We start from the raw sequence: 55,846 nt of genomic DNA, 5'->3' as shown, positions 1-55,846 counted from the left end.
ACCGGCGACCTGGGCTTCCTGCGCGACGGCCGGCTGTTCCTCAGCGGCCGGAAGAAGCACATGGTCATCGTCAACGGCGTCAACTACCCGGCCCACGAGGTGGAGGCGGTCATCGAGCGGGTGCCCGGCGTGCGGCCGGCCTGCACGGTGGTCTGCGCCATGCGCGACGAGGCTGACGACACCGACTCGATCGTGGTGTTCTTCGTGCCCGCCGAGGACGCGGCCGGTGAGCTGCAGCGGCTGCTGTCCGAGATCGCCGGCACGCTCGCCGCCGACCTCGGCCTGCGCGCGAAGTGGCTCATCCCGATCAGCGAGGCGGACTTCCCCCGCGCGCCGGGTGGCAAGGTCCAGCGCGAACGCCTGATCGAGGGCCTGCGCGACGGCCGCTTCACCGAGACCTACCCGGGCGACGCCGCGCCGGGCGCCCAGGACCACGACGACGCCCTGCTGGTGCCGGCCTGGGTGCCCACCGAGCTGGCCGAGCCCGGCGGTAGCGCGTCGTGCACCGTCCTGTACGCGCCAGCCGGTTGGGCCGCGGAGCCGGACGGGATCGACGCGATCATCACCTCCGCTGCGCAGTTCCGGGTCATCGACGAGCGCCGCGTCGAGGCCGATCTCACCGACCCGGAGCAGCACGTGCGCGCGATGGCGCACCTGCGCGAGAACGTGGCGCACCCCGATCGGGTGATCTACGCGGTCGAGGCGGGCCAGGCGCCTGCCGACGCCGATGACTACGGCCCGGCGGCCCGGTTCGTCATCACCATGGGAGCGCTGGCCCGCCGGCTGCCCGAGCTCGACGTCACGGTGCTCACCACCGGCGCGATCGGCGTCCAGGAGCACGACCCGGTCGTGCCCGCGCGGGCAGCGCTGCCGGCCCTGGTGCGCACCGCGGCCGCCGAGCGGCTGTTCCGCTCGATCCGCATGATCGACGCCCCGGGCGCGGACGAGCTCGCGCACCGGCCCGCGGCCATCCCGGCCTACGACACCGACATCGCCGCGCTGCGGGGTGGGGTCGGGTACGCGCAGCGGCTTCGGCGCGTCGAGCGGACCGACCGCTTCGACCTGCCGGAACACTTCCTGCCCCCGGACGGCGCCGTGCTGATCACCGGCGGGCTCGGCGGGCTCGGCCAGGTCGTCGCCGAGCACCTGCTGGTCACCGCCGGAGCCCGGTTGCTCATCGTCGGCCGCACCCCGGAGGACCAGCTGGCCGCCAGCGGCCGGGACCGCGTCCTCGCCGACCTGCGCACGCTGGGCGAGGTGCGGTACGCCGTCGCGGATGTCGCGGACGCCGAGGCGCTCGCGACGGTGGTCGCCGCCGCCGAGCAGGACTGGAACGCCAACCTGGACCTCATCGTGCACACCGCCGGGGCGCCGGTCGCGCCGCAGTGGCAGCAGCTGTCGGCCCACGAGCTGCGGCACGAGACGGTGCCGTGGCTGCGGCAGATGCTGCGGCCCAAGCTCGGTGGCGCCGCCGCGATCGACCGCCTGCTCGAGACCAGGCCCAACGCCTCGGTCGTGCTCTTCTCGTCGGTGAACGGGTTCCTAGGCGGAGCCAGCTTCGGCGCCTACTCCGCCGCGAACGCCACGCTGGACGGGTTCGCGCACCAGTGGACCGCGCGCGGGCATGCGGTGCGCTCGATCTCGTGGAGCATGTGGGACGGCTCCGGGATGAACGAGGGCAGCCCGCTCGTCGCGGCAGCCCGGCACCGCGGGCTGCGCCTGATCAGTCCGGCCGAGGGCCTGTCGTTGCTGATCGAGAGCCTGCACAACCCGGCCCCGACCGTGCTGGCCGGGGTGGACGCCGGAAATCCGCACATGAAGGCCTACCTCGCCGCTGACGAGTTCGAGGGCGGGGGTGTCGTCGTCGCCGTCGTCCCGGACTCCGAATTCGATCCGGACGAGGTGGGCCGAGCCGTCGGCGCGGAGCTCGCGGCGCAGGGCGTGTTCGCCCGCGTGGTGGTGGTGCGCGCGCTGCCGGTCGACTCCGCCGGAGCGGTGGACCCGGTCGCGGTGCTCGCCGCCGTGGACGTCCGGGCGGGCAGGCACCGCGAGCCGGTCGGCCGCGCCGAGCTGCTGGTCGCAGAGGTGACCGGCGACCTGCTCGGCGTCGGTGAGGTCAGCCGGGACGACTCGTTCTTCGGGCTCGGCTGCGACTCCGTCCGCGCGATGCAGCTGGCCGAGCGGATCGGCGCCGCGCTGGGCTACGACCTGCCGGTCAGCTCGCTGTACGAACACCCCACCGTGCGCGAGCTGGCAGCGACCTTGGACGTCACCGACACCGAGGCGGCGTTCGCGGGTTGAGCCGACCGTGGGGTGGACGCCCACCCGCTTCGCGACCCCGCGGTGGAAAGCCCTGGCTACACCGGCCGGTAACTCCACGGGCCGCCCACGCCGACGTAGACCTCATCGTCGGCGTGGGCAACCGCTTCGTGGATGACCCGGCTGATCTCCTCGATGTGCTGGGACAGGAAGAAGTGACCGCCCGGACGGCCGAACAGGTTCCAGCCGCCGGTGGTCTCCTCAGCCCATCCCTGCATCTCCTCGAGATCGATCTCCGGGTCGGCGGTGCCGCACCAGGAGGAGATGGGGCACTCCAGCGGCGTGCCCGGCTCGTAGCGGTAGGACTCGATCATCGCGAAGTCGGCGCGGATGATCGGCATCAGCATCGCCAGGAGCTCCTCGTGCTGCAGGATCTCCTCGTCGGCCGCCCCGTAGTCGCGCAGCACCTGCACGATCTCGGCGTGCGGGAGCCGGCTGACCATTTCCGCCGGGCGGGACAGCAGCGGCGCCGGCCGCCCGCTGACGGACAGGTGCGCGGCCGGCCGCCCGAGCGACTGCAGCCGCCGGGCGACCTCGAACGCGATGATCGCGCCCATGCTGTGGCCGAACAGCAGCGGAACGGTGTCCTCCTCGGCGATCGCCACGGCGATGTCGTTGGCGAGGTCCTCGATACGCGTGGCTAACGGCTCTGCCATGCGCGGGCCTCGTCCTGGCAGCTGGACCGGCACCAGCTCTATCGGACCGCGGAAGCGATCAGCCCACTCGGCGTAGTAGGTCGCGGCGCCGCCGGCGAACGGGAAGCAGTACAGGCTGTATTTGGGGTTCCTGAGTCGGAAGCGTTGGTCGAACCACTTGGCGGAGGTATGGCGACGCACATCTTCTCCTGTTCGGATTTTATGTGACAAGGATGAAGAGTGTATTTGGTCGAATTGGCGGTGACAATACGTCTATGTCTGCAACCTGTTAACTAGGGACTGATCTGAGCGCATCAGCCGATGCAGTCATCCGAACTGGCATGCTCTTATATCCGGCAACGAAGTTGGATGCAAGATGGCGAACCTCACCCGCGAGCTCGACCTCGTCCACCAGGTTCACCAGGTGGTCGAGGAAGGCCGTCACCGCAAGGGTCGCCAACCCGGCGCCGATGCAGTAGTGCGGCCCGCTTCCGAAGGCGACATGCCTGTTCCCCCGGCGCGCCACGTCGAAGGTCCACGGGTCCCGGAACACCCGCTCGTCCCGGTTGGCCGAGCCGAGCCACACGCTGACCGGCTCGTCCGCCCGAATTGTCCGGCCGTGCAACTCCACATCGCGCACCGCGTAGCGCATGAAGTGACTGGCCGGCGAGGACCACCGGAGCACCTCTTGCACGCATGATTTGCGTAGTTCGGGATCGTCGCGCACGCGCCGGAATTGATCGGGGTGCTCGGCCATCATCGCTACCATCGTCGAGATCACGTGCGGCGTGGTGACGTTGGCCCCGAGCAGCAGCGCGTAGCAGTTGAGCATGATCTGGTGCTCGGTGAGCGGATCCTCGTCGACCGACATGCGCCGCAGGATGCCGATCAGGTCCGTGCCCTTGTCATCCTGCGTGCGGCGGTTGACCTCGTCGCGGAAGACCGAGAACAGCTCGTGGTGCGCTTGGCGGACGGTCGCCTGGGACGAGCCGACCGAGTAGTCCGGGTCGTCGTAGGCGATGGTCATCGTGGTGAGCTCCGACATGTGCTCCCAGCGCTCGGGCGAGACACCCATCAGCATCCCGGTGAACGCCATCGGGAACATCAGCGCCGCACGCGCGAAGTCGAAGACCTCACCGTCCAGCGCGGGCCGCAACAGGTCGTGCACGATGTCGCGGATCGCCGGCTCGTGCTGGGCGACCATCCGCGGCGTGAGCACCCGGTTGAGCGGCTCACGCAGCCGGCGGTGCCGCGGCGGGTCGGTGTCGGGCATCATGTCGTCCGAGGCGAAGTCGGGCATGCTCAGGTCGATGATGCACAGCATCGTGCCCCTGCGCGAGGAGAACGACTCGTGCTCGCGGAGGACCCGGGTGACATCGGCGTACCGGGTGAGGACCCAGAACGGCTCACGGCCATCCCCGGGGTCGCAGTAGTACGCCGGCTCGTTCTCGCGCAGGTGGGTCCAGATCGCATGCAGATCCGCGCGCGCGTAGAAGCCGGAATCCAGCAGGTCGGCATTGGTGAACGGAGCGGGGCCGAACGGCGGCCGGGAGAGAAGCATCGCGGGTCACCCCTTCGCGGCGAGCAGCTGCACCTCGCGTGCGAGGTCGCGGACGCTCGTGGCCTGGTAGAAGGTCCGCACCGGCACCTGCACCCCGAACTCGGCTGCGACGAGGTCGAGCAGGGTCAGCGCGGACAGGGAGGTGCCGCCGGCGACGAAGAAGTCGTCGTCGGCGCCGATCTCTGGAATCTCGAGCACTTGGCTGTACAGGGAAGCGACGCGCTGCGTCGTCTCCTCAGCATCGACCGGTGCGTTGGACGTGCCCTGCATGTTGTTCCCCTCTTGCTGTGTCGGCTCGCGGTCCAGACCGCGGGTCATGGTGTTCTGACGGGACGTGCGGACGATGCGCGCAGGGTGCGCGGGCGACGTGCGGCGATCCGGAGCGCGGCGTCGCGGCGGGCGGCTGGCCGGAGCGTGATGCCGGCGGTCATGGCACCTGCGGGTAGTGGTCCGTTAAGCAGACTGCATTTCCAAACAAAGACATCACCAAAGTGTAGTAGTTGTAGAGTCCGCATTGCAGTGTCTGTATATGCTGTGGGTCGGGCTGGGATCGCTCTCAGGTGCCGGGCAGCTCCCGAGCGCGGGGATGGCTGGCCTGATTCCGATGCTGCGCAAGGCGCGATCGCACACAGGGGGCCCAACGGAATCATGCTCCTCCCGGGATCAGGCGAGCTTCGGACGAGGACAGCGTCGACTTCCATATGGTGTCTCTTGGTGCCACACTACATGAATTGACTGCAGACTATGCTAGGTTTTCGAGTAAATCGCCTTATCGACATTCGACTCTGGAGCAGCCAGAATGCAGAGTGCTCTTACACTGAGTCGCCTGCGGCGCAAGGCGACAGTTCCCGCGGTCCGCGACGCGATGGCCGCCGCCGCTGGGGAACCTGTCGTGCTCGTGCTGGCGCCGGTGATCGGGGAGGACTGAGGCGAGTGACGCGCAGAGCAAGCCGCGCGCTCGGGCACTGCCGCGCCACTCCAGGCGGCGTGGGTCCGGGCAGGCAGCCGGCGGGTACGTGCTGACATGAAGCTGGATCACAAGGTCGCGATGATCACGGGCGCGGCCCGCGCGCTCGGGCGCTCGCACGCGCTCACGTTCGCCAAGGAGGGCGCCGACCTCTTGCTCACCGACATCGGCGGTGGCGACGGCCCGTACCCGCTCGCGTCCCGCAAGCAACTGGAGCAGACCGCGGCCGAGTGCCGCCGGCACGGCAGCCGGGTGGTCACTGCGGTCGCCGACGTCCGGGACCAGGCCGCGGTCGACGCCGCGGTCGAGGCGGGCATCGAGGAGTTCGGGCAGATCGACATCCTCGTCAACAACGCGGGCCTGCTGGCGCCGGGCGGGGTGCACGCGCACGAGCTCACAGAGGAGCAGTGGCTGCTCGTCATCGACGTCAACCTCAACGGCACCTGGCGCTGCTGCCGGGCGGTGCTGCCCCACATGGTGCGCCAGCGGGCCGGAGCGATCGTGAACACGTCCTCGACCGGCGGCCGCGTCGCCTTCGAGCTGTACGCGAGCTACGTCGCGTCCAAGCACGCGGTGCTGGGCCTGACGAAGGCGCTGGCGCTGGAGTACGGCCGGCACGGGATCCGGGTGAACGCCGTCTCGCCCAGCACGGTCGCCGCGTCGGACGACCTGGGAACCGAGAGCACCGTCGCGGTGGCGGCCGCGATGGGCGCGTCCCTGCGCGACTACGAGAACAGCTCGGCGTCCTACCACCCGATCGGCCGGCTGGTCACCGCCGAGGAGGTCTCGCGCGCCTGCCTCTGGCTGGCCAGCGACGACTCGACGGGGACCACTGGCACCGACCTACTCATCGACGGAGGTTTCACCGCGCGGTGACACCGCGCGGGGAGGAGAGCGGCATGACCCAGCAGCAGACCATTCCGGACGCCAGCTCGATCGAGCGGGCGCTCGCACGCATCGACGAGCTCACCCCCGCCCAGCGCGACCTGCTCGAACGGCTGCTCGCGCAGTCGGGCGTCGACCTCGGCATCCGGCGCCGGCCCCGCGGGATCGACGTCCCTGCTTCGTACGAGCAGGAACGGCTGTGGTTCATGGCGCAGCTGGTCGCGCATCCGGAGATGTTCCACGTGCCCACGGCGCTCCGGTTCTCCGGCCCGCTCGACATGGACGCGCTGGGCAGGGCGCTCGCCCGGCTGATCGAGCGGCACGAGGCGCTGCGCACCGTCTTCCGCAACACCGACTCCGGGCTACGCCAGATCGTGCTGGACGAGCTGGCCGTGCCGCTGGAGGTCGAGGACGTCCGCGACGCCGCGGAGCCGTGGGCCGAAGCCTGCCGGCGCGGATCGGCATCGGTCAACGAGACCTTCGACCTCAGCGACGGCCCGCTGGTGCGCTGCCGGCTGTACCGGACCGCGGCGGAGGAGTACCTGTTCGTCTTCACCGAGCACCACATCATCTCCGACTACTGGTCGCTGGGAATCGTGCTGGCCGACCTCGGCGCCCTCTACGCGCAGGAGATCGGCATCGGGACCGAGCCCGAGCCGCTCCCGCTGCACTACCCCGACTTCGCCTACTGGCAGCGCAACGCGATGCGCCAGGAAGCGGTGAAGACACAGCTGGAGTACTGGCTCAAGCGCCTGGAAGGGCTGCCGGAGTCCCTGGACCTGCCGACCGACCGGCCTCGCCCGGCGATCCGCGGCAGCCAGGGGAAGTTCTACCGCGTCGCGTTCGGTCCCGAGCTGGTCGGCCCGCTGCGCACGCTCGCCGGCACCGAGTCGGCGACGCTGCTCGGCGCGTTCCTCGGCGCGTACTTCGGCCTGCTGTCGCGAATCGTGCGCGGTGACGACATCATCGTCGGCGTGCCGGTCGCCGGCCGCCCGCGCCCGGAGATGCAGCGCATGGTCGGCTACTTCCTCAACTGGCTGCCGATCCGGCTCGATGTCAGCGACCAGCCGTCGCTGCGCGATCTGGTCAGGCGCGCCGGCAGCGCGCTCGCGGAGGCGATGGCCAACCAGGCGCTGCCCTTCGACATGCTGGTGCAGGAGCTCGACCCGGTGCGCCGGCCCGGCACCACCCCGGTCTTCCAGACCTCCTTCTCGCTGCGCGACAGCGCGCCGGAGCCGCCCGGCCTGCCCGGCGTCGAGGTGACCTTCGCCGACATCGAGGGCAGCGCGACGCACTTCGACCTCATGGCCGAGCTGTGGCAGGAGGGCGAGGGTGTCGTCGGCTACCTGCCCTACGACGAGGAGCTGTTCGACGAGAGCACCGTGGCTGATTTCGCCCGGTGGTTCGCCCGGCTGCTGGCCGCTGGGCTGGAGCGTCCGGACGAGCCGGTCGCGACCCTGCCGGTGTTCTCCGATCACGAGCAGGTCCTGCTGCACAGCACGCTGACCGAGGACGCGCCGCGCGAGCAGCAAACCCTGCACGGCAACTTCGCGCGGCAGGTGGCCTCGCGCCCGGACGCCCCGGCGGTGTCCGACGAGGACGTCCAGCTGACCTACGCGCAGCTCGACCAGCGCGCGAACCGGATCGCGAACCTGCTGCAGGCCCGTGGTGTGCGGGCGGGGGACGTCGTCGCGCTCGTGCTCGACCGGACGGTCGATCTGGTCGCTGCCGTGCTCGGCGTCCTGAAGACCGGCGCCGCCTACCTGCCCGCCGACCCCGAAAGCCCTCCCGAGCGCATCGCGCGCCAGTTCGCGAGCACACCGGTCGCGGCCGTCCTGGCCTCGCCCGGCCACACCGGCCTGGTTCCGGACGGCAGCGCGCCGGTGCTGGTCCTGGACTGGGACGGCGAGCTCGCCGGGGCGCCCGACACCCCGGTGTCCGTCGACGTCGCGGCCGATTCCCCCGCGTACGTCATCTACACCTCTGGCTCCACCGGCGCGCCGAAGGGTGTCCTGGTCTCCCACGACAACGTGCTGCGGCTGTTCGAGGTTTCGCGGCGGCGCTTCGACATCGGCCCGGACGACACCTGGACCCTGTTCCACTCCTTCGCCTTCGACTTCTCGGTGTGGGAGCTGTGGGGGCCGCTGCTGCACGGCGGCCGGCTGGTCGTCGTCCCGCAGTGGATGACCCGAGCCCCCGACGTGCTCGCCGACCACCTCGGCGAGGAGGGCGTGACGGTGCTCAGCGCGACGCCGTCGGCGTTCAGCCAGCTCGCCTCGCAGGTGCTGCGCCGGCGGCCCGAGCTGAAGCTGCGCTACGTCGTCTTCGGCGGCGAGGCGCTCAACCACTCCGCGTTGCGGGACTGGTTCGAGGCGTACGGCGACGATCAGCCTCAGCTGATCAACATGTACGGCATCAGCGAGACCACGGTGCACGTGACCTTCCGTCGCGTCACCCGCGCCGACGTCGAGCGTCCGGAGTCGTTGATCGGCGTGCCGTTGGACGACCTGTCGCTGTACCTGCTCGACGACGATCTGCAGCCGGTGCCGACCGGCGTTCCCGGCGAGATCTTCGTCGGCGGCCGGGGCGTGGCGCTCGGGTACGGCGGCGACCCCGCGCTCACCGCGCAGCGGATGCTGCCCGACCCGTGGTCGGCCGTCCCCGGCAGCCGGATGTACCGCAGCGGTGACATCGCGGTGCGCCGCCGCGACGGCGAACTCGCCTATCTCGGCCGCGGCGACGAGCAGCACAAGATCCGCGGCCACCGCGTCGAACTCGGTGAGGTGCGCGCGGCGCTGGACGGGCTTGCCGAGGTGGGCCAGGCGGCCGTCGTGGTGGGCATCGACCGGGTCGGGGCGAAGACGCTGCTGGCCTGGGTCGTGCCACAGCCCGGAGAGTCCGTGAGCGGCGCCCAGATCCGCCGTGCGCTGCTGCGCAGCCTGCCGGACTGGATGGTGCCGTCCTCGATCGAGGTCGTGCCGTCGCTGCCGCTCACCCGCAACGGCAAGCTCGACCAGGCCGCGCTCACCGCGCGGCTCACCTCGCGGCCGACCGAGCAGGGCGGCGCCGATGCGGTGTCCGTCCTGGCGCCCGAGGGGGAGACCGCCACGAAGCTGGCAGCGATCTGGTCGGAGCTGCTGGGCATCGCCGCGCCGAGTGCCGACATGCACTTCTTCGAGGTCGGCGGCCATTCGCTGATGGTCGTCCAGCTCGTCACCCGGATCCGTGCCGCGTTCGGTGTCGACATCCCGATGGCCGTCCTCTTCGAGCGGCCGCAGCTGCAGGCGATGGCAGATGCCCTCGATGAGCTGGCCGGCGCGCAGTCGAACGGCACGGCGCAGTCGAACGGCACGGCGCACGCCAATGGCGCAGCGCAGTCGAACGGCGCAGCGCACGCCAATGGCGCAGCGCAGTCGAACGGCGTGCGGCAGAGCGCGGTGGAGCTGCCTGCGGACGCGCCGATCGAGAGCGTGCGCGCCGACATCGCCCAGCGCCTGCAGGGTCTGGCTCGACCGGCCGGGCCGCGTCCGCGCAGCGCGCCGGCCGCGAGCGACGGCGCGGAGACGGTGCTGGTCACCGGGGCGACCGGGTTCGTGGGCGTGCACGTCCTGACCGACTTGGTCTCGCGCGGGCTGCACGCGGTGGGCCTGGTCCGCGGCGGGGACGCGCGCCGCGAGGAGCTGCTCGCACGCGCCGACCGCGCCGGCCGCCGCGCCGCTGTCGCCGAGGGCCTGGACGCCGGGCTGATCGAGCTGGTGGACGGGGACCTGGGCGCGCCACGGCTGGGCCTGTCCGACGCCGTCCACCGTGATCTCGCCGAGCGGGTCGATGCGATCGTGCACGCCGGCGCATGGGTCAATCACGTGTACCCGTACCCGCAGCTCGCGCAGGTCAACGCACACAGCGCGGCCGCGCTGCTCGAGCTCGCGGGACTCGGCCGGCGCAAGCGGATCGCGTACGTGTCGGCGAGCTCGGTCATCGAGTCCGGCGCCTACCGGCCCGGCGAGCAGATCGGCGCCGAGCCGTTGCGCGCGCTGCCCAGCGGCCTGATCGGCTACCCGCGATCCAAGGCGGTCGCCGAGGAGTACTTCAGGCACGCTGCGGAGTTCGACGCCGCTGCCGTGGTGGTGCGGATTCCCAGCGTGTTCGGAGACCGCGCGGGGCATGCCATCAACGACGCGGACGCGGTGTGGAGCTGGACCCTCGCCATGCTGACCACCGGCAGCTACCCGAGCAGCTTCGAGAACCCGCGCAACGAGCTGTTCCAGGCGCTGCCCGCGGACGCCATCGCGCGCATCGTCATCGACCAGGCGCTGGCTGCGGATCAACCGGGCTGCCAGTTCGTCAACGCCATCCCGGAGGTGGTGTGCGGAACGGCCGACCTCATCGCCGCGGCGCGCCTGTGCGGATGGGAGCTCCACGCCGTTCCGGACGCCGAATGGTACGAGCGGGTCGGCACGATGGACGCCGCGACGATCTGGGTGGCGGGAATCGCTGCCGGCGTCGCGCGCAGCATCGCCGCGCAGCAGGGCCCGGCCGCGCCCCGGCAGCTACACCGGTTCGCCCCTGGCGGCGGCCCGGAGCTCGAGCGGATCCTCGCCGAGCAGGCCATTCGAACCCCTGAGGAGATCGCGGGCTACCTGCGCACCCTCACCAAGTCGGAGCGCGACGAGGCGCCGGTTCAGATGTGAACACCCAGGTCATCCAATACCCAGTCGGGAACAGTGAGGAGCGACAGTGAGCAGCGAACGCAACTATGACGTCGTGGTCAACGACGAGGAGCAGTACTCCATCTGGCTCGTCGGCCGCGAGCTGCCCGCGGGGTGGCGTACCGCCGACTTCCGCGGCTCGAAGGAGGACTGCCTGGCGCACATCGCATCGGTGTGGACGGACCTGCGTCCGTTGAGCCTGCGTCAGCGGGATCCGCAGATGGTCTGAGCGGGATCAGAGCTCGCGGCGCATGAGAACGCGGGGGAACCCGGCGATCACCGACGAGGTCTCGCTCGCCACCTTGAACCCGGATGCCTCGAACAGCGAGCGGGTGCCGACGTAGGCCATGGTGATGTCGACCTTGTCGCCCTTGTTGTCGACCGGGTAACCCTCGATCGCCGGCGCGCCATGCTCGCGGGCGAAGTCGACCGCGCCGTCGAGCAGGGCGTGCGAGATGCCCTTGCCTCGGTGTCCCGCGCGCACCCGCAGGCACCAGACCGACCAGACCGGCAGGTCGTCGACATGCGGAATCGTCCGCGACCGCGCGAACGGCAAGTCCGCGCGCGGCGCGACCGCCGCCCAGCCCACCGGCTCGGAGCCGTCGTAGGCGAGGACGCCCGGCGCGACCTTGCGCTTGGTCAGCTTCTTCATGTATTCCCCGCGCTGCGGGCCGACGAGCTCCTTGTTGGTCTTGGAGTCGACCCGGTGGCTCAGGCACCAGCACACAGATGCCTGCGGGTTCTTGGGGCCGATTACCTGCGACAGGTCGGCAAACGACTTCGCGGGACGCACGGTGAAGGCCATGATCGCAAGCATAATCGGCTACCGGACGCGGTTACCGGTCGCGACGCTCCGGGCGCGTCAGGGGCAGGACGGGCTCCAGCCACTGGCCGTCCACCCGCGTGCCGCGCCGTGCCCACTCCTCCGGGTAGCCCACCGAGCGCTCCTGGAAGCAGACGCCGTCGATCCAGGTCACCCGCGGGATGTGCAGGTGGCCGTAGACCACCGCGACGGCGCCGAACCGCTTGTGCCAGTCCGCGGTGAGCTCGGTGCCGCACCATTGCGCGAACTGGGGGTACCGCAGCACCTGCGTCAGTTGGCGCACCAGCGGGAAGTGGTTGACCAGCACGGTCGGCAGGCTCGGATCGCGCTCGGCTAGGCGGCGCTCGGTGATCGCGACGCGGTCGGCGCACCACGCCTCGCGACTCGGATAGGGCTCGGGAGACAGCAGTATCTCGTCGGTGCACACGACGCCGGACTCGTAGGCGCGGCGCAGCGACTCGTCCTTGGTGAGCGTGCCCGGCGTGCGGAAGGAGTAGTCGTAGAGCAGGAACATCGGCACGACCAGGACGGGGCCACCGGCGCCCGTCCACACCAGGTAGTCGTCCTCGGGAGTAGCGACGCCGAGGCTGCGGCACAACTGCACGAGCGCGTCGTAGCGTGCGACGCCGCGCGCCCGCACGATGTCATTGTCGACGGTCCACAGCTCGTGGTTGCCGGGCGCCCAGATCACCTTGGCGAAGCGCGTGCTCAACAGCGTCAGCACCCACTCGATGTCGGCGAAGATCTCGCCCACGTCACCAGCGACGATGAGCCAGTCCTGCTCCGACGTCGGCCGCAGATTCTCCACTACGGCCCGGTTTCCCGCTTGACCGACGTGCAAATCGCTGATGGCGTACAACGTGCCGGCGCTCATGGGGACCACGCTACGTACGGGCCGATGCTGGCGAGCACAACCCCACCCCCAGAGTTCGCCACCGGGGCGGCAGGCGTTCGCTCACGATCATAACGGTGTGGCAGGGCGATCGCTGTCGCTGGACGGGGTTCGTCGCTAGCGTAGGGAACCGGGCCGAGTAGCGTGCCCTTACCTGGCCGCCGGGCTGTCCGGCGCTGCCTGCCCTTGATGAGGAGTAGCACTATGACGGAAACCGAAGGAACCGCTGACGGCGGTGCTGACGGCATGGCCGGTGTGCAGGACGGTGGCGCCGATGGCGGCGCTGGCGGTGCGGGTGACGGTGGCGCCGACGGTGGCGCCGACGGTGGCGCTGACGGTGGCGCGGGTGACGGTGGTGCCGACGGCGGCGCTGACGGTGGCGCGGGTGACGGCGGTGCCGATGGCGGCGCTGACGGCGGCGCGGGTGACGGTGGCGCAGACGGCGGAGCCGATGGTGGCGCGGGTGACGGCGGAGCCGATGGCGGAGCGGACGGTGGCCGCTCGGACGAAATCATCTCCGATAATGGCGCCGGTTGACCCGACCGTGGGACGGGCGGCAGCGCCTGAGTACTGAACGGCCGATGGGCGGCGCCGACCCGGTCGGCGCCGCCCTGCCCGACGCCCTGCCGCCCGACGCCCTGCCGTCGGATGCCCTGCCGTCCGACGCCCTACCGTCCGACGCCGTAGCGACCAGCGCTCTGGCGCGCTGCATCGCCATCCCGGCCGAGCGGTTCGCCGCCGAGTACTGGTCCGCGCGACCGTTGCTCACCCCCGCCGCCGAGAGCGGCGCTGATTACTCCGACCTGCTCGATGTCGCGGCGATCGATGAGCTGCTGTCCCGGCGCGGGCTGCGGACTCCGTTCCTCCGGATCGCCAAGCAGGGCAAGGTGATTCCCGCTCGGGAGTTCACCCGGTCCGGCGGCGTCGGGGCCGGCGTGACCGATCAGGTCGCCGACGACAAGGTGCTCGGGCTGGTCGCCGACGGCGCCACCCTGGTGCTGCAGGCGCTGCACCGCACCTGGCCGCCGCTGGTGCGCTTCGGCAGCACGCTGAGCACCGAACTGGGGCACCCCGTCCAGATCAACTGCTACCTGACCCCGCCGCAGAACCAGGGCTTCGCGCCGCACTACGACACCCATGACGTCTTCGTGTTGCAGATCGCCGGCCACAAGCGCTGGGTGGTCCACCAGCCGGTGCTCACCGATCCGCTGCCCGGCCAGGACTGGGAGCAGCGCCGGGCAGCGGTCACGACCCGGGCGGCCGAGCCACCGTTGCTCGACCTCATGCTGCAGCCCGGCGATGCGCTGTACCTGCCGCGGGGGTTCATCCACTCCGCGACGGCGCAGGGTGAGACCTCGATCCACCTGACCGTCGGCGTGCACCCGGTGACCCGGCACAGCCTGCTCAAGCACCTGCTGGCCGAGGCGGCCACGGACCCGAAGCTGCGGGCCTCGCTGCCGCTGGGCGGTGACCTGGCCGCCGAGGCGCGGCTGGCCGATCAGCTGCGCGAGACCGTGCATGCGTTCGCGGCCTTCGCCGAGGAAGGACGGTTGCCCCAGGTGGCCGGCCGGCTTGCCGACGAGCTGGCCGGCAGCACCCGTCCGGAGCCGATCGAGCCGATGGCGCAGCTGGCGGCGCTGGCCGCCCTGACGCCGTCGGCTTCGTTCCGGCTTCGTGCGGGCCTGCGGGCTCGGCTGGAACGCAGGCCCGATGCGGTGCTGGTCAAGGCCATCGACACCAGCCTGAGCCTGCCGCTGTCGGCTGAGGCCGCCCTCAAGCTGGTGCTGTCCGGCGAGCCGGTGAGCGCGGCAGCGTTGCCGGGGCTGGACGCCGAGGCCGCGCTGACCCTGGTCCGCACGCTGCTCACCGCCGCGATCCTGGTGCCCGAGCGCGGTGCTTGACCGGCCCAACCGGTGCGCGCTGGCGGCGATCGCCCGGAACGATGAGATGCTCGGCACCGCCTTTCCGGCCAGCAGGGTGCTGCTCGTCGAGCAGCCCGGCGGGTGGGGAGTCGGCGGCCTGGCCGATTCCCGGTTCGATCCGCGGGTCGCGCAGCAGCTGATCGGCACGCTGGGCCAGCAGGGCGTCCGGGTGCTGGCGATCCGCCGGCCCGGCCGCTACCCGGCACCGGTTCAGCGCAGCTGGGGATTCGCCGACTGCCGGCCAGGCCGGCAGGGCATCGTCTGGGGGACCTACCAGGCAGCAGACGAGCTGCTCGAGCTCGATCCGGTGGCGCTGGCCGAGCAGGCCACCGACACCCGGCCGGTGTACGCGGTGTGCGCGCACGGCACCCGGGACATGTGCTGCGCCATCGAGGGACGTCCGGTCGCCACCGCCCTCGCCCGGCTGTGCCCCGGCCGGGCATGGGAATGCAGCCATGTCGGGGGCGACCGGTTCGCAGCCAACGTGCTGGTGCTGCCCACCGGCCAGCTGTACGGCCGGATCACCGACCCCGTTGCCCTGGCGTCGGCGGCCGAGGCCGGGCAGGTGCTGCCGAACCGGTTGCGCGGCCAGATCGGCCTGCCAGCCGCCGCGCAGGCCGCCGTGGTGCATGCCCAGCGGGAACTCCGGTTGACGTCCGGAGGCGTCGTCCAGGTGCTGGAGGTGCAGGGCTCGCCGCCGGGCGTGCAGCTGGTCCGGCTGGCGGTGCCGGACGGCTCCTGCACGGTCGCCGTGCAGCGGGTGACGGGTGCGCCGGCGATCCTCACCTGCCGGGACGTCAAGGCCAAGGTGCCGCTCAGCTACCACCCGCTGTGGTTGCGGGCCGACTGAGCCGTCCGGCACGTGGACTGACCCGTTCCGGCACGTGGACTGACCCGTCCGGCACGTGGACTGACCCGTTCCGGCACGTGAGCGACCCGAGCCAGGACGGAGGAACCAGAAGGGGACGCCGGCCGCGAGCCGACGTCCCCCTCTGCTGCCTTGCCGGCGGCCGCTAGGCGCCGAGACGCTCGCCGGTCTCCGGGTTGAACGCGTGCGTCTCCTCGGTCCGGACGTCCAGGGTGATCTCGTTGCCGATCTTCGGAGGCACCCGGCCGTCGAAGCGGACGGTGAACGGCTTGGCGCCGCCGTCGTCGCCGACGTCGTGGGTCTTGGTGCCGGGCAGCTCGCCGTAGACGAAGGCGTCGGCGCCGAGCTCCTCGACCAGGGTCGCCTTGAGCTTGAGGCCCTGGCCGTTCTCCGAGGCGTGGAAGGACTCCGGCCGGATGCCGAGGATGATCTCCTTCAGCCCGGCCGCCCGCGCCGCCGCGGCGGCATCCGGCTGGATCGGGATCCTGAGCCCGCCCAGCTCGCCGCCGTTCTCGGTGAACGGCACCTTGACCAGGTTCATCGCCGGCGAGCCGATGAAGCCGGCCACGAAGGCGTTGCCCGGGTGGTCATAGAGGTTTCGCGGGGTGTCGACCTGCTGCAGGATGCCGTCCTTGAGCAGCGCCACCCGGTCGCCCATCGTCATGGCCTCGACCTGGTCGTGGGTGACGTAGATCGTGGTGGTGCCGAGCCGGGCCTGCAGCGCGGCGATGTTCGCGCGGGTCTCCACCCGCAGCTTGGCGTCGAGGTTGGACAGCGGCTCGTCCATCAGGAACACGCTGGGCTCCCGGACGATGGCACGGCCCATCGCGACCCGCTGCCGCTGGCCACCGGAAAGCGCCTTGGGCTTGCGGTCGAGGTAGGGCTCCAGGTCGAGCAGCTTGGCGGCGGCGAGCACCTTCGAGGCCCGCTCCTCCTTGGAGACGCCCTTGAGCTTGAGCGCGAAACCCATGTTCTCCGCGACCGACATGTGCGGGTACAGGGCGTAGTTCTGGAACACCATCGCGATGTCGCGGTCCTTCGGCGGCTTCTGCGAGACGTCCACGCCGCCGATCCGGATCTCGCCCTGGTCGACATCCTCGAGGCCTGCGAGCATCCGCAGCGCGGTCGACTTGCCTGATCCGGACGGCCCGACCAGGACGACGAACTCGCCGTCGGCGACATCGAGGTTGAGCCGGTTGACTGCGGGGACCGGGTTCCCCGGGTAGATACGCGAGGCTTCCACGTACTGGACTTCGGCCATGCTGATTCCTTTCGGTGTTGTGTGACCGCACCGGGTACGGGCTGCGCGCGGGTGCGCGAGCCTCACGGCATTCCGGTCGGCGCCGGGATCCGCCTCCACCGAACGAAGGCGGCGACCCCGACCGGCATCGCGGTCTGGCTTCATTAGGTCAGGTGCCGGGCCGGCAGTCAAGGCACGCCAGGCCTGCCGCGCGTCGAAGCCTGCGCTGCAGACATCACATGTAGGTGTGTTTCTGGTGATCATTTCGATTTGACTGCACCGCACGATATATCCATATTTACGGACGCAAACCCCGTTGCGGCATCCCCCCGCCGCCGTCCCGTTCACCAAGGAGAACGTATGAACCAAACACAGCCGCGTGCCCGCCGGGTACGCAGCATCCTCGGCGCCGCCGTAGCCACCCTCATGGTCGGCGCCGGAATGGTCACCGCGCTCGTCCTCGGCTCCAGTCAGGCCACCGCTGCCACCTACGTCCCCGGTATGGACGTCTCCGGCCACCAGGGCAATGTCGCCTGGTCGACCGCGTGGAACAACGGCGCCCGGTTCGCCTACGTCAAGGCGACCGAAGGCACCAGCTACAAGAACCCCTACTTCGCCCAGCAGTACAACGGCTCCTACAACGTGGGCATGATCCGCGGCGCCTACCACTTCGCGCTGCCGAACAACTCCGGCGGCGCCACCCAGGCCGACTACTTCGTCAACAACGGCGGTGGCTGGTCGGGCGACGGCAAGACCCTGCCCCCGGCGCTGGACATCGAGTACAACCCCTACGGCTCCACCTGCTACGGGCTGTCCCAGGCCTCGATGGTCAGCTGGATCCGGGCCTTCTCCGACCGGGTCCACTACCGCACCAACAAGTACCCGATGATCTACACCACGCTGGACTGGTGGACCACCTGCACCGGCAACACCAGCGCGTTCGCCGCCACCAACCCGTTCTGGATCGCGCGCTACAGCTCCACCCCGCCGACCCCGCCGGCCGGCACCTACACCTGGACCATGTGGCAGTACTCGGACCGCGGCATCTACCCGGGCGACCAGAACTACTTCAACGGCTCTTACACCCAGCTGCAGGCGCTGGCCAGGAACCCCGACTGAGCTCCGTCGGCTGACCTTGGGCAAGACCGCGGGCGGTCACCGGCTCGTTCCGGTGGCCGCCCGCGGCATGGTCGGCACCCAGAACCGCAGCATGCCCGACCGCTCGTCCTCCAGGACCCCGCCGTTGGCCTCGATCACCCGGCGGGAGCCGACATTGTCGGTTTCACAGGTGATCAGCACCTGATCCAGCCCTATCCGCGCCGCGATCGGCAGCGCCGCCCGCAGCATCGCGGTGCCGTGGCCCCGCCGCCGGGCACGCGGCGCCACGTCGTAGCCGATGTGCCCGCCGGCCTCGAGCAGCTGCGGGGTGAGCGCGTGCCGGATCCGGATGCTGCCCAGGTACTCCGCCCCCTCGGCCCACCAGTAGGTGCTGCTGTGCACCCGGTTGGGCGGCGGGGGCACCGAGGTGTCGCCCGCCTGGCGCAGCTCGGCCAGGAACCGCTCGAAGCCCTGCGGCGTGTGCCACTGCGCGGCGAAGCCGGTCAGGTCGTGGCCCAGGGCCGAATGATCCTGCGGACCGCCGCGGCCCTCGGCGGCGAAGTCGACCATCGCGGATCGGAACGACTCCGCCAGGGCGGCGCTGGGTTCGACCAACTGGGGCATCCGGTGATCGTGGCGGCCATCGCCGGGCTCACGCCACCGAATTTCCTTCACTCGGCCGCGCGCAACCACTCGACCTGTGCGGTCACCGCTGCCATGATCTCGTCGGTGACCGTCCGCAGCACCTCGGCGGTCGGCTCGACGTCGTGGTACTTCGACAGGTCCAGCGGCTCGCCGACGCTGGCCTCGTGCCGGTGCCGGGGGACCGGCCGGAACCGGCCACCGCGTCGCAGGGTGCGGTGCGCGCCCCACTGGCCGATCGGCAGGACGGGCACCTCCGGGCAGGCCAGCGCCAGCCGGGCGACGCCGGTCTTGGCCTGCATCGGCCAGTAGTCCGGATCGGAGGTGATGGTGCCCTCGGGGTAGATGATCACGCACTCGCCCTCGCGCAGCGCCTGCTCGGCCGCCCGCAGCGAATCGGCGGCCTGGCTGCTGGAGCGGCGCACCGGGATCTGGCCGGCGCCGGCCATGATGCGGCCGATGACCGGCCAGCCGAACACGCTGGACTTGATCAGGAAGCGAGGGATCCGGCCGGACTGCCAGATCAGCCGGGCCATCGTCGCGGTGTCGGCCTGGGAGATGTGATTGACGGCGATCAGGACGCCGCCGGAGGCGGGAATCCGGTCCAGGTGGTGCCAGCGGAGCTTGAACAGCAGCGAGTCGAGCGGGTAGATGATCACGACGCAGAGCCGGATCCAGAAACCGGCCTTGGGCTTGTGTGCTCGGGTCATCGTCGGCTCCCTCGGTGGCTGCTCCTCGGTAGTAGGTCATTGGTACCCGGCGGGGTGAATCGGCTGACAGGTGGGTGCCGGGCAGCTGCGCTCCGGTCCGGCGCCCGGCCGCCTCGGACTAGGATGGCCGAGGCTCGCGGGCGGTTGCTCGCGCCGGCCGGCGTGGCGCAATTGGTAGCGCACCCGACTTGTAATCGGGCGGTTAGGAGTTCAAGTCTCCTCGTCGGCTCAGGAATGGGTTCAGACATGACAGCGCGGCGGCGACCCGGAGGCCGCCGCCGCACTGGCGTACTGCTGGTATCTCAGGGGCTTACTGGACGACCCCCAGGGCGTTCACGATGCCCGCGCCATAGAACCCGTTGTACTCGGGGGTTCCGACGCAGGTGGCGGTGAACTCGGCCGACCGGCCTTCCTGGGTGTAGGACTGCACGCCGCCCGCGGGGCAGGCGTGGTCGATCGCGGTCGCGGCCATCAGCGCGGCCACCGCGTTCGGCTCCATGGTCAGCCCACGGTGCGCGGAGTCCTTGCTTCCGTGCGCGCTGACCGCGAGGGCGGCAACGCCGGCAGCGTGCGGCGATGCCATCGAGGTGCCCTGCAGGTACTGGTAGAAGCCGCACACACCCTCGTCGTTGCAGTCCTTCTTGATACCGAGGGCTTCGCCGTCCTCGGTGATGTTGCCGTCCGCGTCAACCAGGCCTTCTGCCTGGAGCACGTGGGTAGGCGCGGTGGAGAGGATCTGGTTCTCGTTGGTCCGGTAGCTCGGCGTGCCGAAGCCGTCGCGGAACCAGCCACCCGGAGCGGAGAAGTCGACCTCGCCGGAGGTGAGGTCGGTGGTGTAGTTGGAGAAGTCCGACTTCTTGCCCGACGGGCCGAGCGAGGAGATGCCGAGCACGTGCGGTCCCTCGGCCGGCAGGTTGACGCAGGTGGCGTTGCTGATGGTGCGCTCGTAGGGGTCTGCCCCGTAGTCCGGGCTGGAGAAGTCATGGCGCGGGTTGGCCATGTCGTCGTGGCTGTTGCCCGCCGAGTTCACCAGCGTGACGTTGTGTCCGTGGGCGTAGTTCAGCGCGCGGTTCATCGCCTCGATGATGACGGCCTGGTCGGCTGCCGCGGCGGCGCTGTCCTCCGGCGCTCCGCCGGCGCAGTTGTAGAGCCACGGGTCGAGGTAGAACGACATGTTGACCACGTCGAGGCCGACGTCGCCGGCGTAGGTGAGAGCGGTGGTGACCGGGCCGAGGAAGAAGTAGCCGCTGTCCTGGGCGCCGCGGATGTTCACCAGGGTGATGCCAGGAGCGACGCCACTGAGGCCCATGCCGTTGAGGGCGGCCCCGACGGTGCCGGCGGTGTGGGTGCCGTGCCCGTTGTCGTCCCAGTTCGCCGGGTCGACGCAGCCGGCGAACTCGCACGGACCGTCGATGTCGGGCATGTCGGTGGTGAAGTTGCGCGACAGCTTCTTGCTGAAGTTGGAGTGCAGGTCGGGGTGGTTGCCATCGACTCCGGTGTCGAGGATGCCCACGGTGACCCGGTGGTCGCCACGCTCGATCGCGTGTGCTTCAGGGGCATTGATCATGTCCATGCCCCAGAGCAGGCTGTCCAGCGGGTCGGCCGGCTTGTTCGACTTTCCCTTCGACTTCCCGTACGCATGTCCGTTCGACGAGGCCGTCGCCTTGCCCCGGGCCAGGTGGGCCTCCTTCTCGACCGCCTTGTTGGGGGTGAGCGCCTTGGGGCTGTAACCGATCGAGCGGTCACGGCCGACGCCGGCGACGCCGAGCCCGCGGGCGTGCGAGGTGAACGCGGTGTCGCGTGAGGTGACGGTGACCAGTCCGATGGCCTGGTTCACCGAGGTGACGGTCGCGCCGGCGGCGCTCAGCTGCTTGGCCAGCGCCTCGGCTGACCCGCCGTTCTTGGCGAGAACGACGTAGGACGTCTCCGCGCCCTCGCTGGACTGGGCGCCCTGGGACGCGGCGCCTGCGCTGCTGACGGCGAATGCCGGTACGGCCAGTGCTGCGGCCGCGAGCGCGACTATAATGCGAGATTTACGCATATTGGGGTAGCTCCTCCTTCGGGGCGCAGAACGCGCCCACACATGGCGTCAATGTAGGCACCAGGCAGGAAAATAGGAACCCCCTGTGAGAGCGGCGAGCTTTTTCTCGCCAGGGTTGGAGCCAGTAAGCCGCAGTCCGCGGAGTTAGCGGCGCACGATCCGGGTGGCTCCTGGCCCGGTCGGCAGGTGCTTGGCGACCTCGCCGGCCAACAGGGTGACCGCCTTGCGAGCCTGCGCCGAGCTGACCGGGCTGGACCGCCAGGTCAGGACCAGCACCATCGGCTGGGTGATCGAGGCCGGCGCGGCAGTCGAGCCCGGCACGGCAGCCCGTTGCGGAACCGTCAGCACCTGGCTGGTGGCCGTCTGGGTGAACCGGGCGCCCTTCCCGACCGGGTAGCCGCCGTTCTTCGCGGTCCATCCGGTGGCGATCCGGAGGCTGCCCGGTGCGGTGGGATTGGGCCGGGGCACGAAACCCCAGGTGCAGACGTCAGCTGCTCCGTTGACGTACCGGTACACCTTGTGACCGACGGCCTCGGCCACCACGGCGTCGGTCACGGCGGTGCACGGCGGGACCCAGGCCTTGGCAGCGGGCTTCGTCGCGGAGCTGACCTGCTGCGCGAACAGGTTTCCGGCGGCGTCCGCGCCGGAGCGCCAGAGCCGCAGGCCTGCGGGCGTGATCAGTGACAGGATCAGCGCCACCGTCAGCAGCACGCCGGCCGAGCGGCGAAGTCCTCGGGCGCGAAATCCTCGGGCAGGAAGGGAGACGGCGGGAAGGGAGACGGCGGGAAGGCCCACGGCGCGCCGGCTCCGGCCCGTGCCGTGCTTCGGCGGGGCGGGCTTGCTCCGGACCGGGGCGGGACGCGCGCTGCCCCGGCCGGTGCTGGCGAACCCGGACAGCATCGGGGCGCTGGAGAGGTAGGCGGGGTCGGTGGCCGACGGGAAGCAGGCAGCCATCCGGGCGAGCTCGGCGTCGAGGTCGACCGGGTCGGGTTTGCGCGGCTGGGCCAGCAGCCACTGCGCGAGCTGGCCGACGGGCACGATGTACACGCCGCGGACCACCTTCGGCTCGCCGAACTCCGCCGCGTGCTCGCCCGCCAGGCAGATGACGGGCTCGATCACCGAGGAGGTGCCGGTCTCCATCTGGGCGGCCATCCGGCGGACGTTGTCCACCTTGCCGTCGAGCACCCAGTGGCCGGTGGGTATCCGCTGGCGCAGGCCACCTTCTTCCGCGGTCACCAGGCCGGACCAGTTCTTGGCGTCGATGAGGTAGTTGCCCGCCACCGACACCACGATGTGGTCGAGGTTGACCCGGGACTGCCGCGGGTAGAGCAGCCGGTCATGCAACACCCGGCAGTGCTCGCCCTCCAGCGGCGCCAGGGCCGCGGCGACCCGCTCCTCGCCCAGCACGCCGGCTTCCCAGCGTCCTGCGCTGGCCTCCATACGGTCAGCCTTGAGCCGGGCCTCGGCCGCCCGCTGTCGCAGCGTCTCGGCCTTCTCCCGGGCGGACCCACCTTCGGCGGCCATGCCTCTCCTCGTCGTCCCCTGTGTAATCGACAGGCAGCGGGCTGAATCAAGGGCAATGCCGGTGCCCGAACGACTTCGGCAGCCGTCCGGAGGCAGGCGGTAGCCTGCTGGCACACCGGGCAGCCGGCCGGCCGTCGAGCAGGAGGGCCTGGAATGAGAGTCGCACTGTTCGCGACCTGCCTGGTGGACGGCCTGTTTCCCGACGTCGCCCGGGCCACGGTGCGGGTGCTGCGGCGGCTGGGCCATGAGGTGGTCTTTCCGCAGGACCAGTCCTGCTGCGGGCAGATGCACCTGAACACCGGCTATCCCGCCGAGGCGTTGCCGTTGATCCGCCGCCACGTGCGGGTGTTCGCCGGGTTCGACGCGATCGTGGCGCCGAGCGGCTCGTGCGCCGGATCGATCCGGCATCAGCACGCCGACACCGCCCGCCGCTTCGGCGACGAGCGGCTGGCGGCCGCCGCTGAGGGGGTTGCAGCCCGGACCTACGAGCTGTCGGAGTTCCTGGTCGACGTCACCGGGGTGATCGATGTCGGCGCGTACTTTCCGCACCGGGTGACCTACCACCCGACCTGCCACTCGCTGCGGCTGCTGCGGGTCGGCGGCAAGCCGATGGCGCTGCTGCGGGCTGTCGACGGGATCGAGCTCGCCGAGCTGTCCGCCGCTGAGTCCTGCTGCGGCTTCGGCGGCACCTTCGCCCTGAAGAACAGCGCGGTGTCCTCGGCGATGCTGGCCGACAAGGTGGCGGCGATCCGGGACACCGGCGCTGCGGTGTGCGCGGCGGGGGACTCCTCGTGCCTGATGCACATCGGCGGCGGGCTGTCGCGGTTGCACGTCGGCGCCCGCACCCTGCACCTGGCGCAGATCCTGGCCAGCACCCGATCCGAGCCGGCGCTGGCATGACGTATCTGGGCATGCCGACCGCGCCGCCCGGGGTGGGGCAGCTGCGCGGCTCCGAGCCGTTCCCGCGCGCCGCCGAGACGGCGCTGGGCAACGGCCAGCTCCGGCGCAATCTGGCCAACGCCACCAGCATCATCCGCGCCAAGCGCGCCGCGGCGGTGGCCGAGCTCGATGACTGGCAGGAGCTGCGGACCGCTGCCGCGGCGATCAAGGACGACGTGCTGGCCAACCTGGACGGCTACCTGCTCCAGCTCGAAGCGCGGGTCACCGAGCGCGGTGGGGTGGTGCACTGGGCCCGGGACGCGACCGAGGCGAACCGGATCGTCACCGGCCTGGTCGCGGCTACCGGATCCCGCGAGGTCGTCAAGGTCAAGTCGATGGCGACCCAGGAGATCGGCCTGAACGAGGCGCTGGCCGAGGCCGGCATCCTCGCGTTCGAGACGGACCTGGCCGAGCTGATCGTGCAGCTGGGCCACGACCGGCCGAGCCACATCCTGGTGCCCGCGATCCACCGCAACCGGACCGAGATCCGCGACATCTTCCTGGCCGAGATGGCCGGCGTGGAGCCGGGACTGACCGATGACCCGGCCGCGCTGGCCGAGGCGGCCCGCCGGTACCTGCGGCAGAAGTTCCTGACCGCCAAGGTGGCGATCAGCGGCGCGAACTTCGCCATCGCCGAGACCGGCACGTTGATGGTCGTCGAGTCCGAGGGCAACGGCCGGATGTGCCTGACGCTGCCGGACACCCTGATCACCGTGATGGGCATCGAGAAGCTGCTGCCGAGCTTCACCGATCTGGAGGTGTTCCTGCAGCTGTTGCCGCGATCGGCGACCGGGGAGCGGATGAACCCCTACACCTCGATGTGGACGGGGGTGCATCCCGGCGACGGGCCGGCGCAGTTCCACCTGGTGCTGCTGGACAACGGCCGTACCGCGACGCTGGCCGACGAGCGGGGCCGCTCGGCGCTGCGCTGCATCCGGTGCTCGGCCTGTCTCAACGTCTGCCCGGTCTACGAGCGCACCGGTGGCCACGCCTACGGCTCGGTGTATCCCGGCCCGATCGGGGCGGTGCTGTCGCCCCAGCTGACCGGGGTGGCCGACAATCCCAGCCTGCCGTTCGCCTCGACGCTCTGCGGCGCGTGCTACGACGTCTGCCCGGTGGCCATCGACATCCCGTCGATGCTGGTTCACCTGCGGAGCCGGGTCAACCAGGACAACGCCAGCAGCCATCGGCTGCCCGGTCCGGAGGCAGCCGGCATGGCGGCCGCGTCCTGGGCGATGGGCGGCCGGCGGCGCTGGACCTGGTTGCTGCGCGCTGCCCGGCTGGGCCGGCTGGCGGGGCTGTCCCGGCTGAGCAGGTCCGCGGCCGGCCGCCGGCTGTTGCCGCCGCCCCTGTCGGCCTGGACGAGGTCCAGGGACCTGCCGACGCCGCCGGAGCAGTCGTTCCGCGACTGGTGGGCCGGGCAGGGATGACGGGCGCGCGGGACGAGGTCCTGGCCCGGATCGCCGGCGCGCTGGCACCGGGCGACGGTCGGCCGCGGGCTGAGATCCCGCGGCGGTACCGGCGTGCCGGGGATGCTGCCCCCTCGATCCCGGAGCTGGTGGACCTGCTGGTCGACCGGCTGGTGGACTACCGCGCCACGGTCTCCCGCTGCCAGGAGGCCGGCGTCGCGGCGCTGCTCGCGCGGCGGCTGACCGAGCACGGCATCGAGTCGGTGCTGGCGCCTGACGGCTTTCCCGAACGATGGCTGAGCGATACCCGCGCGCTGCGTCTCGCCGACGAGACGCTGACCCCCGCGCAGCTGGACCGGATCGACGGCGTGCTGTGCACCTGCACGCTGGCCATCGCCGAGACCGGGACCCTCGTGCTCGACTCCGGCCCGGGCCAGGGCCGCCGGGCGGTGAGCCTGGTGCCCGACTACCTGCTCATCGTGCTGAGAGCCGATCAGGTGGTGGCCGGCGTGCCCGAGGCGGTGGCCCGGCTGGATCCCCGGCGGCCGCTGACCTGGATCAGCGGCCCGAGCGCGACCAGCGACATCGAGCTCAACCGGGTCGAAGGCGTGCACGGCCCGCGCACGCTCGATGTGATCCTCGTCGAGGGTGACGGCTGAGGCGCCACGGCGTTTGTTGCGTAGTGCGCACTTTGTTGTGCAGGCCGAAAGCCGCAACCTAGGCTTTCGCTGGTGCTCCTGAAGTCCCCTACCCCGAGGTGATCCACCATGATCCGAGTCTGCCCGCTCGCGGAATTGCCGCCCGGTGAGATCCGGCGGCTGGAGCTGAAGCCGGCGATCTCGATCTTCCATACCGAAGACGGTGAGCTGTTCGCCGTCGATGACACCTGCACCCATCAGAACGCCTCGCTCGCCGATGGCTGGCTCGACGAGTGCGAGGTGGAATGCCCCCTGCACCACACCCGCTTCGACCTGCGAACCGGCCAGCCGGACGGGCCGCCGGCCACCAAGCCGATCCGGACCCACCAGGTGAGCGTCGTCGACGGCGACATCTATCTCACCGTCTCCACCGACGCGCCGGTCGAGCAGCCGGGCGCCATCCTCGCCACCGGCCCGTGAAGCGGATCGCCGTCGTCGGCGGATCACTGGCAGGGCTGTCGGCCGCCCGGGCGCTGCGCAAGCAGGGTTACGACGGCGGCCTGGTGCTGATCAGCGAGGAGACCCGGCCGCCCTATGACCGGCCGCCGCTGTCGAAGTCATTCCTGGCCGGCGAGGTGACCGAGGCTGAGATCGGCCTGCTGAGCGCGGGGGAAACCCTGGACGCGGACTGGCGGACCGGCGTCGCGGCCACCGGCCTGCATCCCGGCAGCCGTGCCGTGGAGCTGTCCGACGGCAGCGAGGTGACCGTCGACGGCGTGGTCCTGGCCACCGGCGCCAGGCCCCGGATGCCGTGGCCGGCGCTGCCCGGCGTCCAGGTGCTGCGCACGCTCGATGATGCGCTGGCGCTGCGCGCCCGGCTGCTGCCCGGCGCCCGGCTGGTGGTCGTCGGGGCGGGCTTCATCGGCGCCGAGGTGGCCTCCACGGCCCGGACCGCCGGCTTGGACGTCACGGTCATCGAGGCCCTGCCCGCCCCGCTGAGCGCGGTGCTGGGCAACGAGCTCGGCGCCGTGATCGCCGGGCTGCACGCCGCGCACGGGGTGCGGCTGCTGTGCGGCGTGGGTGTCAGCCGGCTGCTCGGACATCAGCAGGTGACCGGTGTCGAACTCGCCGACGGGCGGGTCATCCCCGCCGACGTGGTGCTGGTCGGGGTCGGCGTCCAGCCCAACGTCGAATGGCTCGCCGGCTCGGGGTTGCAGGTCGCCACCGGCGTGCGGTGCGACGCCTACGGAATGACCGACATCCCTGCCGTCGTCGCGGTCGGGGACTGCGCGAGCTGGTACGAGCCGGAGCTCGGCGCCTACCACCGGCTCGAGCACTGGACCGGCGCCCGTGAGCGCGCGGTCATCGCCGCCGGCACGCTGCTGTCCGGCGGCCAGCAGCGAGCCGAGGGCCGCCCGCCGTACTTCTGGTCCGACCAGTACGGAAAGACGTTGCAGCTGGCCGGTCGCACCACGGGCGCCGACTCGGTCACCGTCGAGGAGGGCGCGGTGGCCGACCATGACTTCCTGGCGGTCTACCGCCGGGCCGGCCACCCGGTCGCGGTGCTCGCGCTGGGACACGCCCGGTCCTTCCTTCGCTGGCGCAAGCAGCTGGCCGCCCGCCCGGCTGGCGAGCCGGGCTGACCCGGCATCGCGGGCTGGCTGAGGTCAGCGTTAGGGCAGCGCCAAAGAGGTGACCCACGCCACAGGACTGCCAGGCTTGCCCTGTCATAACCGGCCGCCCGGCTTCGGCGGTCCGGTGTCAGGAGGCACGCGATGCAGAGCCGCAGTCTGTTCCAGGTGCTGGCCACGGCTCGGTCCGCCGGCTCGCCGGCGCTGATGGTCGACGTCAAGCGCCGGTCACCCCGCGACGGTGAGCTGATCTCCAGCGAGCGGCTGGAGCCCTACGTCTGCGCGCTGGTCGGCGGCGGGGTCGATGCGCTGTCCACCCCGACCGATCCGGTCTATTTCGACGGCAGCATCGAGACCGCGCGGCGGATCCGCCAGCTGTCACCGGTTCCCTTGATGCGCAAGGAGTTCTTCGATGCCGTCGACCAGATGGACGAGTCGGCCGAGGCCGGCTCCGATGCGGTGCAGCTGGCGATCAGCGCCTCCGTCGATCCCGGCCTGTTCGCCGCGATGAAGGCACGGGCGCAAGAGCTGGGGCTTGAAGTCGTGATCGCCGTGCACAACGCCCAGCAGCTGGAGCAGGCAGTGGAGCTCGAGGCCGCCGCCGTCAGCATCAACTGCCGCGGGATCGCCGCGCTGCGGCTGGAGGGGCCGTCGGCCAGCTATGGGCAGGTGCTGGCAAGCATGGCTCCACCGGACATGCTGATCCTGCTGGAGAGCTCCTACAGTTGCCGCCGCGATATCGAGGGCGCGGCGCGGGCCGGCGCCGACGGGGTGCTGATCGGGACGACGATCGCCAAGAGCGAGGACCCCAGCGGGATGCTGCGGTCGCTGCGGGCGGCGCCCGTGCCGTGGCAGGCCACTGCCTGAGCCGGTCAGTACGAGGTCAGGCCGAGGTCAGGCCGTGGTCCGTCCGTGCTCAGTCAGTCTGGGTCAGTCCGCGGTTAGCGAGGACTCCTTGTGCGCGGCCTTGGCGCCGGACTTCTCCGATTGCACTATCCAGTACGGCTCGTCCGACGAGGCGTTGAACTTCTGCCCGTCGTGGGTGAAGGGCGCTGTCCGTTTCTCGACCGTATGCCCCTGTGTCTTGCCTTGCGAGGTGTTCCAGGTGACCCGATCACCCTTGCTGAGCGCCATGTTTTCCACCGTACAACTCCTGGCGGAGGAGCTCGGGCAGCGCGGGAGCGCATCGGGATGAGACAGTGGCGTCATGACCCAACTACCGACCTGGACCTACCAGGGCACCGTTCCGCTCAATGGCGACCTGTCGATCCTCGAATCGGCCCTGCACTCCGGCCGGGTTGCGGCCGCTGAACTCGGCTACACCGCCGAGCCGCAGGTCATCGAGACCGAGGAGGCGATGCTGAGCCATCCGGACGGCGATCCGCAGACCGACCTGCTGTCAGCCGAGCAGGCCAGCCAGGCCGGCATCGAGTTCAACCCCACCATGCTGCGGTACCGGATGGAATGGGCCGCTGAGTCCGACTCCGAGCCTGTTCCCGACACCGGGTCCGCTTTCGACCTCGAGCCGGCGCCGCGGCCTGAGCCGGCTCCCGACCGCTGAGCCCGGCCGGACGACCGCCTCAGGCCAGAACCGCCAGAAGGGCCGTCCCGCGCTCGGCGCAGGACGGCCCTTCTGCTCGCCCGACTCAGCCGGAGTACTGCTCGTTCGGCACGCAGTGGGTCATGACCAATCCGGTGACATCGCGCGAGCCGTTCTTGCCGAGGTTGGCCAGCCGCTCCTTCTCCTGCTCGGTCAGCGTCTGGCTCTGCAGCGGCGGCAGGTGCCGGACGTCGTCGGCGGTGATGCCGAGGCCTTCACCGACCCGGCGGCCGTACTCGTCTTCGCAGAGGAAGAAGTGCCAGACCATCCGCTCCTGGATGGCCCGGTCGCACTGGCTGAGCGCGCCGACCAGGTTGGCCACCAGGTCGTCCTGCTCCCACGGCTCCGACAGCAGGAAGCGCTCGCCGGCCTGCCGGTAGTCGTCGGTGCGGGGGATCCGCTTGCGGGTCAGCCGGCCGGCGATCTCCGGTCCCTGCTCGTCATGGGTCGGGTACTGCGCCTCCCGCAGCCCGCCGATGATCGAGGGCTCGTAGTTCACGTGCGGGTTCTCCCCGGCGCCGTCCTGGTAGTACGTCATCTGCCCGTCGCGCTGGTTGGTCCGGACCGTGGCGTGCTTGGCCTGATTCACCGGCAGCTGCAGGTAGTTCGGGCCGACCCGGTAGCGCTGGGTGTCGCTGTAGCTGAACGTCCGGCCGACCAGCATCTTGTCGTCGCTGAAGTCCAGGCCGTCGACCAGCACGCCGGTGCCGAAGGCGATCTGCTCGCTCTCGGCGAAGAAGTTCTCCGGAATGCGGTTGAGCACCATCCGCCCGACCGGCCGGAGCGGGAAGTCGTTCTCGGGCCACACCTTGGTGTCGTCCAGCGGGTCCCAGTCCAGCTCGGGGTGATCGTGGTCGTCCATCAGCTGGACCCGCAGCTCCCACTCCGGGTACTCACCGCGCTCGATGGCGTCGTAGAGGTCCTTGGTGTGGTAGCCGAGCTCCTGCCCCTGCAACTCGGCGGCCTGCGCGGCGGTCAGCGACTTCACGCCCTGCTTGGGGATCCAGTGGTACTTGACCAGCTTGGTGTCACCGGCGGCGTTGACCCACTTGTAGGTGTTGACGCCGAAGCCCTGCATGGTGCGGTACGAGGCCGGCAGGCCCCGCGGGCTGAACACCATGGTGACCATGTGCATCGCTTCGGGCGTCTGGCTGATGAAGTCGAACACCCGGTTGGGGACCTGCCGCTCGAAGTTCACCGGGTCCGGCTTCTGGGAGTGGATGAAGTCGGGGAACTTGATGGCGTCGCGGATGAAGAACACCGCGAGGTTGTTGCCGACCAGGTCCCAGTTGCCCTCCTCGGTGTAGAGCTTCACCGCGAAGCCGCGCGGGTCCCGGGCCAGCTCGGAGGAGTCCCGGCCGCCGGCCACCGTGGAGAACCGGACCGCGAGCTCGGTCTGCTTGCCCTTCTCCCCGAAGAGCTTGGCCCGGGTGAAGTCCGCGATCGGCTGGTCGCCCAGGCTGCCGTAGGCCTCGAAGTATCCGAAGGCCGTGGCGCCGCGGGCATGCACGACCCGCTCCGGGATGCGCTCGCGGTCGAAGTGGCTGATCTTCTCCAGGAACTGGTAGTTCTCCAGCGTCGCGGGCCCGCGGGCTCCGACGGTGCGCTGGTTCTGATTGTCGAAGATGGGATGACCCTGACGGTTCGTCAGGACCGGTCGGGTGTCGCCCTCGGCAGAGCCCTGCGAGGCCACGTCTGTCATGCGACTGCTCCTTCGGTTGGCAGCGGGGAGGATGTGGCGCACTCGGCGCACTCTCCCCACCAGGTGATCTCGGCTTCGGTGATGAGGAAGCCCTTGCTGTCCAGCAGATTGCCGTTCGGCAGGTCCAGGCACGGGGCGGCGCCGATCGCGCACGCCACGTCCTCGATCCGCCCGCAGGTCCGGCACACCAGATGGTGATGGTTGTCACCGGACGGGAGTTCGTACCTCGTCGCCGACCCGGCGGGTTCGATGCGGCGCACCAGGCCCACCCGGGTCAGATCGTCGAGCACGTTGTAGAGCCCTTGCCGCGACACCTCGGAGGCGATGCCCACCGGGAGGTCGACGAGCCGCGAGGCGATCTCGGCGGCGGTGGGGTGCGCGGCGCCCTGCAGGGCCGTCAGGACGGCCCGGCGCTGTGCGGTGACCCGGAGGCCTGCCTGCCGCAACGCGCTCGAGGAGTCCACCAACCCACCTTGACCCCTATTCTTGATCGAGTCAAGTCTAGCCGAGGTAAGCTGGGCCGATGCCCGAAGCGCTGAGCGACGAGGAGATCGGCTTCCTGCTGGAGGTGCTCGATCTCGCCAGGAACGGCCAGACCGAGCGGCTGGCGAAGCTGCTCGATGCCGGCGTGCCGGTGAACCTGACCAACTCGGCCGGCGACTCGTTGCTGATCCTGGCCGCCTATCACGCCCACCCCGACACGGTCCGGTTGCTGCTGGACCGGGGCGCCGATACCGCCCGGGTGAACGACCGAGGCCAGACGGCGCTGGCTGCCGCGGTGTTCTGCCAGACCGGCGGCATCGTCGAGATGCTGCTGGCGGCCGGAGCGGATCCCGGGCACGGCGGCAGGTCGGCGATCGAGGTCGCGCAGTTCTTCGAGCTTCCCGAGATGCTGCGGCTGCTGCAGCGCGGCTCGTCTTCGAGCGATGGTGGATCGCCGGACTAGCGGTGCTCCGGGCCCTCGCTCTCGGTGAACCAGACGGGGACTCCGGCAGTGAACAGCGCGCGTACGTCCCCGGTGGGGGTTGGAATGGTGACGAAGTTGCCGCCCTGACGGACGGCGCTGCTGATGTCGTCGCCGAGCTTCTTGATGCCGGCAGCGTCCGCCTGGACGGTGAATCCGACGATTCCGTAGTGGAGCGTGGTTTCGCTCATTGACTCTCCTCCAGCGGTGACAGGTTTCCAGGGGGACGGTAGCCGAGGAGATCAAGCGCCGCCGCATGGTCGCTGCGGCGTTCTGCGCCGAGGCCGGTTGGTAGCCGCTCTCGACGTATAAGCGTATGCTTGCTGATAGGCAAGTATTCGAGGAGCGGCACAGGCATGGGTCAATTCGGTGGCGAGGATGTGGACCGGCTGCGGATCGCGCTGGCGCGGATCGCCCGGTTGGTGGACCGGCAGGTCTCCGGCGATGGCATGACCCGCACCCAGCTGTCGGTGCTCGGCACCATCGCCAGGCTGGGCCCGCTGGGCATCGGAGAATTGGCCGACATCGAGGGGTTGAACCCGACCATGCTGTCGCGGGTGCTCGGCAAGCTGGAGGCCGACGGGCTGGTGGTGCGGTCGGCTGCCGTTGATGACCGGCGCGCCGTCCGGGTCTCGACGACACCGGCCGGCCGGTCGCTGCAGCAGCGGTTGCGGCGGCAGCGCAGCCAGTTGCTCGCCGCCCGGCTCACCGGGCTGCCGGCGGAGCAGGCCAGCCAGCTGCTGGCCGCGCTGCCGGCGTTGGAGACGCTGGCCGAGCAGCTGACCCGGCCCCAGCCGGCCAAGCCTCAAGCGTCCAAGGCCCAGCCGGGGAAGGCCCTGGCCACCGACTCCCAGCCGACGCTGGCCGTCCGGTGACCTCGTTCGCCGCAGCAAGCCGGCAGACCTTCGCCGCACTGGCCAACCGGAACTACCGCATCTTCTTCAGCGGCCAGGCGATCTCGCTGATCGGCACCTGGATGCAGACCGTCGCGCAGGCCTGGCTGGTGCTGCAGTTGACCGGCTCCCCGACGGCGCTCGGCCTGGTGGTCGCCCTGCAGACGCTGCCGGTGCTGCTGCTCGGCCCGTACGGCGGAGTGGTCGCCGACCGGGTCGACAAGCGCCGGCTGATGATGGCGTTGCAGGCGATGATGGGCGTGCTTGCCCTGACGCTGGGCGTCCTCACGGTCACCGGCGCGGTCCGGCTGTGGCAGGTGTACCTGCTCGCCGTGCTGCTCGGCCTGAACACCTGCTTCGAGAACCCGGCACGGCAGGCCTTCGTGCTGGAGATGGTGGGTCCGGCCGACCTGCGCAATGCCGTCAGCCTGAACTCGGTGCTGGTCAACGCTGCCCGGGCGATCGGCCCGGCGATCGCCGGCCTGATCATCGCCACCGGCGGGCTCGGGATCTGCTTCCTGCTCAACGGGCTCAGCTTCGTCGCCGTGGTCTGGTCGTTGGCCGTCCTGGACACCGCCGCGCTGCGGCCGGCCCCGCCGGCCAGCCGGACCCCGGGCCAGCTGCGGGCCGGCCTGCGCTACGTGCGGCGCACCCCGGAGCTGGCCGTGCCGCTGGCGATGATGGGCCTGATCGGCTGCCTGGCCTATGAATTCCAGGTCGTGCTGCCGGTGGTGGCGAAGGAGACCTTCGGCGGCGGCCCGCAGGTCTACGGCTTCATGACGGCGGCGATGGGCCTTGGCGCCGTGGTCGGCGGGCTGTGGGTGGCAGCGCGCGGCCGGGTAGGCATCAGGTCGCTGGTCAACTCCGCCGCCGTGTTCGGAATCCTCATCGCCGCGGCCGCCGCCGCCCCGACGCTGCCCCTGGAGCTGGCAGCGCTGACCCTGGTGGGAGCAGCCAGCGTCGGCTTTCTCGCCAAGGGCAACAGCAGCCTGCAGTTGGCCGCCTCGCCCAGCATGCGGGGACGGGTGATGGCGCTGTGGGGAGTGGCCTTCCTCGGTTCGACGCCGATCGGCGGGCCGATCGCGGGCACGGTCAGCGAGCACTTCGGCGGCCGGGCCGGCCTGGCGCTGGGCGCTGCGGCCTGCCTGGTAGCCGCTGGGTTCGGCGCGCTGGTGCTGCGCCGGCTGGAGCCCGCCACGCAGCCGAGTGAGGCCGCGCCGATCCGGCTCTTCCACCGCAAGCGGCCTGAGGACGTCCCGGCTAGCCAGCAGCAGGCGGATGCGGCATGAGCAAGCGCTCGGCCAGCCGGTCCAGGAACTCCCGCTGGGCGGCGATCAGCCGGTCGCGGGCCTCCTCGGGCGCGAACCAGGCCAGCCGGTCCAGCTCGGGGTAGCGCTGGATCTTGCCGGAGCGGGGCGGCCATTCCAGCTCGAAGGTGCCCAGCACCACCCGGTCGAGGTCCAGGTCGGCCTCGGCGGCGTACGCGGTCACCTGCTTCCCGCCGCCCTGGCGCACCACGCCTAGCTCGAGGAATTCGGTGGCGGGCACCGGCAGCCCGAGCTCCTCGGTGAACTCCCGGCGGGCGGCGTCCAGCGGCGTCTCGTCCGGGCCGTACTCGCCCTTCGGGATCGACCAGGCAGCGGCGTCGCGCCGGCTCCAGAGCGGCCCGCCGAGATGGCCGATCAGCACCTGCAGGTCCGGTTGCCGGCGGAACAGCAGGATTCCGGCACTGCGCTTGGCTGCCATGGCGGAGATTCTGACAGCTCGTGAAAGGCTGGAGCCGATGTCGGGCTATGAGTTCCTGCTGCTGGTGCTGGCCGGCGTCGCAGCCGGGCTGACCGGCGCGGTGACCGGCTTGGCGTCGGTGATCAGCTATCCGGCGCTGCTCGCCACGGGTTTGAGCCCGGTGATCGCCAATGTCACCAACACCGTGGCCCTGGTCTTCAGCGGTTTGGGCTCGACGCTCGGCTCCCGTCCGGAGCTGCGCGGGCAGGGCCAGCGGATGCGGGTCCTCGGGGTGGCCGGCACGCTGGGTGGCGCGCTCGGCGCCGTGCTGCTGCTGGTCACCCCCGCCGATGCCTTCGAGCGGGTGGTGCCGGTGCTGATCGGCGGGGCCTCGCTGTGCGTGCTGATCCCCCGGCCGCGGGCCCAGCAGCACCACACCGGCTCCGATGCGCGCTGGGTGGTGGCCGGGGTGTTCGCCGTGTCGGTGTACGGCGGCTACTTCGGCGCCGCCGCCGGCGTGCTGATGCTCGCCCTGCTGCTGTTCGCGACCGCCGAGTCGCTGCCGAACAGCAACGCGATCAAGAACACGGTGCTGGCGCTGGCCAACGGGATCGCAGCGCTCGGGTTCATCGTCTTCAGCGACGTGGTGTGGCTGGCGGTGCTGCCGCTGGCGATCGGCTTCTTCGCCGGTGGCTGGCTGGGGCCGCTGGTGGTCCGCCGGCTGCCTGCCCAGCCGTTGCGGCTGCTGATCGCCGCGGCCGGCGTGGCGATCGCGATCAGGCTGGGGCTGCAGGCCTACTGAGCGGCGGGCTGTGCCGTCACTTCGCTGCTCACCCGGCTGTGCTGGGCCGGTGCAGCTGGTCATCGACGTACTCGTCGCGCCCGGCGTACCAGCCGGTGGCGGCCGAGCCGAGGACCGCGAGGATCAGCAGCACCAGCGGCCAGGTCCAGCTGCCGGTGATGCCGAGCAGGAGCCCCACCAGCAGCGGGCCGGTGCCGGCCAGCAGGTAGCCGATGCCCTGAACGAACGCCGACAGCGCGGCGGTGGTGGCCAGCTCGCGGGAGCGCAGCCCGATCATCGTCAGGCTCAGCGGGAACATCCCGCTGCCGACGCCGCCGAGCAGCATCCACAGCCAGGCGCCACCCACCGGCGCCACCAACATCCCCAGGTACGACACCACGGTGACGGCCGCCAGCCCGACCACGATGCGACGCTGGCCGCGCACCGCAAGCGCCGGGATCGCCATCGACACCGGAATGGACAGCGCCGCATAGAAGGCCAGCAGCAGGCCGGCGCGGGTCGCGTCCACCTGGTGGCTCCGGAAGAAGTCGGTGAACCAGCCGAAGGCGATGTAGGCCTGGAAGGACTGGGTGGCGAACATCAGGGTCAGCGCCCAGGCGAGCTTGCTGCGCAGCAGCCAGTTCAGCGGCACCCGATCGGGCAGGGTCTCGGGCTGCGGCCGGTCCCCGGCGAGGGTGGGCAGCCACGGCAGCACCGCGACCGCGGTGAGCAACGCCCAGGAGCCGATCCCGAACCGCCAACTCTGGCCGCCGAGCTCGGCCAGCGGCGCGGTGAGGCCGGCCGAGGCGGTCATGCCGATCGCCAGGGCGGTGGTGTACACCGCCGTCATCGTCCCGATCCGGTCGGGGAAGTGCTTCTTGACCAGCGATGGCATCAGCACGTTGGCGATGGCGCCACCGGTCAGGGCGAGCATGCTGAGCACCGCGAACAGCCAGACGCTGCCGGCCACCGCCCGGAACACCAGGCCGGTGGTGGCGGCCAGCAGCGCCGCCGTGACCAGCCGGTGCTCACCGAATCGGTGCGCCAGCCGCGGGCCGAGGAAGCCGATGCCGGCGAAGGCGATCACCGGCAGCGTGGTGATGATGCCGGCCACCGAGGACGAGGCGTGCAGGCCGCGCTGGAGGTCGGTCAGGACGGCGCCGACGCTGGTGACGGCGACTCGCATGGTCAGGCCGGTGAGCACGATTGCGGCCAGGATCAGGACGCGATGCCGGCCCGGGTGGCTGGACGGGCCGACGGCTGCGGTGCTGAGTTCGGCCGATCCGAAGGCAGACGTCGTCACGGAGAGGCCAACCCCCTTCCGGTCCCGCGGCATTCCCGGCCGTGATCGGCGCCTCAGGCCCGCCAGCCGCGCGGATGGTTGCTCGGGTGGTTGCTCGGGTGGTGCTGAGGGCTGGTTGCTCAGGGCCGGTTTCTGAGGGCCGATCGCACGGCTGGAGCTGCCGGGCAGCTGCTGCGTCGTGGCTCAGCTAGTAGCCACCCAGCGCCGCCACAGGTCGACGCCTCCCTCGACGGCGTGCTGGTCTATCTCGGCCAGTTCCTCGTCGGTGAAGGACTGGTTCTCCAGGGCGGCGATGTTCTGCTCCAGCTGGCCTACCGAGGAGGCGCCGATCAGCACCGAGCTCACCCGTTCGTCGCGGACCGCCCAGGCAAGTGCTAGCTGTGCCAGCGACTGACCGCGGCGTCCGGCGATCTCGTTCAGGGCCCGGATGCGCTGCAGGTTCTCCTCGCTGAGCAGCTCCGCCGGCAGCGACGTCTGGGCCGCCATCCGGGAGCCGGTTGGCATCCCGTCGAGGTACTTGTCGGTCAGCATCCCTTGTGCCAGCGGGGAGAACGCGATCACGCCGGCGCCGACCTCAGCCGCGGTGTCGAGCAGCCCGCCCTCGATCCAGCGATTGAGCAGCGAGTAGGACGGCTGGTGGAGCAACAGCGGGGTGCCCAGCTCGCGCAGGATCCGGGCGGCCTCGGCGGTGCGCTGTGGAGAGTAGGAGGAGATGCCGGCGTAGAGCGCCTTGCCGGAGCGGACCGCCTGGTCCAGCGCCCCCATGGTCTCCTCCAGCGGGGTGTCCGGGTCGTTGCGGTGGTGATAGAAGACGTCGACGTAGTCCACGCCCATCCGTCGCAACGACTGGTCGAGGCTGGCCAGCAGGTACTTGCGCGAGCCGAAGTCGCCGTACGGGCCGGGCCACATGTCGTAGCCTGCCTTGCTGGACAGGAACAGCTCGTCGCGGTACGGCCGGAAGTCCTGCTCGAAGATCAGGCCGAAGTTCCGCTCGGCAGAGCCGTAGGGCGGGCCGTAGTTGTTGGCCAGGTCGAAGTGGGTGACGCCAAGATCGAAGGCCCGGCGCAGGATCGCGCGCTGGGTCTCCAGCGGCCGATCGTCGCCGAAGTTCCACCAGAGCCCGAGTGAGATCAGCGGGAGCTTGATGCCGCTGCGGCCCACCCGGCGGTAGGTCATGTGCTCGTAACGGTCTTCGGCGGCGAGGTAGGTCATGTATCGATTCTGCACCCGCCGGCGGGGGCGGAGCGCCACCCGCCGACGGGGCCGGTCTTAGCCACCCCGCCGAGTGTGCTCAGCTCGGGATGACCGGGTCGATGGTGAGCGGGCAGCCACGTATCGACAGCGGCACGACCACCTTCTCGGTCCGGTTCGGGGGATAGATCTGGATGGAGTCGGACTTCTCGGCGTTGCAGGTCGAGTCGCCGACCAGCCGAGCGGTGGCCGAGCGGCCGGGGGCCAGCTGAACGGTGGTCGCCGGCTTGTTCGCGCGGGCCGCGGGCTTGCCGAGCAGGACGCCGCCCCGGAGCAGCTGGACGCCGGGGAAGCCGGTCAGCGAGCACTGCTTGGCCGACTTGTTGGTGAACTGCAGGAAGGCGTACTGGTGGCCGGCCGCTCCGGAGCCGCGCAGCGCGGCCACGGTCAGCGCCGAGGTGGCGCAGCCGCTGACGCGGCTCACGGTGGCCGGGGCAGGAGTGACCGGCTTGGTGGGCGGCGGGGTGGCCGAGGACGCAGCCGCGGTGGTCGGCGTAGCGCTGGTCAGCGGCGGGGTGGCCGAGGACGCAGCCGCGGTGGTCGGCGTCGTGCTGGCCGCCAGGGAACTGGCCGCTGAGGAAGCTGAGACGACCGGCGCGTCCGAGCTCCTGGCCGGCGAGCAGGCCGCGCCCAGCACGACGGTGGCGCCCAGCAGCAGGGCCAGCCCCCGGCGCCGGAGCACCGGGTGCGGGCCTGCCTGCTGAGCCGCGCCTACTTGCTGAGCCGCGCCTGCCTGCTGAGCCGGGTGGGAGCGACGGCTGCTGATGATCATGGCTCCGGACCCTAGTTGATGCGCAGGTCGGTGCCGTGCGGCATCTCCGACTGCCTGGTGGCCGCCGTGGACGAGATGGCGCTCCACAGCCGGTTCCAGGCATCGATGTTGGAGATGCTGTCGCAGGTGCGGGCCTGCTCGCACGCGGTGACCTCGGTGAGCGGCCCGCCGAAGTAGATCTTGGGCTTGCCCACCGCGGTTCCGGTGAGCGAGATGTACTTCCACTGCAGCGGCATCGCGTAGTTGTAGATCTGCGGAAGGCTGATCGTCCGGCTCGGTGCTGCGCCGCCGCTGACCCACTGCATGTCAGCCATCGTCCAGCCGTTGTTGCACCGGGTTCCGGCCGTCGACGTCGAGCATCCGTCGGCCGAGCCGTTGAAGACGTACTTGGACGTCGTGGCGGCGAGGTAACCCGACACCCACGCGCGGCTTTCGGCCACCGTCGCGGAGAAACCGGGCTCGATGTCGTTGGCGCCGGCGATCACCATGCCCGGGTACCGGGACGCCGCGTAGGCAGCCACCGGATTGACCACATTGCGCGCCCAGGACACGCCAGCCGCGTAGTTGACATCGATGTCGTTGTTGGTGCCGACCGCCAGGGTCAGCGGCGCGGAGGGCTTCTGGGTGGTGGCATAGCCGTCCAGGTAGGCCTTCATCGCGGTCACCACCGCGCCGTAGGTGACGAACCGGGAGGTTGCCGAGAGCAGCGTGCCCTTGCGGTACTCGTCCTGGCCGCCGATCTGCAGCAGCACCAGGTATCTGTGCCCGGACGGGTTGTAGCTGGCGTCGGCGGCGCCCATCTTGCGCATCAGGGCGATGTCGGTGGTGGCGGTCCCGGTCAGGTTGCGGACGTAGTGGCTGGTCGAGACCGGGGCAGGGGTCAGCTGCAGCGTGATGGCCGTCGGCGTCGCCTTGACCACTGCCACCGAGCTGGTGCCCAGGGCGTTGATCGCCCGCACCGCGAAGCTGTACTGGACGCCGTTGGTCAGGCCGGTGACCACGCCGGTGACGGCCGTTCCGGCGAAGGTCACCACGCGCCCACCCGGGGAGACGGTGACCTGGTAGCTGGTCACCGGCGAGGTGACCGCACGGGACGCGGTCCAGTTCAGGGTGGCCCGGGCGTTGCCCGGCCAGGCGGACAGACTCGTCGGGGCGGCTGGCGACGTGCTGCCGGTGGTGGCGAGCAGCTTGCATCCCAGCGGGGAGTTCACGCCGGCGCCGGCGTTGACGGCCACCAGGCAGACCTGGTGCTGGAAGCCGTCGAGGCTGACCGTGGCCGAGAAGCCGTGGTTGCCGCCCCAGCGCGGCCACGCGGTGAGCGATCCGGTCGAGGCGAGGTTGGCGGTCAGCAGCTTCTTGACCACCCCGTCGCTGGTGACCTGGACGGTGATCGGCGCGGCGGAGTCGGGGTCGAGCGCCCAGCCGGAGACCGCGACGGCGTCGGTGGTACCGACCCGGGCGATGCCGGCGGTCGAGCCGACCGGGTCGCTGGTCCGGGTCACGGTGCGGCAGCCGAGCTTGGTGTTGACGGCGCCGGCCGCGACGTTCATGGCGTAGGCGCAGAGCTCGTGGGTGCCGGCCGGAACGGGGGTGGAGATCGAGAAGCCGTGGTTCTGGCCGTAACCCGGGTACTTCGCGAGCATGTCCGGACGGGCGCCGCTGGCTACCGCGGTCGCGGTGTAGACGCCGTCGAGGTACATCCGCACCGAGATGGAGCTGGTGACGTCGGGATCCACGGCGTAGCCGGTGGCCAGGAAGCCACCGGGCTGCTGCGCGACGGCTTCGAAGGCGCCGACCGGGTTGCTGGTCATCGTCACGGTCTTGCAGCCGAGCTTGGTGTTGACGGTGCCGATCCCGATGTTCATCGCGTAGGCGCAGACCTGGTGGGTGCCGACCGCGGCGGGGGTGAAGAGCGAGAAGCCATGGTTCAGGCCCGCGGTCGGGTACTTGGTCCTCAGGTCCGAGCGGGGGGTGGTGGCCAGCTGGCTGGTGACGTACCTGCCGTCGAGGTAGCTGCGCACCACGACGGAGCTGGTCGGGAGGTTCAGGTCGAGGGCGTAGCCGCTGAGCAGGATGCCGCCCGGCTGCTGGACGGCCTTCTCCAGGACGCCGACCGGGTCGTTGTTGACCTGGACCGAGCGGCACCCGAGCTGGACGTTCGCGCCGCCGAGGAGGTTGATCGCCCGCGCGCAGACCTGGTGCAGTCCGCTCTTGGCGGCGAATCGCACGGTGTAGCCGTGGAACGGGCCCACGCCGGCTACCGCGGCGCCGACATCGGGCCGGTAGTCGTCGGCCATCACCGCGTAGACGTAGGCGCCGTTGTCCCAGATCTCCACCCGTACCGGATCGAGCGGGGCGTCGCGATCGGCGGTCCAGCCGGCGACGGCGATGACCCCGTCGGACGGCCTGAGGATCGCCGCGTCGAGGCGGCCGATCGGGTTCTGGGCGGTCACGGCCACGGCGGCCGGGGCGAACAGCGCCAGCACGGTAGCCGCGACGGCTCCGGCGGCGACGGCCAACCGGACGGGGCTGGCGGCCCGGCTGAGCCGCCGGCGACGCGAGATGAACGGGGCACTGTCGTACATAGGTCGGCGTCCTGACTTGTCCGGTAGTCGCTAGGCGACTGGGCGTCCTCCACCCGGTACGGGTGAGAGCACTCTGGTCACTTGGATCACATCTGTAACAGTCGGCACCGTAACTATGCGTAGCAGGACGATCGCTCTGCGTTGTAAAATTGTTACCTTTAAGACCGTGTCGGTCGGTTGGCCGAGTGGCCGGGTGAGCTAGCCGGTGGAGGCCGCTCTCACTGATCTAGTTACGTTGCGTCACTTGGACCCATCGTCCGGCGGCAGCCTGTCGTTAGTTCTCACGGACGTAAAACCCAAGTTAAGAAACCTGGGGGTTAGCGCGCGGCAGCGCCTTTCGGCAGGCAACCGCCGGCCTGCCTGAAGGCGTACGGCGGGGGCGAAGAGGCGCCCGGGCGGCGCTGGATCAGGTGACCGGCTGTGCTCAGTCGCCGAACCGGAGGTCGGCGAACCGCTCCCGCAAGGTCCGCTTGCTGAACTTGCCGACGCTGGTCTTGGGGATCTCGTCGAGGAAGACGATGTCGTCCGGCAGGCCCCACTTGTCCACCCGGCCGGCCAGGAAACTCTGCAGCTCGGCCTTGTCCGCCGAGTGATCGGCCTTGAGCACCACGCAGGCCAGCGGCCGTTCCATCCACCGCGAATGGGGGATCGCGATCACCGCTGCCTCGGCGACCGCCGGATGCGCCATGATCTGGTTCTCCAGCTCCACCGAGGAGATCCACTCGCCACCGGACTTGATCAGGTCCTTGGTGCGGTCGACCAGCCGCAGGTAGCCCAGCTCGGAGATCGCCGCGACATCGCCGGTGCGCAGCCAGCCGTCGGGAGAGAACTGCTCGCCCGGCTCGTCGGTCCGGTAGTACTGCCGGGCGATCCACGGGCCGCGGGTCTCCAGCTCGCCCGTGGCGTGGTCGTCCCAGGGCAGCTCCTCGCGGGTGTCGGGGTCCACGATCCGCATCTCCACCCCGCTCGGGGGCAGCCCGACGGTCGTGCGAAGCTCGGCCTTCTCCTCCTCGGGCAGGCTGGCATGCTCGGCGCGCAGCGTGCAGACGGTGCCCAGCGGAGACAGCTCCGTCATTCCCCAGGCCTGGGTGATCGGCAGCCCGATCGCCGCCCGCCAGCCCTCCGACAGCGCCTTGGGCACCGCGGAGCCGCCGCAGATCACGCTGCGCAGCGCCGACAGATCCCGGCCGGCCAGCAGCGGCAGCATTCCCATCCAGATGGTCGGCACGCCCGCGGTCAGGGTCACCCGCTCGTTCTCCAGCAGGTCCAGCAGCGCCGCCGGGGTCATGCCGGGGCCGGGCATCACCAGGCTGGCGCCGGCCATCACGCTGGCATAGGGCAGTCCCCAGGCCATCGCGTGGAACATCGGCACCACCGGCAGCAGGACGTCGGCGTCGTTGATGGCGAAGGTGGCGGGCACCTGGGTGGCCAGGGTGTGCAGGTAGGTGGACCGGTGGGAGTAGAGCACGCCCTTGGGATTGCCGGTGGTCCCGGTGGTGTAGCACAGCGCCGCCGCGGTCTGCTCGTCGGTGACCATGCCGGCGTAGTCGAGCTCCTCGCCGACCACGTCCTGCCACAGCACCACCCGGGGGTCCTCGGGCAGCGGGCTGGGCGCGCCGTCGTCGAAGACCACCACGTGCCGGACGCAGCCGAGCTTGGGCAGGTACTGCCCGAACAGCGGCAGCAGCGAGCGGTCGACGAAGACGATCTCGTCCTCGGCGTGCTCCACGGTGTAGATCAGCTGCTCGGGAAAGAGCCGGATGTTGAGGGTATGCAGCACCCGTCCGGTGCCTGGCACGCCGAAATACAGCGCGACGTGGTTGGCGGTGTTCCAGCCGAACGAGCCGACCCGGCCGTCTGCGGAGATGCCCAGCCGGTCGAGGATGCCGGCCACCTGGCGCGATCGCGCCGCCAGCCCGGCGAAGCTGATCCGCTCCTGGCCCTGCGCGAGCTGGGTGGTGACCGTCCGGCTGCTGCCGAACAGCCGCTCGCTGCGGCGCAGGATGTACTCGATGGTCAGGGGGAAGTCCTGCATCAACCCAAGCATCTGGTGATCCTGCTGCACCTCGGCGTCCGCGCGCAACCACGCGGCGGGCCTGCGACGGCGCGGTCTCGAGCGATCCCATCAGCCCGCGCGCCTGATCTGGAAGACCTGGGTGCTGACCCGGTCGGCGTCGAGGAAGCCGGCCGCGCCGCTGCGCCAGTGCGCCAGCGCCGGGTGGGCGCAGGCGTCGATGTCGAGAGCTCCGGCCAGGTAGGAGCGCACCGAGTGCCGACCGGGCACCGTGCTGTCGCCGTGATCGGTCCGTACGGTGATCCAGTTCGCGCGCTGGGGGTTGTCCGCGCCGTCCAGCTCGGGCACCACATCACCTTGGTTCTGCAGCGACAGCACCGACACCGAGGCGGGCACCGCGGCCAGGCCGATCGGGGAACCGGCGGTCACCAGGTGCGTCACCGTGTATCCCGCTGCCTGGAGCTCCCCGGCCAGCCGGGCCGCGATCATGCCGCCCTGGCTGTGGCCGACCAGCATGATCGGCTCGCCCGGCGACACCCCTGCCAGCCGCAGCGCCTGGATCACGCCGCGTTCGAAGACCGAGGACCGGTTGGCCAGCGCCCGCAGGTTCGTGCCGACATCGCTGACCTCGGGCGTCCGGCGTCCCGGGTCGAAGTTCCACATCGTGGTGCCGGTGATATCGACGATCACCCGGCGTCCGCCGGCGCCGTCGAGGGTCCGCACGTCGATCGAGCCACCGCCGTCGTTGTGCGAGCCGCGCAGCGCCAGCGCCCGCATCAGGTCGGCGGCTCCCCGAGGCGGCCCGCCGGCGTCACCGGTCGGCGCGGCGGGCCGGACGCTCACCTCGGCCGCGCCGTCGGGAAACGGGGTGGCCAGCAGGCCGGCCAGCCGGGCGGTGGACCCGGGCAGCGGCAGCCCGCCGCTGCCGGCGAAGGTCAGTAGCTGGACCGCGACGCCGACCAGGGCCGGATCGGCGCTGAGCCCGGCCTGCACGCCGACGCCGGACGGGGCGGCTGACCCGGCGAACGGGACCAGCGCCAGGGGCAACCGGTATCCGGCCCCCAGCACCGGGGCCATCCGCCGGTCCAGCCCGTCGACCGCCCGGTAGGAACCGGCGGCCAGCCGCAGGCCGGCCGAGAGGGACTGGCAACCGGCCAGGGTGGCCGCGGCCCCCGCTGTCGTGACGCCCGCCAGCGCCAGGATCTCGGCCGCTCCCGCAGGATCGAGCACTGCGGCGCCGATCAGCGCCGGATCGGCCAGTCGCCGGGCCAGCATGCCGAGCATGCCGGCGATCGAGTCGGCGGCCCCGTCCAGCGCCGAGGCGAAGGCGGCCAGCTGCTCGAAGTCGGCGGCGATCGAGCCGATGCCTCCGGAGACGGTGACCACGCCGCTCACGGCCCTCGCACCGCCCGGTCGACGCTGCCCAGCGCCGAGTGCGCCAGCCGGGCCACGGCAGCGGCGTGCCCGGCCGCCCGCTGCCGGTGTGCCCGGACCGCGGCAGCCAGCTCGGCCAGCCGCGAGCCGGACCGTCCCAGCTGCCCCAACAGCTCGTGCAGCACGGCCTGGAAGGCGCGGGCCCCGTCTGAGTGCCAGTGCAGCCCCTCGGCGCGGGACCGCAGCGCCGACCGCGCGCCGATCAGCTCGGCCGCGGCGCTCTCGAGCTCGCGGCTGAGCTGGTCGAGCCGGTCGAGATCCGGCAGCGGGATCGGCGCTGGGAGGTGCATGGCTCGACACTGCCGCGCAGCGGGGCGCCGGCGGTCCCGCCGGAGGAGATCTGTGGAGGACACGCGCCGCTGTGGACGGCCCCGGTCGCAGCGGCAGGGTTGGTGACAGGGCCGGCTTCGACACGGCAACCGGACGGCATTCTTGACAGACCGGCGTGGTTGAATGGCGGCAGCGAATCACACCGGTGCAATTACCCGCCAGCCACTGACCGCCACGCCCCGATGGGAGGCTGCATGGGACCCGCGTCCGCCGCCGACGATGCCGCCGCAGCGGGCGGCGCGCACCCGTCTTCGGCCACCGTCGACGGCGATGGCCTGAGCCGTCGCGACCGCGAGATCCTGGCCTTCGAGCGGCAATGGTGGAAGTACGCCGGCGCCAAGGAACAGGCCATCCGCGAACTGTTCGACATGTCGGCCACCCGCTACTACCAGGTTCTCAACGGCCTGATCGACACCCCCGAAGCGCTGGCCGCCGACCCGATGCTGGTGAAGCGGCTGCGCAGGCTGCGCGCCAGCCGTCAGCGGCAACGGTCTGCCCGGCGACTTGGGATCGAAGTTTGACGTAGTATTTACATCCGTGGCCCATATCGCTCCACCCCCTGCGACCCACCGACCCGCTGAGCGGCTGTTGGGCGCTCTGCTGTTGGTGCTGGGGCTGGTGCTGGCCTTCATCGCCTATTCCGCGCTCGGCCACCCCCACGGCCGCCAAGCCGGCCTGCTGCGGCCGCTGGCAAGCCCACCCGCAGGCGCGCCCGGGGCGGCCGCGGCGGCCGAACGCCCGGCCGCATCGCAGAGCCCGGTGGCCGGCGCTGCCGGCTACGGCGGATCCCGCGCGACCCAAGCCGCCCAGGGCAACCAGTCCCGCATCCCGTTGACCGTGCTGGACAACACCGGCCGTCCCGCCCTCGCCCGCGGCGCTGCCCAGCTGTTCCAGCGCGCTGGCTGGACCGTCACCGAGACCAGCACGTTCGACGGCGACATCCTGTCCACGGCGGCCTACTACGACCCCGAGATCGCCGGCGCCCGGGCCGCCGCCGAGGCGCTGCAGGTGCAGTTCCCGGTGATCCAGCGGGTCCGTCCGAAGTTCGACGGCCTGCCTTCGGGCCCCGTCGTCGTCGTCCTGACCCATGACTACAGTCAAGGGCAGACAACTTCATAGTTCCGCTCATCCAGAGGGGCAGAGGGACCGGCCCGTTGAAGCCCCGGCAACCACCACGAAAGACCCGCGCGCACTAACGCGCCCGGCCAGCTCGCTGGCCGTGCCTCGCGCAGGGCTCTCTCACGGAAGGTGCCAACTCCGGCCTGGCCACGCCGCGTTCGCGGGTGGCCCAGGAAAGATGAGGAGAAAGGGCCTCTTTCATGACCGCAACCATCCACCGTCCCAGCCCGTCGCCGGCCTCTGCCCTGGTCTGTCGCAACTGCGGCGCGGACTACCCGCTGGGCGCCCAGCACGCCTGCTTCGAATGCTTCGGCCCGCTGGAGGTCGGCTACGACGCCGGCCGGCTCGGCTCGGTCACCCGGCAGAGCATCGAGGCCGGCCCGCACTCGCTGTGGCGCTACGCGGGCCTGCTGCCGGCCGGCCAGGACCCGGCCACCCGGGTCGACTCCGGCACCGGCATGACGCCGCTGATCCGGGCCGACCGGCTCGCCGACCGACTCGGGTTCACCGCGCCGCTGTGGATCAAGGACGACTCGGCCAACCCGACCCACTCGTTCAAGGACCGGGTGGTCTCGGTGGCGATCACCGCCGCCCGCGAGCTCGGGTTCCGCCGGATCGCCTGCGCCTCCACCGGCAACCTCGCCAACTCCGTCGCCGCCCACGCCGCCCGGATCGGCATGGAGTCCATCGTCTTCGTGCCCGCGGACCTGGAGCTGGCCAAGATCACCCAGACCGCCGTCTACGGCGGCGTCCTGGTGGCGGTCGAGGGCTCCTACGACGACGTGAACCGGCTCTGCAGCGAGCTGGCCGAGACCGACGAGTTCGCCGAGACCGCGTTCGTCAACGTCAACGTCCGGCCCTACTACGCCGAGGGGTCCAAGACCCTGGGCTACGAGGTCGCCGAGCAGCTCGGCTGGCGGCTGCCCGACCAGGTGGTGGCTCCGATGGCGTCGGGCTCCCTGCTGACCAAGGTGCACAAGGCGTTCAAGGAGCTCGCCGCCATCGGGCTGGTGCAGCCACGGGACTACCGGGTGTACGGCGCCCAGTCCTCCGGCTGCTCGCCGATCGCGCACGCCTTCGAGACCGGCAGCGACACGGTGCTGCCGGTGCGCCCCACCGGCATCGCCAAGTCGCTCAACATCGGCAATCCGGCCGACGGGCCGTACGCCCTGGACGCCGTGCGCACAACCGGCGGCGCGATGGCCCACGTCGATGACGAGGAGATCCGGGCCGGCATCCAGCTGCTGGCCCAGACGACCGGGGTGTTCGCCGAGACCGCCGGCGGGGTCACCACCGCGGTCTGCAAGAAGCTGGTCGAGACCGGCCGGCTGGATCCCAGCCGCGAGACGGTGCTCTACAACACCGGCGACGGCCTCAAGACCCTGGACGCGGTGGCCGGCCGGGTGGCTCCCACGGCGGTCATCGCGCCCACGCTGAAGGGCATGCGCGCCGCCGGTTTGCTCTGATTTGGTGCTCGTCTGGTGCTCGGACATTAACGCGCTGTAACCGTCGGCAGCTAACTGACAGCAAATGCGCTGATCCGGTGGCGGGGGGCCCCGCTACCCGGTAATTTGCCGCTTGGTCGAGTGACGGGCGTTTCGCCAACGAAGGACCACGGTGGCGGCTGATTCAGCCAACGTGTGCTGAGCTGCCGGGACCGTGGAACGAAGACCCCGGCGCCACGAGGTGTGGCGGCCCGGTCGGAAGCCAGCAAGGAGTGCAGTGTGGCACAGGGCACCGTGAAGTGGTTCAACAACGAGAAGGGCTACGGCTTCATCGCCGTAGACGGGGGCCAGGACGTCTTCGTCCACTACAGCGCCATCCAGAGTGACGGTTACCGGTCACTGGAAGAGGGCCAGCGAGTGCAGTTCGAGGTGGCCCAGGGCCCCAAGGGCCCGCAGGCCGACGCCGTTCAGGTCGTCGGCTGAGCCTGGTTTGATCCGCGGCCTCGTCCCGTCATCGACGACGGGACGAGCCCGCGGCCCACGGCGCCCGGAGGTTGTTGCTCCTGCGCGCCGTCAACACTGCTGCTAGTCCGGCCTCGGGGCCAACCGGTCGAAGGTCAACCCGGTGTGGTGGCCGAGAAAGGCCAGCAGGTCGGTGCGCTCGGCTATCAAGGTCGAGCGCGACTTCCCTAGGCCATGCCCTGCGCTGGACTGCACCCGCAGGTAGGCGACCGCGTCCGGTGGGCTGACCGCCTGCAGCCGGGCGGCGAACTTGAAGCTGTGCGCCGGGACGACCCGGTCGTCGTGATCGGCCGTCATCACCAGGGTCGCCGGGTACCGGACGTCCGGACGCAGCCGGTGATAGGGCGAGTAGGCGTACAGGACGTCGAACTCGGCCCGGCTGCGGCTGGCCATCCCGTAGTCCGATGCCCAGAACCAGCCGATGGTGAACCGCTCGTAGCGCAGCATGTCCATCACCCCGACCTGCGGAACCGCCGCCGCGAACAGCTCCGGCCGCTGGGTCATCAGCGCGCCCACCAGCAGCCCGCCGTTGGACCCGCCGTTGACGGCCAGCCGGTCGGGCGTCGTCCAGCCGGTGGCGATCAGGTGCTCCGCGGTGGCGATCGCATCGTCGAAGACGTTCTGCTTGCGCGCCAGCCGACCGGCGTCGTGCCAGTCGGCGCCGTACTCGCCGCCGCCGCGCAGGGTAGCCACCACCCAGACCCCACCGGCCTCGGCGAAGGTGGCGATGCCGGGGGAGAACTCCGGGGCCACGCTGACATTGAAGCCGCCGTAGCCGTAGAGCGTGCACGGATGCGGACCGTTGTCGGGCGTGATGTCGGCCCGGTGCACCACGAAAGCCGGCAGCCTCGTCCCGTCGGCGCTGGTGACCCAGATCTGGTCGGTGACGAGGTCCGGGGACCGGGTGCCGGCGGCCGCGTCGAAGACCACCGAGGTGTTCCCGGTGGCCAGGTCGTGCGCCAGGATCCGGGTCGGCGCCTGGTAGGAGGAGAAGGCCAGGTGCACCAGGGACGAGTCGGTGCTGCCGGTCAGCTCGCCGACGCTGCCCAGGCCGGGGAGGTCGATCCCGCCGGTCTGGTCGCCGTCCAGGTCGTGCACCGTGATGGCCGACCGCGCGTCTGCCAGCCAGCTCACGACCAGCGCGTTGCCCGCCGCCACGGCAGTGAGCAGCAGGTCATCCCGCTCGGCGATCAGGGTGCTGAACTCACCAGACCGCGGGTCCACCAGCACCACCTGACCGCGCGCGGCCCCGGAGTCGGTGCGCATGACCAGCCCGGCAGGAACCGTGGTGACGAACTCCCACTCTGTGTGGGTCGGCTCGATGAGCTGGCGAAGCTCGCTGCCCGGCTCACTCAGGTCCCTGGCCCAGACCGAGCGGGTGTCGGTCGCGGAGTCGCTGACGACCATGACCAGCCAGCGCCCCTGATCGTCGATCCAGGGTCGGAACAAGGCGCTGGGCTGCTCGGGCAGCGCGAAGAGCAGCTCGTCCTGCTCCTGCGCGGTCGCGATCCGGTGCAGCATCAGCCGCGGGGCAGCGGAGGGGGCGGAGTAGATGTCGTCCGGATCGGTCGGCGGGGCCACCGCGTAGACGAACCCGCTGGAGTCGCCCAGCCACTGCGGTGCGACGAACTTGGCCCACCGAAGGTCGTCGACCAGGTCGGCGCCGGTCTCCAGTGAGCGCACCCGCCACCGCAACCAGTCGCTGCCGGACTCCTGATAGGACCAGGCGATCAGCTCGCCACTGTGGTCGGGCACCCCGATGGCGAGCGAGGTACTGCCGTCGGCTGCCGCCAGGTTCGGGTCCACCAGCACCTTGCCCTCGCCCATCGGCTCGCCGGCCACCCGCAGGACGGCCTGCTGCTGGACGCCGTCATTGGTCACCCGGAACCACCGGCCGCCGCGCAGCGAGGGTGGGGTCGAACTGGGCAACGCCAACAGCTGGCCCAGCCGGGCCGCGAGCTCGGCGCGGCCGGGCAGGCCCTGCAGGTACTCCTCGGCGGCATCGGCCTGGGCGCGGGCCCAGTCGCTGACCTCGGCGCTGGTCTGGTCCTCCAGCCACCGGTAGGGGTCCTCGACGGCGACGCCGTGGAAGTCGTCCACCTGCTGCACCGTCCGGGTTTCGGGAAAGCTCATGCCGGCAGTATGCCGTGGCGCCCGGCCGGGTCGGCGGGAGCGGGAGCTCCGGCGCCGTGCCGAGAACCTTGCACTCGTCGGACCCGAGTGCTAAACCTGACTTAGCACTCGGGTACTGTGAGTGCTAAGCCGATCGTGATGAGGCGCTCTCCGATACGGGCGCCGGCCGTCGCGGGCATCTCAGGTCGGTCGATGGCTGGTCAGTGATTCAGCACGAGTCAAGTAAAGGACGACACGCATGGCTAAGTTGATCGCGTTCAACGAGGAGGCCCGTCGCGGCCTCGAGCGCGGCATGAACATCCTTGCCGACGCAGTAAAGGTGACGCTGGGCCCGAAGGGCCGCAACGTCGTGCTGGAGAAGAAGTGGGGAGCCCCCACCATCACCAACGACGGGGTCTCGATCGCCAAGGAGATCGAGCTCGAAGACCCGTACGAGAAGATCGGCGCCGAGCTCGTCAAGGAGGTCGCCAAGAAGACCGACGACGTCGCCGGCGACGGAACCACCACCGCCACCGTGCTCGCCCAGGCGCTGGTTCGCGAGGGCCTGCGCAACGTCGCGGCCGGCGCCAACCCGATGAGCCTCAAGCGGGGCATCGAGGCCGCGGTCGCCGCGGTCACCGAGCACCTGCTCAATGTCGCCAAGCCGGTCGAGACCAAGGAGCAGATCGCTGCCACCGCCTCGATCTCGGCCGCTGACACCACCGTCGGCGAACTCATCGCCGAGGCGATGGACAAGGTCGGCAAGGAAGGCGTCATCACCGTCGAGGAGAGCAACACCTTCGGCCTGGAGCTCGAGCTCACCGAGGGCATGCGCTTCGACAAGGGCTACATCAGCGCCTACTTCGTGACGGACACCGAGCGCATGGAAGCGCAGATGGACGACCCGTACATCCTCATCCACGAGGGCAAGATCTCCAACGTCAAGGACCTGCTGCCGCTGCTGGAGAAGGTCATGCAGTCCGGCAAGCCGCTGGCGATCATCGCCGAGGACGTCGATGGCGAGGCGCTGTCCACCCTGGTCGTCAACAAGATCCGGGGCACCTTCAAGTCCGTCGCCGTGAAGGCTCCGGGCTTCGGTGACCGCCGCAAGGCCATGCTGCAGGACATCGCGATCCTGACCGGTGGCCAGGTCATCTCCGAGACGGTCGGCCTCAAGCTGGAGACCGCAGGCCTGGAGCTGCTGGGCCGGGCCCGCAAGGTCACCCTCTCCAAGGACGAGACCACCATCGTCGAGGGCGCCGGTGACGCCGACCAGATCCAGGGCCGGGTCAACCAGATCCGGGCCGAGATCGAGCACTCGGACTCCGACTACGACCGGGAGAAGCTGCAGGAGCGGCTGGCCAAGCTGGCCGGCGGCGTCGCGGTCATCAAGGTCGGCGCTGCGACCGAGGTCGAGCTCAAGGAGCGCAAGCACCGCATCGAGGACGCCGTCCGCAACGCCAAGGCCGCCGTCGAAGAGGGCATCCTGGCCGGTGGTGGCGTCGCGCTGCTGCAGGCCGCGACCACCGCGTTCGAGAAGCTCGAGCTCACCGGCGACGAGGCCACCGGGGCGAACATCGTCCGGGTCGCGCTGTCGGCTCCGCTGAAGCAGATCGCCATCAACGCCGGCCTTGAGGGCGGCGTCGTGGCGGAGAAGGTCGCGGGCCTGCCGCAGGGCCACGGCCTGAACGCCGCGACCGGCGAGTACGGCGACATGCTGGCCGCCGGCGTGCCGGACCCGGCGAAGGTGGTGCGCTCCGCGCTGCAGAACGCCGCCTCCATCGCCGCGCTGTTCCTGACCACCGAAGCCGTGGTGGCCGACAAGCCGGAGAAGGCGTCGGCTCCGGCCGGCGGCGGTCCGGACATGGGCGGCATGGACTTCTAAGTCCTGCTCACCGCTAGGTTCATCGCTGGGCGGGTTCGGGTCTTCGGACCCGGGCCCGCCCAGCTCTTTTGGTTGGCGAGCTTCTGCTGGCGCTGAGCCGGGTGAGCTTCTGCTGGCGCCGCTGGGCCGGACGAGTTTCTGCTGGCGCCGCTGGGCCGGCCGAGCTCCCCCGGGACCGCGCTGCTAGACGGCGAGCTGCCTGCGGACGGCGGCCGCGGCTCGGGCGCCAGAGGCCAGCGCCCCCTGCTGGGACGCCGTGTCGCGGTGGTCACCGGCCACGAACAGGGTGTCGGACAGCCGTACCTGCTGGCGCACGTCCAGCGGCGGGCGCATCGACGAAGTCGGTGACGATCCGGCCGCCAGGCCGCTCGGCCGCCTCCAGCAGCAGCACCTGCAGGCCCGCCCGGGTCAGCTCGATGGCGGCCGAGAGCCCGGCCAGCCCGGCGCCCACGATGACGACATCGGCATCACCCGCACCCTGGGCGCGCATCGCCGCTAGCCCGCGATCGGCGCTGACCGCCACCGGCGGCCGGAGACCCGGCCGGGCTCGCCGTCCGGGCCCGCCCACCCGTCCCAGCCGCGGGCGCCCTCGTTCAGGACGGTGTCGAGTAGCTCCAGCTGCACCCAGCCCACGCTAGCAGCGGCGCGAAGGGCGGATCCCCATGCCAGACCGTGAGCCGAGCCCCCTGCCGACCCCCTGGGACAAGCCGGACGCCTCATCGGAGATGATCTCGCTATGAAGATGCGTCTCGAGACCACCTCTGCAGCCACCGTGGAGCAGATCTTCGCCAGCCGGGTCGAGCAGAGCGTCCGGGAACGGGCCTGCCAGGAGTCCGGGGCGCTGTCCTTCCAGGTCGCGATCGAGCAGACGCCGGACGGCGGCGCCCGGGTTCAGGTGCAGCGGGAGATGGCGCCGCAGGTGCCCGACTTCATCCGCAGGTTCGTCGGCGACAGCATCTCGATCAGCCAGGTGGAGCAGTGGAGCCCGCCCGGGCCGACCGGCGTCCGGACGGCGGTGGTGAACGTCATCGTCAAGGGGCAGCCGGCCACCATGACCGGCTCGATGGTGCTCTCACCCGCGCCGAAGGGCTCGACCGAGCTGGTGACCGGCGAGGTCAAGGTCGCCATCCCGTTCCTGGGCCGGCAGATCGAGCCCGAGATCGTGAAGGTGATCGAGGCCGCGCTGCGCATCGAGCAGCGGGTGGGGCAGGACTGGGTGCGCCAGAACGGCTGAGGACCCGGACAGCCCACCGGTTGATCCGCATGCCGATCAGGAACACCACCACGTCGGCGTCGTGATCGGCTGTGATGGACTCTGCGATGGGAGCGGAGGCCACGGGGATTCTCTTAGATAGTGCCACTGTTCAATTTAGGATGGCGCCGCTATCCACTGTGTCAAAGGGGACCCGTGCGAATCTCAGAGCTTGCCCGGCAGAGTGGCCTGCCGGTCGCGACGATCAAGTTCTACCTGCGGGAGGGATTGCTCCCGCCGGGCGCTCCGGTCTCGCGGACCCAGGCCGAGTACAGCGACGCCCATCTGGAGCGGCTACGGCTGATCCGGGCGCTGCGCGACATCGCCGACCTGCCGGTGGCCACCGTCGGGACGGTGCTGGCCGCGGTGGACGACGAGGAGCTGCCACTGCTCGACCTGCTGGGCGTCACCCAGACGGCGGTGGCCGGCGCCAAGACCTCGGCATCGGCCAGCGAGGTCGGCGTCGAGCTCGCTGGCCAGCTGCTGGCCGATCTGGACTGGACGCTCACCACGGATTCGCCGCTGGTGGAATCGCTGGCCCGGGTGCTGGACGTGCTGCGGGGCGAGGGCGAGCCGGTGGACGCCGAAAGCCTCCGGCCGTGGGCAGACGCGGCCCGAGCGGTCGCCGAGGTCGAGATGGACCACATCCCGGTGGAGGCGCCGAGGGCCGAGGCCGCCCACACCGTCGCCGTCGGCACGGTGATCTATGGCGAGCTGCTGGCCCAGCTGCGGCTGGCGGCGCAGGAGGCGGTCAGCCTGGCCCGGTTCGGTGGCGAGGCGGAACCGGTGGAGGAGCCGGCGCCGAAGCGCAGCCGGCGTGCCCACCCGGAGCCGGCCCCGAAGCGCAGTCGAGGCCAGCAGCCGGAATCGGCGTAGTAGCGCTCAGTCCCCGCGCAGCCGGGCGGCCGCGCTCTCCGGGGTGACGTCGTTGATCCACACCGCGGCCCCGGACTCAGAGCCCGCCAGGTACTTCAGCTTGCCCGCGGCCCGCCGGATGGTGAACACCTCGGTGCCCAGGTGCCAGCTGTCGGCGAACTGCCGGACCGGCGCCTGGTGCCAGCCGGCGATGTAGGGCGTCGGGGTGTCGAACAGCCGGTCGAAGCGCTGCAGCAGGTCCAGGTAGCTGCGCGCCAGGTCGTCGCGCTCGTCCTCGGTGAGCTCGGGCAGGCTCCCGACATGGCGGTTGGCGATCAGCCTGGCCTCGTAGGGCCAGCGGGCCGCGAACGGCACCAGCGCCGTCCAGTGCTCGGTCCGGCTGATGATCCGGTCGCCGGCCTTGATCTCCTGCCGCAGCAGCTCACACCGCAGGCAGTCACCGTGCTCGTCCCGGTAGTCCGCCGCGGCCTTGGCCGCCCGCAGCATCCGCGGCGGCACGAACGGGTAGCCGTAGATCTGGCCGTGCGGGTGCGACAGCGTCACGCCGATCTCCTCGCCCCGGTTCTCGAAGCAGAAGACGTACTCCACCTCGGGCAGCCGGCTCAGCTCCGCGGTCCGGTCGGCGAGGGCGTCGATCACCGTCCGGGCGTGCTGCTGGCTGAGCTGGGCGAAGGAGGTGTCGTGGTCGCTGGTGAAGCACACCACCTCGCAGCGCCCGGTGCCGGGACCGGAGCTGAACGGGAAGTCCTCCACCACGGCGAACGACTCGGCGGACTCGGTGGCCAGCGACGGGAACCGGTTCTCGAACACCGCCACGTCGTAGTCCGCGGCCGGGATCTCGGTGGCCTTGCCGTCCTTGCTGGGGCACAGCGGGCAGAGGCTGACCGGCGGCTTGTAGGTGCGCGACTGCCGGTGCCCGGCGATCACGGCCCACTCGCTGAACAGCGGGTCCCAGCGGATCTGGGACGAGGTGGCGGTCTCGGGCAGCTCCCGGGTGTCGGTGGCTACCCGGTCGGCGTCCTCGGCCAGGTCGTAGTAGAAGAGGTCCCGGCCGTCGGCGAGGCCCTGGTGCTGCCGGTAGGTCATGATCTGCTGCCTTCCGTTGCGGCGGGCACGACAACGAGCTCGCCGACCGCGTCGCCCAGCACGGCACGTGCCTCCTCGGGCAGGCCGTCATCGGTGATCAGGACGTCGGCGGTCGACAGCGGGCCGAAGTCGGCCAGCCCGACCGTCCCCCATTTGGACGAGTCGGCCACCACGATCACCACCTGCGCCCGTTCGATCAGGGACCGGTTGGTCTCGGCCTCGGCGAGGTTCGGGGTGGTGAAACCGGCCACGGCGTCCATGCCGTGCACGCCGAGGAACAGCTGATCGAAGTGCAGCGACCGGATGGTGGTGTCGGCGACCGGGCCGACCAGCGCCGCGCTCGGGGTGCGCACGCCGCCGGTGAGGATCACCGTCTGCTTGGCGCCGTCGGACGCGCCGATGGTGTCGGCCACCGCGGTGGAGTTGGTCACCACGGTCAGCTCGGGGATCGAGGCGATGTAGCGTCCCAGCGCCCAGGTGGTGGTGCCGGCCGACAGCGCGATGGCAGCTCCCGGCGCGATCATCCGGGCGGCACGGGCGGCGATCGCCTGCTTGGCGGGCTGGGCCAGGCCGCTCTTGGCCTCGAAGCCGGGCTCCTCGGTGACATGGCTGCCGAGCACCGCGCCGCCGTGCACCTTCTGGATCGCGCCGGCCGCCGACAGCTGGTCGAGGTCGCGGCGGATCGTCATGTCGGACACCTGGAGGTCCTGCGCGACCTGGCGGGAGGAGACGTAGCCCTGGT

General features: G+C 70.8%; 54 protein-coding genes, 1 tRNA gene and 1 riboswitch (1 of these 56 cut by a window edge). Of the genes, 28 read left to right on the top strand and 27 right to left on the bottom strand.

What is annotated here, in order from left to right; genetic code table 11:
• The coding region annotated (locus VF612_RS13990; protein ID WP_408660463.1) for an SDR family NAD(P)-dependent oxidoreductase crosses the window boundary (this coding region is incomplete at its 5' end): on the top strand, positions 1–2,301 show 2,301 of its 3,071 nt. Its footprint begins 770 nt before the window's first position.
• Positions 2,302–2,357: 56 nt separating this feature from the next.
• Here VF612_RS13990 and VF612_RS13985 read toward each other — a convergent pair.
• From VF612_RS13985 to VF612_RS13975, 3 genes are all read right to left on the bottom strand, one after another.
• The gene (locus tag VF612_RS13985) at positions 2,358–3,155 is read right to left on the bottom strand and encodes a thioesterase II family protein (RefSeq protein WP_408660462.1); all 798 of its coding nucleotides are present in this window, start codon (positions 3,153–3,155) and stop codon (positions 2,358–2,360) included.
• Positions 3,156–3,243: 88 nt separating this feature from the next.
• Complete coding sequence (locus VF612_RS13980) at positions 3,244–4,515, bottom strand: cytochrome P450 (protein ID WP_408660461.1); 1,272 nt, start codon at positions 4,513–4,515, stop codon at positions 3,244–3,246.
• 6 nt (positions 4,516–4,521) lie between these two features.
• A complete protein-coding gene (locus VF612_RS13975) occupies positions 4,522–4,833 on the bottom strand; it encodes an acyl carrier protein (RefSeq protein WP_408660460.1) in 312 nt (103 codons plus the stop codon).
• Between the two features lie 706 nt (positions 4,834–5,539).
• On the opposite strand from VF612_RS13975, the gene VF612_RS13970 reads away from it, so the two are divergent.
• From VF612_RS13970 to VF612_RS13960, 3 genes are read left to right on the top strand one after another with little or no spacing between them, the layout of a single operon-like run.
• Entirely contained in the window at positions 5,540–6,358 is an 819-nt protein-coding gene (locus VF612_RS13970) for an SDR family oxidoreductase (protein WP_408660459.1), read from the top strand.
• 23 nt (positions 6,359–6,381) lie between these two features.
• Entirely contained in the window at positions 6,382–11,058 is a 4,677-nt protein-coding gene (locus tag VF612_RS13965; protein WP_408660458.1) for a non-ribosomal peptide synthetase, read from the top strand.
• 46 nt (positions 11,059–11,104) lie between these two features.
• Positions 11,105–11,305 (top strand): MbtH family protein, encoded by a 201-nt coding sequence (locus tag VF612_RS13960; protein ID WP_408660457.1) that lies wholly within the window; start codon positions 11,105–11,107, stop codon positions 11,303–11,305.
• Between the two features lie 6 nt (positions 11,306–11,311).
• Here the strand turns inward: VF612_RS13960 and VF612_RS13955 are convergent, their stop codons facing one another.
• Entirely contained in the window at positions 11,312–11,881 is a 570-nt protein-coding gene (locus tag VF612_RS13955; protein WP_408660456.1) for a GNAT family N-acetyltransferase, read from the bottom strand.
• A 31-nt stretch (positions 11,882–11,912) separates the two neighbouring features.
• On the bottom strand, positions 11,913–12,773 hold the full coding sequence (locus VF612_RS13950) for a metallophosphoesterase family protein (protein ID WP_408660455.1): 861 nt from the start codon (positions 12,771–12,773) through the stop codon (positions 11,913–11,915).
• Between the two features lie 253 nt (positions 12,774–13,026).
• On the opposite strand from VF612_RS13950, the gene VF612_RS13945 reads away from it, so the two are divergent.
• The 3 genes from VF612_RS13945 to VF612_RS13935 are packed head-to-tail and all read left to right on the top strand — an operon-like array spanning position 13,027 to position 15,563.
• Positions 13,027–13,365, top strand: a complete 339-nt coding sequence (locus tag VF612_RS13945; RefSeq protein ID WP_408660454.1) for a hypothetical protein — start codon at positions 13,027–13,029, stop codon at positions 13,363–13,365.
• A 7-nt stretch (positions 13,366–13,372) separates the two neighbouring features.
• Entirely contained in the window at positions 13,373–14,692 is a 1,320-nt protein-coding gene (locus VF612_RS13940) for a cupin domain-containing protein (RefSeq protein ID WP_408660453.1), read from the top strand.
• Positions 14,685–15,563, top strand: a complete 879-nt coding sequence (locus VF612_RS13935) for a sucrase ferredoxin (protein ID WP_408660452.1) — start codon at positions 14,685–14,687, stop codon at positions 15,561–15,563. The genes VF612_RS13940 and VF612_RS13935 overlap by 8 nt, the downstream gene beginning before the upstream one ends.
• A gap of 163 nt (positions 15,564–15,726) precedes the next feature.
• Here VF612_RS13935 and VF612_RS13930 read toward each other — a convergent pair whose 3' ends face one another.
• Positions 15,727–16,842 carry an ABC transporter ATP-binding protein gene (locus tag VF612_RS13930; RefSeq protein WP_408660451.1) on the bottom strand — a complete coding sequence of 372 codons (1,116 nt, stop codon included), beginning with the start codon at positions 16,840–16,842 and terminating at the stop codon, positions 15,727–15,729.
• Positions 16,843–17,247: 405 nt separating this feature from the next.
• Between VF612_RS13930 and VF612_RS13925 the strand changes: the two genes are divergently transcribed.
• The gene (locus tag VF612_RS13925; RefSeq protein WP_408660465.1) at positions 17,248–17,940 is read left to right on the top strand and encodes a lysozyme; all 693 of its coding nucleotides are present in this window, start codon (positions 17,248–17,250) and stop codon (positions 17,938–17,940) included.
• A gap of 36 nt (positions 17,941–17,976) precedes the next feature.
• Here the strand turns inward: VF612_RS13925 and VF612_RS13920 are convergent, their stop codons facing one another.
• Entirely contained in the window at positions 17,977–18,543 is a 567-nt protein-coding gene (locus tag VF612_RS13920; RefSeq protein ID WP_408660450.1) for a GNAT family N-acetyltransferase, read from the bottom strand.
• 47 nt (positions 18,544–18,590) lie between these two features.
• The gene (locus VF612_RS13915; RefSeq protein ID WP_408660449.1) at positions 18,591–19,271 is read right to left on the bottom strand and encodes a lysophospholipid acyltransferase family protein; all 681 of its coding nucleotides are present in this window, start codon (positions 19,269–19,271) and stop codon (positions 18,591–18,593) included.
• 156 nt (positions 19,272–19,427) lie between these two features.
• Here VF612_RS13915 and VF612_RS13910 point away from each other — a divergent pair.
• Positions 19,428–19,500, top strand: a tRNA-Thr gene (locus VF612_RS13910).
• A gap of 81 nt (positions 19,501–19,581) precedes the next feature.
• Here VF612_RS13910 and VF612_RS13905 read toward each other — a convergent pair.
• Both VF612_RS13905 and VF612_RS13900 read right to left on the bottom strand, forming a co-directional pair.
• Positions 19,582–21,312: a S8 family serine peptidase gene (locus VF612_RS13905; protein WP_408660448.1), complete on the bottom strand. Its 1,731-nt coding sequence runs from the start codon at positions 21,310–21,312 to the stop codon at positions 19,582–19,584.
• Positions 21,313–21,456: 144 nt separating this feature from the next.
• Positions 21,457–22,836, bottom strand: a complete 1,380-nt coding sequence (locus VF612_RS13900) for a nuclease-related domain-containing protein (RefSeq protein ID WP_408660447.1) — start codon at positions 22,834–22,836, stop codon at positions 21,457–21,459.
• Positions 22,837–22,989: 153 nt separating this feature from the next.
• Here VF612_RS13900 and VF612_RS13895 point away from each other — a divergent pair, with 153 nt between their 5' ends.
• The 6 genes from VF612_RS13895 (at position 22,990) to VF612_RS13870 (ending at position 28,320) form a co-directional block, all read left to right on the top strand.
• Complete coding sequence (locus tag VF612_RS13895; protein ID WP_408660446.1) at positions 22,990–23,736, top strand: (Fe-S)-binding protein; 747 nt, start codon at positions 22,990–22,992, stop codon at positions 23,734–23,736.
• Positions 23,733–25,205 (top strand): LutB/LldF family L-lactate oxidation iron-sulfur protein, encoded by a 1,473-nt coding sequence (locus VF612_RS13890; protein ID WP_408660445.1) that lies wholly within the window; start codon positions 23,733–23,735, stop codon positions 25,203–25,205. The genes VF612_RS13895 and VF612_RS13890 overlap by 4 nt, the downstream gene beginning before the upstream one ends.
• A complete protein-coding gene (locus tag VF612_RS13885) occupies positions 25,202–25,843 on the top strand; it encodes a LutC/YkgG family protein (protein WP_408660444.1) in 642 nt (213 codons plus the stop codon). The genes VF612_RS13890 and VF612_RS13885 overlap by 4 nt, the downstream gene beginning before the upstream one ends.
• Positions 25,844–25,951: 108 nt before the next feature.
• Positions 25,952–26,302 (top strand): bifunctional 3-phenylpropionate/cinnamic acid dioxygenase ferredoxin subunit, encoded by a 351-nt coding sequence (locus tag VF612_RS13880; RefSeq protein WP_408660443.1) that lies wholly within the window; start codon positions 25,952–25,954, stop codon positions 26,300–26,302.
• Entirely contained in the window at positions 26,299–27,465 is a 1,167-nt protein-coding gene (locus VF612_RS13875) for an NAD(P)/FAD-dependent oxidoreductase (RefSeq protein ID WP_408660442.1), read from the top strand. The genes VF612_RS13880 and VF612_RS13875 overlap by 4 nt, the downstream gene beginning before the upstream one ends.
• 132 nt (positions 27,466–27,597) lie before the next feature.
• Positions 27,598–28,320, top strand: a complete 723-nt coding sequence (locus tag VF612_RS13870; RefSeq protein ID WP_408660441.1) for a hypothetical protein — start codon at positions 27,598–27,600, stop codon at positions 28,318–28,320.
• A 63-nt stretch (positions 28,321–28,383) separates the two neighbouring features.
• Here VF612_RS13870 and VF612_RS13865 read toward each other — a convergent pair whose 3' ends face one another.
• Complete coding sequence (locus VF612_RS13865) at positions 28,384–28,587, bottom strand: DUF2945 domain-containing protein (protein ID WP_408660464.1); 204 nt, start codon at positions 28,585–28,587, stop codon at positions 28,384–28,386.
• A gap of 73 nt (positions 28,588–28,660) precedes the next feature.
• On the opposite strand from VF612_RS13865, the gene VF612_RS13860 reads away from it, so the two are divergent.
• The gene (locus tag VF612_RS13860) at positions 28,661–29,014 is read left to right on the top strand and encodes a hypothetical protein (protein WP_408660440.1); all 354 of its coding nucleotides are present in this window, start codon (positions 28,661–28,663) and stop codon (positions 29,012–29,014) included.
• An 85-nt stretch (positions 29,015–29,099) separates the two neighbouring features.
• Here VF612_RS13860 and VF612_RS13855 read toward each other — a convergent pair whose 3' ends face one another.
• Both VF612_RS13855 and VF612_RS13850 read right to left on the bottom strand, forming a co-directional pair.
• Positions 29,100–30,755: a catalase gene (locus tag VF612_RS13855; RefSeq protein ID WP_408660439.1), complete on the bottom strand. Its 1,656-nt coding sequence runs from the start codon at positions 30,753–30,755 to the stop codon at positions 29,100–29,102.
• Positions 30,752–31,222 (bottom strand): Fur family transcriptional regulator, encoded by a 471-nt coding sequence (locus tag VF612_RS13850; RefSeq protein ID WP_408660438.1) that lies wholly within the window; start codon positions 31,220–31,222, stop codon positions 30,752–30,754. The genes VF612_RS13855 and VF612_RS13850 overlap by 4 nt, the downstream gene beginning before the upstream one ends.
• A gap of 56 nt (positions 31,223–31,278) precedes the next feature.
• On the opposite strand from VF612_RS13850, the gene VF612_RS13845 reads away from it, so the two are divergent.
• Positions 31,279–31,701, top strand: a complete 423-nt coding sequence (locus VF612_RS13845) for an ankyrin repeat domain-containing protein (protein ID WP_408660437.1) — start codon at positions 31,279–31,281, stop codon at positions 31,699–31,701.
• On the opposite strand, the gene VF612_RS13840 is transcribed toward VF612_RS13845, so the two are convergent.
• Positions 31,698–31,910, bottom strand: coding sequence for a hypothetical protein (locus VF612_RS13840; protein WP_408660436.1), 213 nt, complete (start codon positions 31,908–31,910; stop codon positions 31,698–31,700). The genes VF612_RS13845 and VF612_RS13840 overlap by 4 nt on opposite strands.
• A 165-nt stretch (positions 31,911–32,075) precedes the next feature.
• Here VF612_RS13840 and VF612_RS13835 point away from each other — a divergent pair, with 165 nt between their 5' ends.
• Both VF612_RS13835 and VF612_RS13830 read left to right on the top strand, forming a co-directional pair.
• Positions 32,076–32,594 (top strand): MarR family winged helix-turn-helix transcriptional regulator, encoded by a 519-nt coding sequence (locus VF612_RS13835; protein WP_408660435.1) that lies wholly within the window; start codon positions 32,076–32,078, stop codon positions 32,592–32,594.
• Positions 32,591–33,901 carry an MFS transporter gene (locus tag VF612_RS13830; protein ID WP_408660434.1) on the top strand — a complete coding sequence of 437 codons (1,311 nt, stop codon included), beginning with the start codon at positions 32,591–32,593 and terminating at the stop codon, positions 33,899–33,901. Before VF612_RS13835 ends, VF612_RS13830 begins: the two co-directional genes overlap by 4 nt.
• Here the strand turns inward: VF612_RS13830 and VF612_RS13825 are convergent.
• The gene (locus tag VF612_RS13825; RefSeq protein WP_408660433.1) at positions 33,873–34,358 is read right to left on the bottom strand and encodes an NUDIX domain-containing protein; all 486 of its coding nucleotides are present in this window, start codon (positions 34,356–34,358) and stop codon (positions 33,873–33,875) included. The genes VF612_RS13830 and VF612_RS13825 overlap by 29 nt on opposite strands.
• Positions 34,359–34,395: 37 nt before the next feature.
• On the opposite strand from VF612_RS13825, the gene VF612_RS13820 reads away from it, so the two are divergent.
• Entirely contained in the window at positions 34,396–35,139 is a 744-nt protein-coding gene (locus tag VF612_RS13820) for a sulfite exporter TauE/SafE family protein (RefSeq protein WP_408660432.1), read from the top strand.
• A gap of 28 nt (positions 35,140–35,167) precedes the next feature.
• On the opposite strand, the gene VF612_RS13815 is transcribed toward VF612_RS13820, so the two are convergent.
• The 3 genes from VF612_RS13815 to VF612_RS13805 all read right to left on the bottom strand — a co-directional run bounded on the left by VF612_RS13815 (position 35,168) and on the right by VF612_RS13805 (position 38,096).
• A complete protein-coding gene (locus VF612_RS13815; protein WP_408660431.1) occupies positions 35,168–36,421 on the bottom strand; it encodes an MFS transporter in 1,254 nt (417 codons plus the stop codon).
• Positions 36,422–36,604: 183 nt separating this feature from the next.
• Entirely contained in the window at positions 36,605–37,633 is a 1,029-nt protein-coding gene (gene mgrA, locus VF612_RS13810) for an L-glyceraldehyde 3-phosphate reductase (protein WP_408660430.1), read from the bottom strand.
• Between the two features lie 79 nt (positions 37,634–37,712).
• Positions 37,713–38,096, bottom strand: a complete 384-nt coding sequence (locus tag VF612_RS13805; RefSeq protein WP_408660429.1) for a DUF4232 domain-containing protein — start codon at positions 38,094–38,096, stop codon at positions 37,713–37,715.
• A gap of 16 nt (positions 38,097–38,112) precedes the next feature.
• On the opposite strand from VF612_RS13805, the gene VF612_RS13800 reads away from it, so the two are divergent.
• Complete coding sequence (locus VF612_RS13800) at positions 38,113–38,376, top strand: hypothetical protein (RefSeq protein WP_408660428.1); 264 nt, start codon at positions 38,113–38,115, stop codon at positions 38,374–38,376.
• 79 nt (positions 38,377–38,455) lie between these two features.
• Here the strand turns inward: VF612_RS13800 and VF612_RS13795 are convergent, their stop codons facing one another.
• The 4 genes from VF612_RS13795 to VF612_RS13780 form a co-directional block, all read right to left on the bottom strand.
• Positions 38,456–41,029 carry a fibronectin type III domain-containing protein gene (locus VF612_RS13795; protein ID WP_408660427.1) on the bottom strand — a complete coding sequence of 858 codons (2,574 nt, stop codon included), beginning with the start codon at positions 41,027–41,029 and terminating at the stop codon, positions 38,456–38,458.
• A 424-nt stretch (positions 41,030–41,453) separates the two neighbouring features.
• The gene (locus VF612_RS13790; RefSeq protein WP_408660426.1) at positions 41,454–43,076 is read right to left on the bottom strand and encodes a long-chain fatty acid--CoA ligase; all 1,623 of its coding nucleotides are present in this window, start codon (positions 43,074–43,076) and stop codon (positions 41,454–41,456) included.
• A gap of 78 nt (positions 43,077–43,154) precedes the next feature.
• Positions 43,155–44,438, bottom strand: a complete 1,284-nt coding sequence (locus VF612_RS13785) for a hypothetical protein (RefSeq protein WP_408660425.1) — start codon at positions 44,436–44,438, stop codon at positions 43,155–43,157.
• On the bottom strand, positions 44,435–44,767 hold the full coding sequence (locus VF612_RS13780; RefSeq protein ID WP_408660424.1) for a WXG100 family type VII secretion target: 333 nt from the start codon (positions 44,765–44,767) through the stop codon (positions 44,435–44,437). The genes VF612_RS13785 and VF612_RS13780 overlap by 4 nt, the downstream gene beginning before the upstream one ends.
• A 234-nt stretch (positions 44,768–45,001) precedes the next feature.
• On the opposite strand from VF612_RS13780, the gene VF612_RS13775 reads away from it, so the two are divergent.
• The 4 genes from VF612_RS13775 to VF612_RS13760 all read left to right on the top strand — a co-directional run bounded on the left by VF612_RS13775 (position 45,002) and on the right by VF612_RS13760 (position 47,854).
• Positions 45,002–45,328: a DUF3263 domain-containing protein gene (locus tag VF612_RS13775; protein WP_408660423.1), complete on the top strand. Its 327-nt coding sequence runs from the start codon at positions 45,002–45,004 to the stop codon at positions 45,326–45,328.
• A 67-nt stretch (positions 45,329–45,395) separates the two neighbouring features.
• A complete protein-coding gene (locus VF612_RS13770; RefSeq protein WP_408660422.1) occupies positions 45,396–45,926 on the top strand; it encodes a LytR C-terminal domain-containing protein in 531 nt (176 codons plus the stop codon).
• A gap of 3 nt (positions 45,927–45,929) precedes the next feature.
• Positions 45,930–46,111, top strand: a riboswitch (SAM riboswitch).
• 15 nt (positions 46,112–46,126) lie between these two features.
• Entirely contained in the window at positions 46,127–47,392 is a 1,266-nt protein-coding gene (gene thrC, locus VF612_RS13765) for a threonine synthase (protein ID WP_408660421.1), read from the top strand.
• Positions 47,393–47,650: 258 nt separating this feature from the next.
• Positions 47,651–47,854, top strand: a complete 204-nt coding sequence (locus VF612_RS13760; RefSeq protein ID WP_408660420.1) for a cold-shock protein — start codon at positions 47,651–47,653, stop codon at positions 47,852–47,854.
• 102 nt (positions 47,855–47,956) lie between these two features.
• Here the strand turns inward: VF612_RS13760 and VF612_RS13755 are convergent, their stop codons facing one another.
• Entirely contained in the window at positions 47,957–50,026 is a 2,070-nt protein-coding gene (locus VF612_RS13755; protein ID WP_408660419.1) for a prolyl oligopeptidase family serine peptidase, read from the bottom strand.
• A gap of 238 nt (positions 50,027–50,264) precedes the next feature.
• Here VF612_RS13755 and groL point away from each other — a divergent pair, with 238 nt between their 5' ends.
• Positions 50,265–51,890 (top strand): chaperonin GroEL, encoded by a 1,626-nt coding sequence (groL, locus tag VF612_RS13750; protein ID WP_408660418.1) that lies wholly within the window; start codon positions 50,265–50,267, stop codon positions 51,888–51,890.
• Positions 51,891–52,158: 268 nt separating this feature from the next.
• Here groL and VF612_RS13745 read toward each other — a convergent pair whose 3' ends face one another.
• Positions 52,159–52,380, bottom strand: a complete 222-nt coding sequence (locus VF612_RS13745) for an FAD-dependent oxidoreductase (protein ID WP_408660417.1) — start codon at positions 52,378–52,380, stop codon at positions 52,159–52,161.
• A 5-nt stretch (positions 52,381–52,385) separates the two neighbouring features.
• Positions 52,386–52,514 carry a hypothetical protein gene (locus VF612_RS13740; protein WP_408660416.1) on the bottom strand — a complete coding sequence of 43 codons (129 nt, stop codon included), beginning with the start codon at positions 52,512–52,514 and terminating at the stop codon, positions 52,386–52,388.
• A 112-nt stretch (positions 52,515–52,626) separates the two neighbouring features.
• Between VF612_RS13740 and VF612_RS13735 the strand changes: the two genes are divergently transcribed.
• On the top strand, positions 52,627–53,124 hold the full coding sequence (locus VF612_RS13735; RefSeq protein WP_408660415.1) for a DUF2505 domain-containing protein: 498 nt from the start codon (positions 52,627–52,629) through the stop codon (positions 53,122–53,124).
• Positions 53,125–53,298: 174 nt separating this feature from the next.
• Positions 53,299–54,018, top strand: coding sequence for a MerR family transcriptional regulator (locus tag VF612_RS13730; protein WP_408660414.1), 720 nt, complete (start codon positions 53,299–53,301; stop codon positions 54,016–54,018).
• A gap of 6 nt (positions 54,019–54,024) precedes the next feature.
• On the opposite strand, the gene galT is transcribed toward VF612_RS13730, so the two are convergent.
• A complete protein-coding gene (galT, locus tag VF612_RS13725) occupies positions 54,025–55,104 on the bottom strand; it encodes a galactose-1-phosphate uridylyltransferase (RefSeq protein WP_408660413.1) in 1,080 nt (359 codons plus the stop codon).
• Positions 55,101–55,846: DeoR/GlpR family DNA-binding transcription regulator (locus VF612_RS13720; RefSeq protein WP_408660412.1), on the bottom strand; the 746-nt coding region annotated here is incomplete at its 5' end. The genes galT and VF612_RS13720, both read right to left, overlap by 4 nt.

Source organism: Jatrophihabitans sp. (assembly GCF_036388195.1).
Classification (GTDB): Bacteria; Actinomycetota; Actinomycetes; order Mycobacteriales; family Jatrophihabitantaceae; genus Jatrophihabitans_A.
The sequence above is the reverse complement of the archived record's forward strand: the minus strand, read 5'-3'. Positions and strand labels throughout refer to the sequence as shown.

Excerpts from the sequence above, each read along its gene's own strand:
- thrC (WP_408660421.1), top strand. The coding sequence starts at position 46,127 with ATGACCGCAACCATCCACCGTCCCAGCCCGTCGCCGGCCTCTGCCCTG.
- VF612_RS13745 (WP_408660417.1), bottom strand. The coding sequence starts at position 52,380 with ATGCGCGCCCAGGGTGCGGGTGATGCCGATGTCGTCATCGTGGGCGCC.
- VF612_RS13980 (WP_408660461.1), bottom strand. The coding sequence starts at position 4,515 with ATGCTTCTCTCCCGGCCGCCGTTCGGCCCCGCTCCGTTCACCAATGCC.
- VF612_RS13905 (WP_408660448.1), bottom strand. The coding sequence starts at position 21,312 with ATGCGTAAATCTCGCATTATAGTCGCGCTCGCGGCCGCAGCACTGGCC.
- VF612_RS13890 (WP_408660445.1), top strand. The coding sequence starts at position 23,733 with ATGACGTATCTGGGCATGCCGACCGCGCCGCCCGGGGTGGGGCAGCTG.
- VF612_RS13790 (WP_408660426.1), bottom strand. The coding sequence starts at position 43,076 with ATGCTTGGGTTGATGCAGGACTTCCCCCTGACCATCGAGTACATCCTG.
- VF612_RS13860 (WP_408660440.1), top strand. The coding sequence starts at position 28,661 with ATGACCCAACTACCGACCTGGACCTACCAGGGCACCGTTCCGCTCAAT.
- VF612_RS13940 (WP_408660453.1), top strand. The coding sequence starts at position 13,373 with ATGGGCGGCGCCGACCCGGTCGGCGCCGCCCTGCCCGACGCCCTGCCG.
- VF612_RS13865 (WP_408660464.1), bottom strand. The coding sequence starts at position 28,587 with ATGGCGCTCAGCAAGGGTGATCGGGTCACCTGGAACACCTCGCAAGGC.
- galT (WP_408660413.1), bottom strand. The coding sequence starts at position 55,104 with ATGACCTACCGGCAGCACCAGGGCCTCGCCGACGGCCGGGACCTCTTC.
- VF612_RS13970 (WP_408660459.1), top strand. The coding sequence starts at position 5,540 with ATGAAGCTGGATCACAAGGTCGCGATGATCACGGGCGCGGCCCGCGCG.
- VF612_RS13870 (WP_408660441.1), top strand. The coding sequence starts at position 27,598 with ATGCAGAGCCGCAGTCTGTTCCAGGTGCTGGCCACGGCTCGGTCCGCC.
- VF612_RS13780 (WP_408660424.1), bottom strand. The coding sequence starts at position 44,767 with ATGCACCTCCCAGCGCCGATCCCGCTGCCGGATCTCGACCGGCTCGAC.
- mgrA (WP_408660430.1), bottom strand. The coding sequence starts at position 37,633 with ATGACCTACCTCGCCGCCGAAGACCGTTACGAGCACATGACCTACCGC.
- VF612_RS13795 (WP_408660427.1), bottom strand. The coding sequence starts at position 41,029 with ATGTACGACAGTGCCCCGTTCATCTCGCGTCGCCGGCGGCTCAGCCGG.
- VF612_RS13880 (WP_408660443.1), top strand. The coding sequence starts at position 25,952 with ATGATCCGAGTCTGCCCGCTCGCGGAATTGCCGCCCGGTGAGATCCGG.
- VF612_RS13930 (WP_408660451.1), bottom strand. The coding sequence starts at position 16,842 with ATGGCCGAAGTCCAGTACGTGGAAGCCTCGCGTATCTACCCGGGGAAC.
- VF612_RS13955 (WP_408660456.1), bottom strand. The coding sequence starts at position 11,881 with ATGGCCTTCACCGTGCGTCCCGCGAAGTCGTTTGCCGACCTGTCGCAG.
- VF612_RS13885 (WP_408660444.1), top strand. The coding sequence starts at position 25,202 with ATGACGGGCGCGCGGGACGAGGTCCTGGCCCGGATCGCCGGCGCGCTG.
- VF612_RS13855 (WP_408660439.1), bottom strand. The coding sequence starts at position 30,755 with ATGACAGACGTGGCCTCGCAGGGCTCTGCCGAGGGCGACACCCGACCG.
- VF612_RS13900 (WP_408660447.1), bottom strand. The coding sequence starts at position 22,836 with ATGGCCGCCGAAGGTGGGTCCGCCCGGGAGAAGGCCGAGACGCTGCGA.
- VF612_RS13975 (WP_408660460.1), bottom strand. The coding sequence starts at position 4,833 with ATGACCCGCGGTCTGGACCGCGAGCCGACACAGCAAGAGGGGAACAAC.
- groL (WP_408660418.1), top strand. The coding sequence starts at position 50,265 with ATGGCTAAGTTGATCGCGTTCAACGAGGAGGCCCGTCGCGGCCTCGAG.
- VF612_RS13820 (WP_408660432.1), top strand. The coding sequence starts at position 34,396 with ATGTCGGGCTATGAGTTCCTGCTGCTGGTGCTGGCCGGCGTCGCAGCC.
- VF612_RS13735 (WP_408660415.1), top strand. The coding sequence starts at position 52,627 with ATGAAGATGCGTCTCGAGACCACCTCTGCAGCCACCGTGGAGCAGATC.
- VF612_RS13920 (WP_408660450.1), bottom strand. The coding sequence starts at position 18,543 with ATGCCCCAGTTGGTCGAACCCAGCGCCGCCCTGGCGGAGTCGTTCCGA.
- VF612_RS13915 (WP_408660449.1), bottom strand. The coding sequence starts at position 19,271 with ATGACCCGAGCACACAAGCCCAAGGCCGGTTTCTGGATCCGGCTCTGC.
- VF612_RS13845 (WP_408660437.1), top strand. The coding sequence starts at position 31,279 with ATGCCCGAAGCGCTGAGCGACGAGGAGATCGGCTTCCTGCTGGAGGTG.
- VF612_RS13825 (WP_408660433.1), bottom strand. The coding sequence starts at position 34,358 with ATGGCAGCCAAGCGCAGTGCCGGAATCCTGCTGTTCCGCCGGCAACCG.
- VF612_RS13965 (WP_408660458.1), top strand. The coding sequence starts at position 6,382 with ATGACCCAGCAGCAGACCATTCCGGACGCCAGCTCGATCGAGCGGGCG.
- VF612_RS13950 (WP_408660455.1), bottom strand. The coding sequence starts at position 12,773 with ATGAGCGCCGGCACGTTGTACGCCATCAGCGATTTGCACGTCGGTCAA.
- VF612_RS13840 (WP_408660436.1), bottom strand. The coding sequence starts at position 31,910 with ATGAGCGAAACCACGCTCCACTACGGAATCGTCGGATTCACCGTCCAG.
- VF612_RS13775 (WP_408660423.1), top strand. The coding sequence starts at position 45,002 with ATGGGACCCGCGTCCGCCGCCGACGATGCCGCCGCAGCGGGCGGCGCG.
- VF612_RS13835 (WP_408660435.1), top strand. The coding sequence starts at position 32,076 with ATGGGTCAATTCGGTGGCGAGGATGTGGACCGGCTGCGGATCGCGCTG.
- VF612_RS13895 (WP_408660446.1), top strand. The coding sequence starts at position 22,990 with ATGAGAGTCGCACTGTTCGCGACCTGCCTGGTGGACGGCCTGTTTCCC.
- VF612_RS13925 (WP_408660465.1), top strand. The coding sequence starts at position 17,248 with ATGGTCGGCGCCGGAATGGTCACCGCGCTCGTCCTCGGCTCCAGTCAG.
- VF612_RS13755 (WP_408660419.1), bottom strand. The coding sequence starts at position 50,026 with ATGAGCTTTCCCGAAACCCGGACGGTGCAGCAGGTGGACGACTTCCAC.